We start from the raw sequence: 55,859 nt of genomic DNA, 5'->3' as shown, positions 1-55,859 counted from the left end.
TGGCTTGGATCAGGGGACTGGTCAATGGCAATCTCCAGGTCTGCGGCGCTGTACATCAGGCCCACCCGCCGGTGGCCCAGATCCAGCACGTGGCGTGCCGCCGCACTCGCGCCGCCGAAATCATCGACATTAACACTGGGGATATCGCTCTGCTCCGCCTGGTCGATGTAGACGAGGGGCAACTGGCGCTTCAACAGCCAGCCCAAGGCCGGGGATGCAGGGTCGCAGGAGTAGACCAGCGCTCCGTCCATGCCGACGTCCCGCGCAGGTACGTGGGCACCTGTTTCGGCAGCCGACAGCAGCGTCAGCGCCAGGCCCTGACTGGTGACTTCTTCGGCGATCGCGCCAAAGAAGCGCATCGCAACTTCGTCCGTAAACGCATACGCGAGCGACTTGGTCAGCAGCACGCCCACCGCTCCGGTGTTTCCCCGCTTGAGCGCGCGGGCCCGGGGATCGGGCCCGACATAGCCGAGCTCCGTGGCCGCGGCGAGGACACGGTCACGGAGTTCCGCGGACAGCTGGTCGGGGCGTGAAAATGCATTGGACACCGTCATGCGGCTCACTCCCACATGGTCGGCGATCGTCTGCAGTGTCACATTTCCCATACCGGCCAGTATTTCAGCCCAGCGCCCTCGACGGCGCCACGGCGGCGGGAGCTCCGGACGGAGCCACAGCCTTCGCAGCCCAAAGGAGCGCCGTAGATACGGCGACGCGTACCTGGCGGGTCAGTCCGGCATGACGGGCGCCGGCTTCCTCCGCAACGACAGGAGCATCCGGCAGGGCCGACTGCGCGAGGCTGGCCTTGAAGGCTGGCGTGTGTGCTGAGTACTGAAGGGTTTCCATGAGAAGACTCCTCTCGAATTGGTTTCTGTACCGATACAGTATCAACATCTTCTTTATCGGTCAAGAAGAAATATTCAGCGCCTGCGGAAGAGCTCACGATTGCCCAGGCAGTCCTTTGGGAACGCATGTTGCGGGCGCGGGGACGCATCGATGATCCGCGGGCAGGCCGCGGACCACCCATCCTGTCCGGACAACGCACTAAGTTTCGCGTCGCGCCCTGGCCGGTGGAGCTTCTCGCTTCCCGGTGACCGTGTGCGTGGGCTGACGCATGCCAGTCATTCACGCTTCCTGCCCCCGAGACCCGGCACGGACGTGACTTGCCTCATCCACGCCGCGATCTGGCGTTCGTCGATGTCGTCCAGGGATTCGAGTTCGACACCCCGCGTCGTCTTGCCCATTCCCACCGGTGTCACCGGCGGGACGGGCTCGAGCGCCACACCATTGACAAACATGAGCTTGACATGGCCGGCGAAGCCGCCGCAGCTGAAGCACCACCCGTCGCCGATGCCGTAGTACGACATGCCCCACTTCACGGAGCGCTTGAGGTCGGGCAGCGTCTTGGCAGCCAGTGCATCGACCGCTTCGGCGATGCCGCGCTGCGGCTGCGGCAGGCTGGCAATGTATGCGAAGACCGGCTTGTCACCGACCGCCGCTTTCGCGGGGCTTGCCCTGCCGGTCATGGCCTCCGGCAGGCTGGTGGCAACGTCCACTTGTGCCTCGCTGGGTGTGGGTGGCTGGTGGGCCTCGCTCTTGTCGTTCCCCCTGCTGGTCATGGAGATTATTATTCCTTGCGCGTCGCAACAAGGAAGTGCAGCGTAGCTCCGAATGCAGTCGTCCAGCCGGGGGCGCCGGCAGCGCGTGCAGGGCTGGACCGAAATAGGAAATGCACGGCACTCCACCAAGAAGGGTCTCCCCGCCATGGTCCACTCAGGAGGCCACGCGCCTCCCTGAAGTCCCCGGGGGCGTCCAGTTCGCTAGGGGATCTCAGGCAGCCTGGTCCCTGGGATGGCTTCCGGGGCTGACTCGGTGAGGACTCCGTGGATGTACTGGAGGGCGCCTTCGGCCGTGGCGCGGTAGACGTCAATGAATGTTGAGCGTGCGGGGCGGAGGGGCCAGTCGGCGGGGAGGAGCTCGTACGGCATGCCTGCATCGTCCCAGGGGAAGGCCCGCCACTCGTCCATTGTCTCGATGCGCATCCGGAACGCTTCGCGGGGGTCTGCGCCTGGCTGACGAAGTCTCTCAAGCCGGCTTTCGTTCTTCTGCGCGAATGCGGCGTATCGCTCCGGCAGGTCCTGGCTGTTGATGACCGCCGGCCGGCGCCCTTGGAGCGCGGTGTCCTCCAGGCGGAAGGCCATGAAGTCGTCCACGCCGTAACCCTCGGCGGTTTCGGTCACCTGGGCCACGCGGTCCCGGGGGGAGAACCACAGCGCTCCGTATACGGGTGCGAATCCGAGCCATTTGAGCCTCGCCCGAAAAGCCTCCCTGATGTCCCGGTCTGTCTCGGGGATGGAGAACGCAACAGCCGTCCAGTGCCGGTCCCAGTCCACGCTTGGATCTCCAAATTCCGTGATCTGTTTGTGGCCCACCACCAGCCGGTCCCGTGCGGCGGCAGTAAACCGGTACCGGGACGCCCTGCCCCCGCCGTCGTTTTCGAGGACACCGCGCGCGGCCAGCCGGCTAAGGGCAGTGGTGACCGCCGGCCGGCTGAGTCCTACATCCTCGGCGAGCCTGACCACCACCCGGGCGGGAAGCCATAGGTCAGTTTTTCGCCAGAACTCAGCCAGCATCGTGACAAGAAGATGCTGGCTGGCATTGCCCTTCTGTGGGCGTGGAAAGTCCACTGCCGCCGGTCCTGCTGGTCGTTCTCCGCTGTTTCGCACAGTCCTAGTCTCGCCCATCGCTAAAATCTTTGCAGTTTTCTTGACGGTCGCTTGTTTTAACGCAATCATAGATCCCGAGTGATCCACGCCACTACATTGGTTGCCGACACAGACGTCCAACCGGCCAGGCGCACTCCACCCATTCCGAGCAACTATCAGGGAGATCCGCAATGACCGCAGGTCCCACGAGCACTGCCACCGCTGTCGCGCCGCCCACGGGCCGGCACGCCCGGAAGGCCGCCGTCGCCAGCTTCGTCGGCAGCACGCTTGAGTACTATGACTTCTTCATCTACGGCGCAGCGTCCGCCCTTGTCTTCAACAAAATATTCTTTCCGGGAATCGATCCGGCGCTCGGGCAGATGCTCTCCATGGCCACCATCGGCATCGGCTATGTTGTGCGCCCGCTCGCCGCGGGCGTCATAGGCCACTTCGGTGACCGCATCGGACGCAAGCAGATGCTCGTTTTCACACTGGTAAGCATGGGCATTGCCACGTTCCTGATCGGATGCCTTCCGCCCACGGCCGCGATCGGAGCAGCGGCTCCGGTGCTGCTGGTGCTGCTGCGCGTGGTGCAGGGAATCTCAGCCGCCGGTGAATCGGTGGGCGCCGTGACCATCTCCCTGGAGCATGCACCGGCCAACAGGCGCGCGTTCTTCGCCAGCTGGGTCAACACCGGGGCAGCGGCCGGCATCACCCTGGCCTCACTCGCCTTCCTCCTGGTGTCCCTGATGCCGCAGGAAGACCTGCTGTCCTGGGGCTGGCGCATCCCGTTCCTTGCCAGCATTCTGGTCGCCGTCACCGGCTTCATCATCCGCCGCAGGCTGCCCGAGGCCGAGGTCTTCGAACAGGAACTGGAGAACAAGGAAGCCCTGGAGCTTCCCGTCAAGGTTGTTATGCGGGACCACTGGCGCACGGTTCTGAAAGTGATCGCGTTCGGAGTCTGGGCCGTAGTCTCCTCGATTTTCTCCGCCTTCACCCTCTCCTACGCGGCAAAGGAGCAGTTTGTCCCCGCAAGCGTCATGCTTGCCGTCACCATCGTCACCGCCGCGTTGAGCGTAGGAATCCAGCCGCTCTTCGGAATCCTCGCCGACCGCATCGGCCGCAAACCCGTCTTCATTACAGGGAACCTGACCTGCGCAGCTGCCGTCTTTGCCTACTTCTGGGCCATCTCCAGCTCCAACATCCTCCTGGTCTTCGTCACCGGCATCCTGCTTATGTCTGTCGGTTACGCCATGGTCAATCCGCTCGGCCCGGCGATTGTCGCGGAAATGTTCGAAACCCGGATCCGCTACTCCGGCGCGGCCATTTCATCCCAGCTGGGCCTCATCCTGACCGGGTTCGCCCCCACCATCGCCGCAGCCATCGTCCGTCCCGGACCCGACGGCTGGCTGCCGGTGGCCATCTTCACAGCAGCCTGCTGCCTCGTCTCCGCCTTCATCGCCCTCGTATTTGTCCGCGAGACCTACCGGACGGCCACCGAGGACCTCGGCAAGAAGGCAGGAGTGATCGCATGAAGCACCACGTCCTCATTGAATCCGATGTCGAGACACAGCTCAGTGACGGCGCGGTGCTCCGCTCCACCGTGTACCGCCCGGACACCCCCGGACAGTTCCCTGTGCTCCTCACCCGTACCCCGTACGGACGGGATGTCGCCGTCAACTCCGCCTACTTCAACCCGGCAACGGTTGCCGCGCAGGGCTTCGTCGTCATCCTGCAGGATGTGCGCGGCCGCCACGGTTCGGACGGCACCTTCACGCCGGCAGAACATGAAGCGGACGACGGCGCCGAGACAGTTGCGTGGGCAGCCCGCCTGCCCTATTCCTCCGGCCGTGTGGGGATGTGGGGCCGGTCCTACTTCGCCGAAACGCAATGGCGGGCAGCACGCCGCCGGCCCCAGGGCCTGGCCGCACTGGCCCCGGGCATCTGCGCGGCCGGCAACGCGGACAACGGGGCGCTCTTCCGCGGAGGCGCCTTTGAACTGGGCAGCCGCCTTTCCTGGGGGCAGGGCTCCATCGCCCTCGAGGAGATCCGCCGCGAATGCGAAGGTGATTCCGAGCGCCTTGCCCGCGAACTGGCCATCTGGAACGAACTGGATGCAGGTTTTGCGGACGGCTCTGCGTACGCAACGCTTCCGCTCAATGACTTGAAGGCCCGGGCCACCGGATTCCTTCAGTCCGTGATCCTTCCCTCAGCCTCCGAAGACCCCGGCGGCGAACTCTCCCGGGCCTGGGACTGGCCGGCCTCGGAAGCCGTCCCGCTGCCCACGCTCCATATCGGCGGATGGTTCGACATCTTCCTCCCCAACACCCTGGCGCAGTACAGTTTCCAGCTTGAGGCGTCCCGCAGGAATGAAGCCCCACGGCCCAGCCTCATCCTGGGCCCCTGGAGCCACACCAACTTCACGGGGATCTACCCCGACGTGGCGTTCGGTGCCCTCGCGTCGTCGGCGGCAGTCAACGGCCTGGGGGATCTGTCCGCAATCCATGCCCGCTGGTTCGACCATGCCCTCAACGACGCACCCAAACCCGACATGCCGGGCGCCCTTGTCTACTTCATGGGCGAGAACCGCTGGCGGGCCTTCGATGAACTCCCCGCCCCGGACGCCAGTGTGGATCTTTTCCTCAATCATCAGGGTTCACTGCAGGGGTCCCTTGGGTCATCCGGGGAAGCGCGGTACTCTTACGATCCACGCGACCCTGTACCCACCACCGGTAGCGCCACCATGCACCTGGGCGCCGATTTGGCCGGACCCGCGGACCAAGGCGCCGTGGAAGCACGCGACGACGTCCTTACCTTCACAACCTTGCCTTTGGAAGAGCCGCTGACTGTCTTCGGCGCAGTAACGGCAACCCTGTTCGCGAGCTCAAGTGCGGTGGATACGGACTTCATTGTGCGCCTGTGCCGGGTCACCCCGGACGGGCGCTCGATTGGCCTGGCCGACGGTATTGTCCGGGCGTCCTGGCGTGACGCCTGCGCCGGCGACGGAGTCTTCCGCGCAGGGCCGCCACGACGGCCACTCGTCCCCGGCGAGGTAGAGGAATTTACCATCAGTCTCTGGTCGACGGCCTGCACCTTCGATGCCGGGGACAGCATTCGGGTCCAGGTAACCTCCAGTTGCCACCCCCGCTGGGACAGAAACCTCAACACCGGCGCCCGCGCGGCAGACTCATCCGAAACAGTCGTGGCAAACCAGGCCATCATGTTCGGCCCCGGGACCCCCAGCCGGATCAGCCTGGGAACCCTCACTGGCGGGATCTAGCGGTGCCGGCCGGGCAGGGAATTCGTGGCCCTGGCGCACGTCATCCGGCGTGCTGGTCTCGGCGTTCGTGGGTCTGGCCGAAAGGGACGTCTCGGCTGACCGCGACGGTGTAGCTGCTGTAGCCGTGCTGGGTGACCAGGATCCCGTGGCGGCGTTCCTGCATTGCGTGTTCGCGGGCCATTTCCACGGCGGTATTAAGGTCGTTTTCAACGGTGCGGGGATCGTAGGCGGTGATTTCCAGGACGAGGTCAGAGTGGCGCTTGATCATCGTGGTCTCTTTCTCGGGGGAGTAATTGCCTCAGGGCTGGGCGGACGCGCCTCCCGGGCGGGAAATCCGAGGGAGGCCGAAGGCTGTGGTTCGAGAGGGGTGCCCTGCATGGTTTGATGGGGCGGTGGCCGGAGAATGCCGGCGGTCTGGATCGGCGGAAGAATTCCTGCGGATCTGTAGCCAGTGTGGAGGATCAGCGGCCCTGTGCGCAAGACGAACCACGGAAAATCTTTCAGCGGACTATCGTGAACAGCTGGACAAGGGATCACGACGCCGAACGGGCGGTCGCCGGACGACGGGACAGGGATGAACACAAACACTACGGACGCAGCCGCCTACTTCCGGTCCAAGCTGCAGTTCGAGATCGACGTGATGGACGTGGCCGCCGGCCTGCCGAACGGCGGATTCGTGCTGGTCGACACCCGGCGGTTGGCCTCCTGGGAGCACGGCCACATCCCTGGAGCCGTGCATCTTCCCACCGCGGACATCCCGTCCCGCGCCCCGGAGATCCTCCCGGCCGGCACCCCGGTGGTGGTCTACTCCTGGGGCCCTGGCTGCAATGGCAGCACCTTCGCCGCGCTGGCCCTGGCCACCCTGGGCTACCCGGTCCGGGAAATGCTCGGCGGCATCGAGTACTGGGCGCGGAACGGCCTTCCGGTCCGCACGGCAGACGGCGACGGCGACGGCGCCAGGGAAGCCGACCGGCTGGTTACTGCCCATCAGCCGTCGTTCCCGGCGCCGCCGCCGTCGTTATGAATGCAGCAGGCTAGCCAGTAACCGCCAGAGCGTCGATCTCGACGAGCATGACCTCGTGGGGGAGATCCACAAAAACGGTGGTGCGGCTCGGAAGCGCACCGCTGGGGACGTTCTCCTTGATGAACTCGCCGTAGACCTCGTTCATGGCGGGGAAGTCGTCACGGGTGGTGAGGTAGACGCGGAACATCAGGACGTCCTCCACCGAGGATCCGCCGGCCTCGAGGATGGCCTTGACGTTTTCGAGGGTGCGGCGGGTCTGGACGCGGACGTCGCCTGCGCCGATGTACTGGTTGGCGGCGGGGTCCATGGGGCCCTGGCCGGAAACCTGGAAGAATCCGCCCTTCTGGATGCCCTGGGAGAAAACGTGCGCCGGGGCCGGGGCGTTTTCGGTCAGTACTACGGTCTTTTCACTCATGCTGAGTTCCTTTCGTGGCTGATCCAGCCGAGGTCGTTGGAGATGGCCTCGGTGCTGGCTTTGAGGTCGGGCAGCAGCTCAAGCAATCCTTCATAGCTGAGCATCACCACCGGTACCGAACAAGAGGCTGCGGCAACAACGGCGCCGCTGGCGTCGCGGATGGGGGCCGCGATGCAGTGCACAAACGCTTCGTGCTCGGCGTTGTCGTGGGCCCAGCCCTGGATCCTGACCTGCTCCAGTTCGGCCAGCAGGGCCTCCGGTGAGGTCAGGGTGTTTTCGGTAACTTTGATGTAGTCCAGCCCCGCCGCGATCTTTTCCTGCCGGCTCCGCGGCATGTCGGCGAGGAGGACCTTGGACACGGCGGCCGAATGCAACGATGCAGTCAGGCCGATGCGCGAGTACATGCGGACGGGGTGGTGGGACTCGAACTTGTCGATGTACACCACCTCGTTGCCTTCGAAGGCCGCCAGGTGCACCGTGTGGCCCGTGCGGCCGTTCAGGTCGGCCAGGTGCGGGTGGGCCACCTTGCGGATGTCGCGCTGCTCCAGCGCGAGGGAGGACAGTTCGAACAGCTTGGAGCCAAGCATGAACCGCTGGCCTTCGTCGCGCACTACAAAGCGCTTCTCCTCCATGGCGTGCAGCAGGCGCATCACTGTTGTCTTGTGCACTGAGGCCCTGGAGGAAAGCTCGTCCAGGGTGGCCGGCTTCGCTGCGAGTTCGGCGAGCAGGTCGATGGCCCTCATGAGGCTCTGGCTCACGGTGTCACGCTCCGGTTCTGGTGTTGAAATGTCCGTCTGCAACGTGGATAGCGGCCCAGTCGTCATCCGAAGAATCGAGGATGGCGCTTAGCTGCCCGGCGGGAGGCAGCGGGCCGCGGTCGCCGTGGACGGTCAGGGTGCAGGCGGCGGCGACATGCCCCCGGCGGAGGCTCGCCTTCTGGCCCAGGCCGAACAGCATGCCGCTGAGGTAACCCGCGGCGAAGGAGTCGCCGGCGCCTACGGGCTCGACGACGTCGACGGACAGCGCGGGAACTTCCTCCCGCGTGCCGCCCGGGTCAGCCCCGTTGCCGGGACTGCCGCCGCGCGACAGTGCGATCGCACTGATCGCCTCGTTCTTGATGACCAGCACCTCCGGGTCCGGCATCATCCGGCGGAGTTCAGCCTCGTCCGTGGTGCCGAAGGCGTGTTCGGCTTCGTCTTTTCCAACCAGCACAACATCGGCCAGGTTCGCCAGGCGCTGCAGGACCCTACGGTCCTGGCCGGCCCACAGGGCAGCCCGCCAGTTGACGTCGAAGCTGATGGTTCGGCCGTTGCGTGGTGCGGTCAGGATGGCCTCAAGCAGCCCGAGGCACTCGGGGGAGAGCGCTGCGGTGATGCCGCTCAGGTGGATGAGTACTGCGTTTTCCAGCAGGGAAGCCACCGCGGGATTGGCCAGCGTGCCGCGCCCCATGGCCGAGGCCGCAGATCCTTGCCGGTAGTACAAAACTGAACTGCCGCCGTCGGGGTCTGTTTCCCGGGCCGGGACCTTCACGTAGACGCCCGTGGGCAGGGACCCGTCCACCTCGACGCCGGTGACGCCCACGCCGTGGTCCCTGAGCTCGTTGACGATCCGCGTTCCGAATCCGTCGCGGCCCACCCGGCCCACCCAATGCGTGTCCAGGCCCATGGCTGCCAGGCCCATGGCCACGTTGGACTCCGCGCCACCGATCCCGCAATGGAGCTCGGTAGCCAAATGCAGGGGCACGGCCTGGGCAGGCGTAAGCATGGCCATCGTCTCGCCAACACACACAGCTGAAAGCATGTTCTCCCGCACTCACTCTTGCGCTTTTTCAGCGGCACTCGGACGCCACGGTACGAAGCGTTCCGCGGCGGATCGGACGGCACTGCGGGCGTGCCGCGGCCTTGACTGTCCATCCGCCACCATGTTAGACATATCACCAGCAGGTTTGCAACCAGCGTTGCAAAATACGCAACGCTGACGAAAACCTCACCAAGCACCACCCATAACGCAGCTTCAAAAACGCAGCACCGCGAAGGGAATCAACGCGTGAACACTTCCGAAGCCATTTCGGCAACCGCCGTGGCCGGCCTCGCAGACCGCCGGCTCGATTGGCGGCACAAAGCCATTCCGTCCGCCGCCAACGGCACCACCCACGCTGAGTTCCTCGCCGCCAAGCACACGCTGGCCGACTTCCAGACGCCGCTGCTGACGCTCGACGCCCAGGCCCTGCGTGCGAACGCCGACCGGCTGGCCGCCTGGTGCACGGAACACAGCGTGCTGCTGGCCCCGCACGGCAAGACCACCATGGCGCCGCAGCTCTGGTCCGAACAACTCCACCGCGGGGCATGGGGCATCACGCTGGCCAACTTCGCGCAGCTGCGCGTGGCCCGCGGGTTCGGTGTCCGGAACCTGCAGCTCGCCAACAGCCTCACCGATCCGCACGCCATCGAATGGGTCGCCGGCACCGCCACCGCCGACGCGCCGATCCTCTCGTGGGTGGACTCCGTGGGAACCGTGGACGTCATCAACCGGACCCTTGCCGGAAGCGATGCCGTGCTGGATGTCCTCGTGGAGCTAGGCGCGAACGGTGGCAGGACCGGCGCCCGCGGCGTTGAGGCCGCTATGGAAGCGGCCCGCGCGATCTCCGCCTCGCCGAACCTGCGGCTGGTGGGCGTCAGTGGATACGAAGGGTCACTCGCGCACACCGCGGACGACGCCGGACTGGCCGCCGTTCGCGGCTACCTCGCCCGGATGCGGCTGCTCCACGAGCAGCTGCTCGCCGACGGCCTCTACGGCACCGGCTCCGTGATCCTCACAGCTGGCGGCAGCGCGTACTTCGACGACGTCGTGGAGGTCCTGTCGCCGTGCATCAACGATGGCGCTGAAACGGGCGGCCCCGCGGTGGACCTCATGATCCGCAGCGGCGCCTACATCATCCACGACGACGGCTTCTACCGTGGAATCTCGCCGTTCTCCCGGCAAGGCGACCAGCCGTTCACCGCGGGGATGCACGGCTGGGCGCGGGTTGTCTCGCAGCCGGAACCCGGCCTGGCCATCCTCGACACCGGCAAGCGCGACCTTCCGTTCGATGAAGGGCTGCCCGAACCACAGTTCCTCGGACCGCTGCTCGGCGGTCCCATGGAGCCCCTGGTCGGAGCCGAAATCACCTCGGTCAACGATCAGCACAGCTTCATGACCTTCGACGCGGGCACCACCACCGTGCGCCCCGGCGACGTCGTCCGGCTGGGCTTGTCCCACCCGTGCACCGCCTTCGACAAATGGACCGTCATCCCGGTGCTGGCGGACAGCAGCCCCCAAGGCAACCCGACCGTCGTCGACCTCATCCATACCTTCTTCTAGGACAACCCATGAAGACACTCATCAGAAACGCCACCCTGGTGGACGGAACCGGAGCGGACCGCCGCCCCGCGGATGTCCTGCTGGACGGAACGGTGATTGCCGCCGTCGCCGGTGCCGGTAACCTCACTGCAGCGGAAACGGGCGCGGACCGCACCATCGACGCCACCGGCCTGGTCCTGAGCCCGGGTTTCATCGACATGCACGCGCACTCGGACCTCCAGCTGCTGGTCAACAGGGACCACTACGCCAAGCTGAGCCAGGGCGTCACCACCGAGCTGCTGGGCCAGGACGGCCTGTCCTACGCTCCCGTGGACGAGGCCACACTCGCCGGCGTGCGGGAGAAGATCGCCGGCTGGAACGACAACCCGGCTGGCTTCGACTGGAACTGGCGGACCGTGGGGGAGTACCTTGACCGCCTCGATGCCGAAGTCGCCGATTCAGACGGCAACACAGGCCGCATCGCCACCAACGCCGCGTACCTCGTCCCGCAGGGAACTGTCCGCGCCATGGTGATGGGCTTCGCCGAAGGCGATCCGACGCCCGGGCAACAGCAACAGATGCAGGACGTCATCCGCGCGGCGATGGAGGAAGGCGCCGTGGGAATGTCCTCGGGCCTCACCTACACGCCGGGCATGTACGCGCAGACCGAGGAACTCGCGGGCCTCTGCCGGACCGTGGGCGGGCTGGGTGGTTTCTACGCACCGCACCACCGTTCCTACGGGAAGGGCGCACTCGGCGCCTACGCAGAGATGATCGGGCTGAGCCGGGCCACCGGCTGCGCACTGCACCTGTCCCACGCCACCATGAACTTTGCGGAGAACAAGGGCCGCGCCGGCGAGCTGCTCGAGCTGATCGACGCAGCCCTGGACGACGGCGTGGACATCACGCTGGACACCTACCCGTACCTCCCCGGCGCCACCACGCTCTCCGCGATCCTCCCCAGCTGGGCGTCGTCGGGCGGGACCGAAGCCACGCTCGGCCGGCTCGCCGACCCCCAAACCCGGGAGAAGATCCGTGAAAGCGTCGAGATCTACGGCTCCGACGGCTGCCATGGCGTGGTCGCGGAGTGGGACACGCTGGAAATCAGCGGAGTCCAGAACCCGGCGCTCGCAGGCCACGTCGGCAAGACCATCAAGGACATCGCCGCTGAGGCCAGCCAGGAACCCTTCGACGTCTTCGCGCAGATCCTTACGGACGACCGCCTCGGCACCGGCATCCTGCAGCACGTCGGCCACGAGGAAAACGTCCGGGCCATCATGCAGCACCGCACGCACACCGGCGGCAGCGACGGACTCCTGGTCGGCGCCAAGCCGCACCCGCGGGCCTGGGGCACGTTCCCGCGCTACCTCGGCCATTACTCCCGCGACCTCGGCCTGCTCAGCCTCGAAGAGACCGTCCACCACCTCACTGGCCGCCCCGCCGCACGGCTCAAGCTCCACCACAGGGGACTGGTACGCGAAGGCTACGCGGCCGACGTCGTACTTTTCGATCCGGAAACCATCCGCGATGAAGCCACTTTTGAGAACCCGCGGCAAGCCGCCAGCGGCATCCACTACGTCTTCGTCAACGGCGCGGTGGCCATCGACGGCGGCCAACCGACCGGCGTCCGCGCCGGCCGTGCCCTGCGCCGCAGCAGTGACGGACTCACCCGAGAAGGAAGACAACCCACCCATGACTCCTGAAGAATTTGTCCGGCAGCTGGAAGCGGACCGCACCCTGGCCGTTGTCCGGGCTCCCTCCATCACGGACGCCGCGGATCTCTGCCGTGCGCTGGCCGACGGCGGCATCCACAGCGTCGAACTGACCTTCACCACCCCGGATGTGCTCAGGCATGTCAAGCGCGCGGCGGAGACTGCAGCCGAGCACGGCGCCGCCGTCGGGATCGGAACCGTGATGACGGCAGACCAGGCACGGGCAGCGATCGACGCCGGTGCCCAGTTCCTGGTGACGCCCGGACTCCGCCCGGAAGTCGCCAAAGTCGCCGGCGACGCCGGCATCCCGTTCAGCCTGGGCGCCATGACGCCCACTGAGGTGGCGCAGGCCCTGGATCTGGGGTCCGCCGCCGTCAAGATTTTCCCCGCCCGGCAGCTCGGCCCGGTGTACCTGAAGGACCTGCAGGGCCCGTACCCGGGCATCCGGCTGCTGCCTTCGGGAGGCATCGACGCCTCCAACGCCAGGAGCTACCTCGACGCCGGTGCTGCCGCAGTCTGCTGCGGCACCAGCGTGGTCCCGCCGGCAGCAGTTGCTGCAGGCGACTGGGCAGACATCGCGGCACGTGCCGCCGCCTTCACCGGCATCCTCAAGTAGGACTTACCCAGAAAGATACGTCCATGAATGAATTCCTTGAATGGCTGCGGCACGACACCGCCGGCCTGCTCCTCCTGGCAGGCGCGGGCATAGCCCTCCTGCTGTTCCTGATCATCAAAGTCAAGCTCGAGCCGTTCATCGCCCTGGTGGGCACCGGCGTGATCGTGGCGTTGGTGGGTGGGATCTCGGTGGAGGCGCTGGTCGGCTCAGCCACCAAGAGCAGCGACGCGCTCATTGAGAAAGGCTTCGCCGGCATCCTTGGCCACATCACGGTCATCATCGGCCTCGGCACTGTACTCGGCGCCATCCTCGAGCGATCCGGCGGAGCGGAAGTGCTGCTCGGACGGCTCGTGAAGATCTTCGGCGAAAAGGGCACCCCGCTCGCCATGGGCATCACCGGCTTCGTGCTGGGCATTCCGGTGTTCTTCGACATCGGCATCTTTGTCCTGGCCCCGCTGGTCTATGTTGCTGCCATCCGCGGCGGCAAATCCCTCGCGCTCTATGCCCTGCCGCTGCTGGCAGGCCTCTCCGTCACCCACGCCTTCCTGCCGCCGCACCCCGGTCCCGTTGCCGCCGCCGGACTGTTCCACGTGGACCTCGGCTGGATCATTCTTATGGGCCTGATCTGCGGCATCCCGGCCTGGTTCGCCTCCGGTATCCTGTGGGGCACGTGGATCGGCAAGCGCGTGATGGTCAATGTCCCCGAGGACCGGATCGTCCCTGAAGCCGAGGAAGCCAAGGGCCACGAACCGTCCATCGGACTGGTGCTCCTGGCCATCGGCCTGCCCATGATCCTCATCCTCGGCGGCACGTTCGGCAACATCTTCGCCCCCGCCGGCCCGTTCCGTGATGTCCTGACGTTCTTCGGCAACCCGGCCATCGCACTGACAATGGCCGTGCTGCTGGCCATGTGGCTGCTGGGTATCCGCCGCGGCATGACGCCGGACGAACTCAGCGAAATCACCGGCTCCTCCCTGCGTCCGGTGGGCATGATCCTGCTCGTGGTCGGTGCCGGCGCCTTCTTCGGCGCGGTCCTGTCCGCCACCGGCGTGGGCAAGGCCGTGGCTGACTCCCTGGCCCAGGCCGGCCTGCCGATCATCCTGTCCGCCTTCGTCATCAGCGCCGGCATGCGCATCGCCCAGGGCTCGGCGACCGTGGCGATCGTGACTACCGGCGGCATCCTGGCACCCAGCCTGGCCTCCGGGTTCTCCCAGCCGCAGCTTGCCCTGATCGTGGTGGCCATTTCCTCCGGTTCCATCATCGCCAGCCACGTCAACGACGGCGGCTTCTGGATCATTTCCAAGTACTTCAACATGTCGGTCAAAGACACCCTGAAGACGTGGACGGTCCTGGAAACCGTGCTGTCCGTTGTCGGCTTCGGAATGGCGGCGCTGCTGTACCAGTTCGTGAAGTAACTTTCATTGGCAGACGCGAAAGGGTGCACCCCGGGGAGGTGCACCCTTTCGCCATGCCTTTCTGCAGATGGTGGCAGGCTTTGGGGGAGTGCCTTCGGCTGGTTCCGCCAAGCGGGAATCAGGCGATGGTATTGCCCCGCCTGTGCCTGGTTTCGATGACGTCGTGGACTTCGAGGGCCGTCGAGATACGCGTTGCGTCAGATATGCGTGAAAGGTCAAGCGCCAGCAGGGCCTCGATCCGTCGGCGGGCTTCGACAACCGCGTCTTCCTGGAGATTCAGCTGCTCGGCGGTCTTACCGGCGCTGAGGTTGTTGTGAATGAGGGCTGACAAGGTTGGCAGGAGCGGGGGACCTTGAGCTGGGTTGTTGCCCCGCAACGGGCCAAGCACGTCGTCCGCATAGTGCTTCAGGGCGGACACATCCGGGAGTTGAAGCAGGAGTCCAGTCAAGCCCAGATCGCTCAGCACAATGGTCCCGGGAGGACTCATGCGAAGGGCTGCCAGCTCGACAGCTCCGCGGGCAGTTGCAAACGCTGCCGGATAGTCGGCGATGTCTGTTGCCGGTCCCGTGATGGCAACGTACGCGGGATCCGTGCTTTGGCCGTTTCCTGAAGGGATCTGCCTGACTTTGTCCGCGATGCCACGCATTTGGTCGATCCGCGTGGGTGGGACCATCGGCCAGAGAGCAACAACGAACCCGCCATGGGAACCAAGCAGCGGCGTTGGTGAGACTTGCCGTGCCATTTGTGCGAACGCTGCCGTAAGCCAGTGCGGCAGGGTGCGTTCGCTGCGGGGGTCAAACGGGACTGCGATGACTGCGTGGGGCAATGACAGGTCGTGGCCGAGCCGTTCGGCATCGGCCACGAGCGCTGTGCCTTCGTGCCCCCTGCCTGACAGGAGCGCGGAGAGAATCTCGCCAGTGTCCCGCCACGCTGTCTGGGTTGCAGTCCGGGTCCGAAGAAGTTCCAAAGCCAGTGGCGCCGCGGCCCTTTCCATCGCCTGGCGGTCCAGCGGTCTGAGCTCGGAGATTGTCCCGCTCGTCCAGATCCACGCGATGACCTTGTCCTTGATCATTACCGGGACGCGGACAAAGGTCCGGGTCCCTGTTGTATCCGGAACATTCACCTCGGCGAGCAACCCGGCACTGCCCGCGGACATGACATCGGGCAGGGGGAGGTCAGCGGCGTTCGCGAGGAGGGCAGCCGGGAGCGATACGCCATCACCTTCGGTGTTGTAGAGGATGGTCCCGTTGGTCTCGCACACGGCGACGGGACGATCCAGGATCTCTGTCAGGGCTCCGCCAAGGCCACTGACTCCGCCCCCTTCGAGCGTCAGGGCTGTCAACCGCTCGTGGATCGCTTCGGCTTGCCTCTGCAGTTCATACTGCTCCTCCAGCGACTCGTTCAGCCCGTTGAGGACCGCGATCCGCTCCGCCTGCTGGGAACGCAGGCGGCTGGTGGTGATGGCCAGCGCGGCCTGGTCCGCCAACATCAAAAGGCGCGATTCTTCTTCCTTGGTGAAGTGGTGTGTCGAGCGGGTGTAGCAGTTGAGAGTCCCGAGCGTTTCACCGGCGGAGTTCAACGGCACGGCGATCATGGAGTTAAAGCCTTGGTCCTTTGCCGCGGCTCTCCAAACAAGCATCGCCGGGTGGCTTCCAAAGTCCTCGATCTGTACGGGAACGCCCATGGTAAACGCCTGGATCGACGGGGTGGGCGTATGAACACCATGAAGCCGGATCGGGTGTGTTGCGTTTATTTCCCGAATGTAGTCCGCTGAGAGGCCGTAGGAGCCTTCGATCATCAGGACCTGCGCCGCCGCGTCCGGCATGGTGATCGCGCAGAAGTCATAGGACATCAGTTTGCCAGCGGTCCTGGCGATCAGGTCCAACAGCTCGCCCAGCGAAACGCCGCGGTTGACTGCCGCACCAACATCGGCCAGCGCCTTCAGCCATCCTTGGAGGTGCTGGGCCAAACGGTCAGGGCCCATTTTCACACTTAGAGTTTTTCACGGATTCCAGGAACGAGCGAGAGACTTTTTACCCACTGGATGGCGGTCAAACGCCGGTCGCATGGCCTCACGTTATCGTTGGACCAACACATCTGATCAGGAGGACGTATGCCGTACGTTGTTGACTTCAAGGACGTTTCCACTGTCGGCCTGGAGTCGTCGCCGGTCGCCGAGGCGCTTGCCGGGTTGCGCGCCAATGAGGGCCGCTACTACCGCACCAAGTACGACCACGTCTTCACCGTTAGCCCCGCAAGCGACGTTCCCGAGGTGGTCGACCGGGTGAACCGCATCCTCAAGGAGGAGCGCGACATTGTCATCAGCTCCCGCCCGCTCGAGGCAACAGCCTTTGAAGTCGATGGCTTGCGGATGGATTATGTGTTCTTCGAGTCGGGGCTGTCAGTCAACGTCATGTACAGCATCGAAGACGGCGGGAAGCGGGCGGTCGGTTTCAAGCTGGCCGAAGGCATGGAGATTCCAGAGGAACTGGCGCCCCGTTTCAAATTCGCCCGCCAGAAATCAAAGCTGGCAGGCGTGATCCGTGGCTCGTACTTCGTGATCAAGGGCGAGTACTGATCGGCTCACGCGGCACTTATTAATGGGGCAACTCGGCCTTGTGGCCCTTCGTGACCTATGTCATACTGATGGTCGATGCGCATCGACGATGCGTATCGATGATCCACAGAAACCACCCGCCAGAGAGCACATGGAGGCCAGGTCATGCCCACCAGCAAGGATGTTGCCCAGGCCGCCGGTGTTGCCCAAAGCACGGTGTCCTACGTCCTGAGTGGCAAGCGGCCGATTTCTGAAAAGACCAGGAAAAAGGTCGAGGACGCTATTGAGCACCTGACCTATCAGCCCAATGCCGGGGCCCGCGCACTGGCCAGCCGCAGGACCCGTGTCATCGGCTTGGTCATTCCTTTCATACCCGAGCTGCACATGGCTTCGATCATGGAATTCGTCTCCGTGATCGCTAATACCGCCCGCCGCTACGACCACGACATCCTGCTGGTCACCGAGGACGAGGGTGCAGCAGGACTGCGGCGCGTGGTCGGCCAGCAGATCTGCGACGGACTGATCCTCATGCAGGTAGAGGGCGACGACGAGCGGCTGCCTGTGGTCCGGGGCCTCAAGGTCCCGGTGGTCCTGATCGGCATCCCGCACGATCCTTCCGGCCTGGTCTGCATCGATGCCGACTTTGAAATGGCCGGCAAACAGTGCGTCCAGGACCTCGCCGCAGCAGGGCATGACGTGATCTGCGTCCTCGACTGGCAGCGCGAGGTAGTGGACCGGCACGTTAACTACGTGGAACGCTTTATGAGCGGCACCAACCAGGCCGCGGAGAGCATCGGCGTCAGGATGCTTCACCTGCCAGGCGGCACGGACCGCGATGTCATTGCCGATTCCGTGGACAAGGCCCTGGCCGAAACCACCGGAATGCCGGCGTTCATTGCCCCTGACGGCACCGTTCAGGACGTTCTGCGGCGGGTGCTGTCCAGCCGCGGCCTGACTCCGGGCAAGGACGTGTCGGTGATCGGCAGCGCCTCTCCCACGCTTGCAGAGCTCCAGCCCATTCCACTTTCCACCATCGACCTCCGTCCGGCCGAAGTCTCGCGCCGCGCGGTAAAGATTATGTGCGACCTCCTCGAAGCCGACTCGCAGGGACCAACCGAATCCCTGGAGCTGGTGCCCACGGTCATCACGCACCGTTCCAGCACGCTCCGCCCACCCCGCGGCAGCTGAACCGCCCTCCGTCCCACCCCGCCCAAAGACAGATTCCAGTCATCGATACGCATCGTCGATACGCATCGACAAATCGATTCCCATAACAAAGGAACAGACAATGAAGTCAGCACACCGGACCACGCGTCCGCTCTCCTTGGCCGTTGCCGCCCTTGTCGGCATTCCGCTGTTCATCTCAGGCTGCGGAGCGGCCGGCAACACGGCTTCCTCCACTGAGCCCGTCAAAGAGATCTCGGTGGTTGACTACTACAACAACGAGCCGGACAAGTCCTTCATCGGCGACGCCCTGACTGTCTGCGGCACCAAAGCCGGCGTCACCGTCAAGCGCGAGACCGTTCCGGGCAAATCGCTGATCTCCAAAGTGCTCCAGCAGTCCTCCTCCAAAACGCTGCCGGACGTACTAATGCTGGACAACCCCGACCTGCAGCAAATTGCCGCCACCGGCGCCCTGGCCCCCTTGGCTGATTTCAAAATCAGCACGGATGACTTTGCTCCCGGAGTGCTGAGCGCAGGCACCTACAAGGACAAGGTCTACGGCCTGGCACCCACCGTCAACACCATCGCCCTGTTCTACAACAAGGACATCCTGGCCAAAGCCGGTGTCACGCCGCCCACCACCTGGGATGAGCTGAAGTCAGCAGCCGCCAAGCTCACGTCCGGGGACCAGTACGGACTGGCATTCAACGCCAACCCCACCTACGAGGGGACGTGGCAGTTCCTCCCTGTCATGTGGTCAAACGGCGGTGACGAAAAGAAGATTGACACCAAAGAGACCGAGCAGGCCCTGCAGCTGTGGACGGACCTGGTCAAGAACGGTTCGGTCTCCTCCTCCGCCCTGAACTGGACCCAGGCCGATGTGAAGGACCAGTTCCTGGCCGGCAAGGCAGCCATGATGGTCAACGGCCCGTGGCAGATTCCGTCCCTGGACAAGCAGCCGGCCCTTCAGTACGGCGTTGTGAAGATCCCGGTCCGTGAAGCCGGCCAGACGCCCGTGGCCCCGCTCGGCGGGGAAGTCTGGACCGTTCCGCAGACCGGCAACAAGGCCCGCCAGGCCAAGGCGGCCGAAGTGGTTGCCTGCCTGAACAGCGATGAAAACCAGCTGGCGATGGCCAAGGTCCGCAACACCATTCCGTCCAAGACCACGCTTGCCGAGACCTTCGCAGCCGAGAACCCCAAGCTCGCCACCTTCACCGAGCTGATCAAGACCGCCCGTGCACGCACCGGCCAGCTCGGCGACCAATGGCCTGCCCAGGCCACCAAGATCTACACCGCCATCCAGACGGCGCTGACCGGCAACGCCTCGCCGGCCGACGCCCTCAAGCAAGCCCAGGGTCAGTAGGCAGCCAGCCATGTCACTAACAACCGACGTATCACAGACGGCAGCTGGGCCGTCCGCGGGAAAGTCCTCCCGGAAGCACGGACGCGCGAACACTTCAGGGTCTGAGGCAGAACCTCCGAGGCGGCGCAGCCGCCACCGCCGCGAGCGCATCTTCCAGTGGCTCTTCCTGGTTCCCGCCGTGGTCTACATGGCGCTGTTCTTTGGCTACCCGGTGGTCAAGAACGTCGTGATGAGCTTCCAGGACTACACCACGTCCACGTTCTTCACCGGAGAAGCCCCGTGGGTGGGGTTGGCGAACTACGCGACTGTACTGTCGTCGTCGTTGTTTTCCACCTCGCTGCTGAACACAGCGCTGTTCACGCTGGGGTCCATCCTGGGCCAGTTCGTCATCGGGCTGGCGCTGGCGATCTTCTTCCAGCGCAGGTTCCCGCTCAACGGAATCCTGCGGTCGCTGCTTCTGCTGCCCTGGCTCCTGCCGCTGATCGTTTCCAGTGCCGTGTGGCGCTGGATCCTGGACAAGGACAGCGGCGCACTGAACCGCTTCCTCGGTGACCTGGGCATCATCGACACCGGCATCCCGTGGCTGACCAGCACGTCGCTGGCGCTGATTGCCGTGGTGGGGGTGAATATCTGGATCGGCATTCCCTTCAACCTGACCATCCTGTACGGCGGTCTCCAGGAAATCCCGGACGAACTGTACGAGGCAGGGTCCCTGGACGGGGCCACCGGGTGGCGGGCGTTCCGGCATATCACCTGGCCCATGCTGCGGCCGGTGGTCAGCGTGGTCCTGGTGCTCGGCGTCGTTTACACACTCAAGGTGCTGGACATCATCCTTGGCCTCACCAACGGCGGGCCCGCGAATTCAACCCAGACCATCGCCACCCAGTCCTATGCCCTGTCCTTCAACGAGTTCAAATTCGGCGAAGGCGCGGCCCTGGGCAACGTGCTGGTCATTATTTCCCTGGTCTTCGCGGTCCTCTACCTGCGGGCCAGCCGACGCGCAGTGGATGAGTGAGGAAACCATGACAACCCAACTGAAGGCACCCGTCCGCCGGAAGGCCGTTGCCGCCGCCGACCGCAAGAACTGGGCCTACACGGCATTGGCCATCTTCTTCCTGGCCGTCATGCTGTTCCCGGTCTACTGGATGGTCAACGCATCCCTGCAGCCCAACGGCGCCACCCTGGAAACCTCGTGGCTGCCGCTGAAGCCCGACTTCACCGGCTACGCAACAGCCATCAATGAGCAAGCCGGCAACCTTGGCACCAGCCTGGTCATCTCCCTCGGAAGCGTGGCGCTGAGCCTGGCCATCGCGGCCCCTGCGGCTTATGCCCTGGCGTACTTCAAGGTCCGCGGCGCAGGCGTGGTCCTCTTCGCCATCCTCATCAGCCAGATGATCCCGGGCATCGTGGTGGCCAACGCCCTGTACACCGCGTACAACGACCTTGGCCTGCTCAACTCCATACCAGGCCTGATCCTTGCCGACTCGGCGCACGGCATCCCGTTCGCCATCCTCATCATCCGGGCGTTCATGAATGGCATGCCGGCCTCCGTCATTGAGGCTGCGCGGGTGGACGGTGCGGGCCACGTCCGGGCGTTCTGGTCCATCGTGATTCCGCTGAGCCGGAACTCCCTGATCACCGCGGGCCTGTTCACGTTCCTGTTTGCGTGGAGCGACTTCCTGTTCGCACTCACCCTGACCACCACCGAAGCTGTACGGCCCGTCACCTTGGGCATCTTCCAGTACATCGGCGCCTACGTGAACGACTGGAGTTCAGTGATGGCGACGGCGGTACTCGCCTCCATCCCGGCCATCGTCCTGCTGGTCGCAGCCCAGAAATACATCGCTGCCGGTACCACCGGCGGCGCGGTCAAATAGACCCCCTTCAGCACCTACGAGGAGAAAATCATGACTGACAGCAAGCCCATCCGCGTCACCGTCTGGAGCGAAAACCGGCACGAGAAGCGGGACGAACTGGTCGCCCGCCTGTACCCGGACGGAATGCACGGCGCCGTCAAGGCGGGCATCGAGGAGAACCTGGGCGCCGCCGTCGTGGTCCGGACCGCAACCCTGGACGAACCGGACCACGGCCTCACAGAGGAAGCACTCGCCACCACCGACGTCCTGACCTGGTGGGGGCACATGTCCCACGCCGACGTCGACGACGCGGTCGTCGAGCGCGTGCACCGCCACGTCCTGGCCGGCATGGGCCTGATCGTGCTGCACTCAGGGCACTGGTCCAAGATCTTCACGAAGCTCATGGGTACGTCCTGCACCCTTCGCTGGCGCTCCGAACAGGACCGCGAACTCGTCTGGACAGTTGACCCCACGCACCCCATCGCCAAGGGTGTGCCACACCCCATCGAAATTCCCGAGCAGGAGATGTACGGCGAATTCTTCGACATCCCCGCGCCCGAAGAACTCGTGTTCATCAGCTCCTTCAGCGGCGGCGAAGTCTTCCGTTCCGGCTGCACGTTCCGGCGCGGACACGGCAAGATCTTCTTCTTCAGCCCCGGCGACCAGGACTACCCCGTCTACCACCACAAGGACATCCGCCGGGTCATCGCCAACGCCGTGGAATGGGCCGTCACCGACCGCCCGGAACGGGCCGTCCCCGAACTGCTGCGCTACGAGACCGGCGACTTCTTCAACGGCAAGAGCTACCAGGGAGCCAACGCGTGAGCGGCCCCTTTGCCACCATCCCCGACGACGGCACTCCACTACGCGTCGTCGTCGTCGGCGCCGGCGGCATGGGCCGCGCCTGGCTTCGCACGGTTGAGGAATCGCCGCTGGTGGAGCTCGCAGGCATCGTCGACCTGGACCTGGACGCCGCCCGGGCGGCTGCCACGGAGCTGGGGCGTCCAGACCTCCCCATGGGCGCCGGTACAGCAGCGTTGGCGTCCGACGTCGGCGCCCAGGCGGTCATCAACGTCACCGTCCCTGCCGCGCACCATCCGGTCACCACCGAAGCACTCGCCGCCGGGCTGCCTGTCCTCGGCGAGAAGCCGGTGGCGTCCACCGTGGCCCAGGGACTGTCGCTCGCAGCAGCTGCGGAACTCCACGGCCAGTTGTTCATGGTCAGCCAGTCCCGCCGTTACAACAGGCACCTGTTCGAAGCGAAGCACCTGTCCTCGTCCCTGGGCAGGGTGGGCATCGTCTCCGCCGACTTCTTCAAAGCACCGCATTTTGGCGGATTCCGGGACGCCATGGACCACCCCCTGCTGCTAGACATGGCGGTCCACCAGTTCGACATGGCCCGGTTCCTCCTCGACGCCGATCCCGTCTCCGTCTTCTGTGAGGAGTACAACCCTTCCTGGAGCTGGTACCGCGGGGATGCAGGCTCCACGGCGATCTTCGAGATGACCGGAGGTGAACGCTTCGTGTTCACCGGCAGCTGGTGCAGTCCGGGCCAGGAAACCTCATGGAATGCTGCATGGCGGATCAGCGGCGAGCACGGAACGGTCCTCTGGGACGGCGACAACAGCCCTGTGTCCTCGGTTGCCACCGACACGGGCTACAGCGAAGACCCCGGACAGGAAATCGCCGGGTCGTTGCGGGACTTCGTGGCGGCTGTCCGCACAGGGAGCACGCCGATGGGACGGGTCCACCAGAACATCATGAGCCTGGCCATGGTGGAAGCCGCCATCCGGAGCGCGGCCACCGGATCCCGCGTGTCCGTGGACGCACTCCTCGAGGACTCCTACCGGCAGGCCATCCTCGCCGAGCGCGACCCCGCAGTGCTGGAAGTCCTCAAGTCCTGGACATCGGTCCGCAATGCCCTCACCGGCGAAAGCATCGCACTCTGAAGCGGTGGGTGGAGAGCTGATTCTTTCCGGGGACGTTTAGGGCAGACTGGTGGCGTGAACGGAATCCGGTGGGTGCTGCACGTCGACCTCGACCAGTTCATCGCGGCGGTCGAAGTGCTCCGGCGGCCGGAGCTTGCGGGCAAGCCAATCATTATCGGCGGCCGGGGCGACCCCACGGAACGCGCTGTGGTGTCCACCGCATCCTACGAGGCGAGGGCGTTCGGTGTGGGTTCCGGCATGCCCTTGCGCATTGCCGCCCGGAAAGTGCCCGATGCCGTGATCCTGCCCGTCGACCAGGAGGCCTACCTCGTGGCGTCCGAAACCGTGATGGCTACCCTGCGCGCGCAGCCCGGCGCCACCGTGCAGGTGCTGGGCTGGGATGAAGCCTTTATAGGCACGGAAACACGGGACCCGGAAGCCTACGCCCGGCAGGTCCAGGCCGCTGTCCTGGAGCGGACCCAGCTGCATTGCAGCGTGGGCATCGGCGACACCCTGGTCCGGGCCAAGGTCGCCACCGGGTTCGGCAAACCGGCCGGCGTCTTCCGACTCACCGCCGGGAACTGGCTCGACGTCATGGGCAGCCGGCCCACCAAGGACCTGTGGGGCGTCGGAACCAAAGTTTCCGGCCGGCTGGCCAAACTCGGCATCAACACCGTCGCCCAGCTCGCCGCGTCCGACCCCCAGGACCTGGTCCCGGAGTTCGGCCCCAGGATGGGTCCCTGGTACGCGGAGCTTGGACGAGGGGATGGCGCCAGCGTTGTTGACGACACCCCGTGGGTTGCCCGCGGGCACAGCCGGGAAACCACCTTCCAGCAGGACCTGACCGAGCCCGCCCAGGTGGACGACGCCGTGAGGGAACTGACGGCGCATGTCCTTGAGGACGTTGTGGCCGAAGGACGGCCGGTGGTCGGGCTGACCCTGAAGGTCCGGTACGCGCCGTTCATCACCACGACGCACGGGAGGAAGATTCCCGAGACATTCGACCGGAACGAAATCCTGGCGCAGGCCTTGGACCTCGCAGCCGGAATCGAAGCGGGACGTCCGGTCCGGCTCCTGGGCCTGAGGGCAGAAATGGCGATGCCTGACGATGCCCGAAAGGGACACACTCCGACGCGCGGCGGTTGGTGACGGCGCGGCCGGCAAGAGGCAGTGTAGATGGTGCGGTGGAATTCGCGGTGGACGGTCATGGCTCCGAGATCGGCCGCGTTGCCGGACCCTAAACCACACCACAGCTGATGCGGCGGCCCGTAGCATGGCGGGATCGGGCGAGGGGAAGGTTAGACTCGCGGGTTTTCCCGGCACATCCCAAGGTTCAGCCAGGCATAATAGATCGAAGCTCCGGCCGAATGGCAATTTGGCCGGGGCTTCGCCAGTTGGTTCGCCCATCATTCATGGGGCTTTTTGGTGCTCAGGGGGATCGCCGATGGTTTGCGTTGAAGCTGACCAAGCGCGAGCAGTGGAAAGAGCAGCACCGAGAGCATTCCTGCGCCAACGAGTGCGGATGCCGTTCCGCTGGAGATCAGCCCCTCGTCCTGGCCAATGGCTGTGACCGCCACGATGATAGGCAGTCCTGTTGCCCCAAAAAGTATGATGGCCCGTTTGTCGGCACGTGTGGAGCCGGGCGGAACGGCGAGCAACGATGGCAGCCCGCGGATGATGAGCAGGAGGAGCAGGAAAAGGGGGATCATTGCGAGTGCCGCCGGGCTGGCGGTCAGCGCGCGCAGGTCGAAGTCTATGCCGGTGTCGATAAAGAAGACCGGCACCAGGAACCCGAATGCGATGGCGTCGATTTTTGTCTCGATGACCGACCGGTCCTTTTCGGGAGCCCGTGCGATGGCAACCTTCCAGAGGACGCCGGCGGCGAATGCACCCAGCAGCATGTCGAGTCCCAGCACCATGCTCAGCACCACGAGCGCGGTGAGAATGAACATGATGGACCGGACAGCGAACTGGCCGCTGGTGTGGAGCGTCCTGGTGACGTGGGAGTGGAGCAGGGTGTGCCGGGCGCGCGAGGCGAGGTAAATGGCCAGGCCGGTCAGGAAGACGAACCCGAGCAGTACTGCTGTTGCCGGTCCCAGCTCCCTGCCGCTGAAGAACAGCGAGATCGCAACGAGCGGACCAAACTCACCGGCCGCACCCAGCGCGGTGACCGCGATGCCGACCGGGGACCTCGATTCGCCGGCGTCGCGAAGGATGGGCAGCAGCGCGCCAAGGGCGGTGGAGCACAAGGCGACGCCGATGATCACGGCGGCCTCCGGCGTGGGGGACAGGAGCAGGCCCGCGCCGATGCCGGCCGCCAATGAGACGACCCAGCCGGCGGACGCACGGTTGGCGGGCCGGCCTCGGATTACGGCGAAATCGATCTCGTTGCCGGCAACGAAGAAGAGCATGGCCAGCCCGAATTGAGCCAGTGTATCCGTGAACCCGGCCGGTTGGATCCACCCCAGCAGGCTGGGGCCAAGCATGATACCGAGGACAATTTCGAAGACCACGATGGGCACCTTGACCCACCGGTCGAGGACGCGGGCCGCCAGGGGCGCTGCGATGGCCAGCAGTGCGATCAGAAGCAATGACGTGGACAAGCCCTGCATCAGCGGTACCTCCGGTACCTCGGTTGCCTCGAAGGAAAAGTAATCCAAAGCTACCGCCACGGTGGTGCTGGCGCCATCAGCCTCCGCGTGTGGCCGGAACGGCCGTCGGTGTGACCGCGGCGGTGTCGGGCGGCGCAGCTGTTCGCTCCGCAGTGGGCGGTTCCTCCGTGCCGCTGCTTTCCGGAGCCGGGCCGCCGGTGACGGGCGCTGCGGTGGTGGGCGCCGCCGTCGTGGTTCCGGACGGCACGGATGCCGTGGCGGGTGGTGTCCCGGGCGGGGGAGCCTGGCTTGTTCCGGGCGTTGAGCCGGGTGCCACAGTGGAGGTCGTGGCCGGCAGCACCGGCGAGCCGGTGACGCTGGGATCGGCTTGGACAATCCCGATGATTTGTTCCTTGAACGCAGTGAGCCGTTCCTGGATTTCGGACAGCGGGACGTTCTGCAGGTTCCGGCCGAATTCTGCGATCTCCGCCCACAGCGCGTTGAGCCGGGACGTGCTGCCGTCGCTCAGCGGTCCGTCCAACGTGAGGACCAGCTGGCTGGCCAGCGCATAGGTCAGGCAGCGGGCGCAGTTGTAGTTGGCGGCGGCAGATAAGTTTTCCGGAACGATGACATCAGCCTGGCCAACGATGAGTACCACCTGGAAGCCGACGGCGACTGCCGCGCAGTCGGTGCAGCTGGCGAACGCGTAGGCCTCGTTGGTGGTGTCCACGGGTTTGCCGTCTTCGGCCCAGACCAGGGCGAATGCGACGTCGTAGTCCACAGACCCGTCCTCCGTGTTCACCACGAGTGCCTGGTTGCCGTCCCCTTCGGGGGCGGCCGGCTGGTCGAACGGAAACACCCACGACGGCGCCGGCGCACCGCCGGGCACGCTGCCGCCCGGTGCACCGGTTCCGGTAAACCCGGAGTGGGGCACCAGGACCATGCTGAGCTGGGGGTTTTCGCGTGTCGGCCTTGCTGCACCCGCGGGCCACAGGGCCACCGTGTTGCCCGCCTGGCCTTCCCGCAGGGCCGAATACTGCTGGGTCGGAAACACAGCCGTGGTGACGTCGGCCAGCGTGCCGCGCTCGTACGGCTGCACCGGCCGGTACGCGTCCGCTCCCGGCCACCAGGCCCAGGCCAGCCCGCCAGCCAGCGCTGCGAGGACGGCCATGGCCGTGGCCCGCTGCAGTGTCCTGCCTCGGGTTTTCTGCCAGAGTGCGGTGGTCAGCTGCCGGGCCAGGCGGAGCAGCACGTAGAAAATACCTGCGACGGGAAGGGCGACGGCGGTGATCGCCAGCGCGCGCACGGCGGCGCCCGCGATGTCCCCGGCAGCCAGGCTGTCGGACAGCTGCGACTGATGCTTCAGCGCGCTGGCCCATGCGGTGCCCAGCAGCCGCGGCAAGGAGAGCACCATCATGACCAGGCTAAGTACCAGCAACGGCACGGTGACCAGCACCCAGGCCGTCACCACGGCCCGTGCCCATGGTTTGAGGACTTGGGCTTCGGGGTCCTTCCGGCGCCACGGCAACAGCCCCAGAAGGGTGGGCCGGATGCGCTGGAAGAGGTCCGGGACCCCGGTCGCATCGGCCAGGATGTGGTACCCGTCGAACCGCACCAGAGGAAGCAGCTGCCGGACCATCTGGAGGATTTGGGTGACCACCACCAACAACAGGGCGTCAAAGCCGGTAGCCCACCAAAGACCCATGATAGCCACCGCCATGATGGCGTTGAAGTACAGCCCTCCCAGGTCAGTGCGTATCCGCCCGCCGCGGCCCAGCCGGTAGGAATCGGTGACGTCGGTGAAGAAGGCAGGCCAGATCAGGTAGAGGCCGGCGCCCATGGCCCCCGGCGTCGCGCCGCCGCGGCGTGCGGCGGCGGCGTGGCCGAACTCGTGGAAGCCCGCGGACAGAACCGTTACGGCCAGGACCAGCAGCACCAGTGCCGGGTTGGCAAAAGCGTCATGCGTGGCGGATGCGAGTCCCTTGACCATAAGGACCCACCAGCACACGGCGATGAATGCTGCGCACACCGCCGCCACGATGATTGGGTTGAAAAGCACCGCGAACGGAGCCGTGAGCCGACGCGTGCGCTCCGGGTCCGTGACCGTATAGCGCAAGCGCATGCCGAGCAGCGGGTCGGCCTTTCTCACCTCCGGCTGGGAACCGTCGGCAAGCTGGAGCAATCCCAGCGGAAGCAGTTGGGAGGTGGCCAGTGTCCTGACGTTGTCTTCGCTGACCAGCTTTCCGAAGCCGGCACTGGCGCAGGCTGCGATTTGTTCGATGGTGCGCTGGCCGTCCACCGCCTCCAGCACCAGGTACAGCAGCCGTGTCAGCTGGATTGCCTGGCCATCTGACCTGCGGACCAGGGAGGGCGGCTCACGGTAGCCCGACCCCTGGGTTTCGCCGATCAGCTCAACTCCCTCGGCCCGGACGGGGATGTCGGGCAGCCAGGTGCCGGGTGGGCCGGCGGTGGTGGTCGTAGTGGACGCAGTGGGAAGCGGCGGCCCGTCCATCCGGGACGGCCCGCCGTGTTCTGGGCTCATAAGGAAGTGCTCACGTGGAAGCTGGCGTCCGGATCCTACTGGCGCAGATCGGACTGCTGGTCGGCCGAGGCGGTGGCTTCGCCGTCGATGTTCTGGCTGATGATGGCGTCCTGCTGGGCCACCGCGAAAGCATCGCTGTCAATGGAACCGATGTTCGCAGCGACGGCGGCATCAATCGGTGCCGCCACGTTGGCGTTGGCTGCCACGGCGCCGTTGATTGGAGCCGCGATGTCGGAGTCAGCTGCAAGGTCCACGTTAACGTTCAGGAGGTCCCCGTCCAATGCGGCGGAAGGATCCACAGGCAGGGCGCCGACGTCGGAAGCGGCATCCCCGGGGAGGAGCCCGCCGTCGGTGCTTCCTTCAGCACCGGTGCCACTGTCAGCGGCCGTGTCACCGGCCGCGGCGTCTGTTCCCTGGTCAATAATGCTGTCCTGCGTGGAGTCTGCGGTGGCGTCTGCGGTGATGCCCTGGTCGATGACGACCCCCTGGTCGGCAAGGGCCTGGGCCTCAGACCCGAAGGAAAGGATGTTCGCGGAAGCTGCCGCGTCGATGGGGGCAGCGACGTTGGCGTTGGCGGCGACCGCGAGGTCGATGGGGGCCGCAGCGTTAATGCCCAGGTCCAGATCGGCGTTCAGGTCCAGGACCGAGGCCACCTCCTTGTCCGGAAGCGCCGTGCCGCCCTGTGCCATGAGTTCGTCGTCGGTCAGCGGGGTCAATCCCTGTTCAATGCTCATGCGAAACTCCAGATCCGGCACGGGTCACCGCTGCCCCCAGTGAGCAGTTTCTACACCGATGTGCCTAATGCCAGTCAATAGTAAGCATGATGATCATATTTTGGTATCCTCAAGCGTTTCCTCTTCCAGGGACGGGTGAGGCATGCTCTGATCGGCACTGCCGGGGTTGCCACGAAAGATTCAAGCAGGCCGAAAGGGCGGGATCACATGCCGATGTGGATGCAGGCACTGATGTGGGGGACCATTGCCGGTGGGGCGCTGGTACTGGGCTCGGGCCTCGCCTGGCTGTGGAAGGTGCCGCCACGGATGGTTTCGACCATCATGGCATTCGGTGCGGGTGTCCTGATTTCTGCCTTGGCTTTTGAGCTTGTTGACGAGGCGGTCGAGGGTGGCGGGCTGCTGCCGACTGTGGCCGGGTTTCTCTGCGGCGCGTTGATCTTCGTGGGCTCAAACATCCTCCTGGCTCGTGCCGGAGCGAAGCACAGGAAACGTTCGGGGGAGCAGCAGCCAAGTGAACAGGAATCCCCGGGCAGTGGGACCGCGATCGCCGTCGGGGCACTGATCGACGGCATCCCGGAGTCCGTGGTCCTGGGACTGGGCCTGGTCATTTCAGGAAACGTCAGCCCCGCGATGCTGGCGGCCGTTTTCATCTCCAATGTCCCCGAAGGCCTGTCCAGCACCGCCGGGATGAAGAAGGCGGGCCGCAGCGGGAAGTACGTGTTTGGCATCTGGGGAGGAATCGCAGTCTTCTGCGGGCTGGCGTCGCTTGTTGGTTACACGGCCCTGGAAAATGCTCCGGCCGAAATGATCGCCTTCATCACGGCCATCGCGGCCGGAGGCATTCTGGCCATGCTGGCGGACACGATGATTCCGGAGGCATTTGAGGAGCACCATAACCTCACCGGCTTCACGGCGGCAGTCGGTTTCCTGACTGCCTTCACCATCCACAGGGTCGGGGGCTAGGGGGACCGGTTGGTTCGGCAGCCGGTGCATTCCGGCCCCAAAACCTCCTGGATGTGCCGTAGGGTGACTGGATGGAACTCCGCCTCGAGGTTGTCCAGGTGCCCGTCTCCGACGTGGACCGGGCCAAAGCCTTCTACACCGACAAACTCGGCTTCGTGCTCGATCACGACGTCGAACACATCCCCGGCATGCGCGTCGTCCAGCTCACACCGCCGGGCTCATCCTGCTCCATTGTGATCGGGACGGGCATGACGTCCATGGTTCCGGGAAGCCTCGAAGGACTCCAGTTGGTGGTCCCGGACATGCCGGAGGCACGCACCGAACTCCTTGGCCGGGGAGCGCCCATCAGCGAAGCCCAGGACATGGGCGGGTTCGCCTTCGCCTACCTCAGCGATCCGGACGGCAACCGCTGGGTCATCCAGGAAATCCCGCCGAGCGCGCCATAGCCCAGACGGTGGTCGACTCGCAGTCTCTCACCGAAGCACGGCTGCGACAGCACTGATCTCGACCAGCGCGCCGGGCACGCCCAGCCCGGCCACACGGGCAGCGGTGACCAGGGCCGGTTCATCGGATGCGAGTTCGGCCGCGATCGCCCCGTACCCTGCGGCGAGGTCGGCGCCGTCGACGAAGAGCACTGTCCAGTGGACGACGTCGGCGAGGGTGGCGCCGGCCGCGGCGAGCGCAGTCTTCGCGTTCTCGAGGGCGCGCGCAGACTGCACCGCCACGTCGCCCCCTCCTACGAGTGCGCCGTCGCCGTCGACGGCGTTCTGGCCACCGACATAGATAGTGGTCGCGCCGGGCGGAACGATCGCGACGTGGCTGAAGGCCGGACTCGAGACAAGCCCCTGCGGGCGGATGCGCTGTATGGGTGCCATCCCTGTATGGTCTCACTGACCGCCGACGGAGGGGAGGCCCGGCCCGCACTTTCCCCGCTTGAACCGCGGCGCCCTTGAACGTCTGAACACCCCAGGGCTACCATTGCCCGCACGGTGGTCCTTGCTGTTCGGTCCCGGGCCCTGGGGCCCAGCGAACACTGACATAAGTCACATCGAGGAGACAGTCATGGGCGAGACAGCTGCAGCGGCGTCATCAGCAACCCTGATGGTTGACCTGATTATTTCACTGGACGGGTATGCCTCAGCCGAGGGATGGCCTGGCTGGTGGGGTCTTGAGGGCCCGGAATACCTGGCCTGGCTCGGGCAGGAGGGGGAGAAGGACTACACCTTCCTTCTCGGTGCGAACACCTATCGGCTGATGTCCGGCATGTCGGAGGAAGCCGCGGCCGAGGGCTCAGGCTTCACCGAGAATGAGGGGGCCAGCCTGACCGGCCTGGCCGCCGTGCCCAAGGTGGTCTTCTCCTCCACCCTGCAGGCGCCCCTGACATGGCCGAACTCGACGCTGGTCACGGGTGACGCGGTGAAGGCTGTGACGGAGATGAAACGGACCGGCACGGGAACCCTGAGCACGCTCGGCAGCCTCAGCCTCTGCCGGTCGCTGCTGACCGCCGGCCTCGTGGACAGGTTCCGGCTGGTGGTCTTCCCGGTGATCACGGGCCGAACCGGTAAGGAGCGGATCTACGACGGCTATCCGGACGTCGCGCTCGAGATGGTGGACAGCAGGACCTTCGACGGCCGGCTCCAGCTGCTCGAGTACGTGCCCACCCTGCTCAGCGGTCCGCCGGGCAGCGGCCCTGCCTGAGTCAGTCCGTGGCCGCCAATCTCCGGCATCAGTCCGCTTGGCTCAATCACGGGTTTCGATAGTGACGGTCCGGGGTGCCTGGAAGGACAGGAGCCTGATCCAGTCCGGCTGGTAGTCCTGCAGCCGCACTTCCGGCAGTGCAAGGGCGGCTTCCTGGACAACGATGGCGGCCTCCAGCTCTGCGAGCTTGGCTCCGAGGCAGCGGTGGATGCCGGACCCGAACACCAGGCCCGGTCCCGTGGTTTGGCCGGGCCGGGCAGCTTGCGCGGCAGCGGACGGGCCCGCAGCCGGAGCCGGTGCGGTGATGCGGTTGCCGCTCAGTTCCAGGAGGATTTCGGTGCCGGCCGGGATCAGCCCGTCACCGAGCTTCGTCTCGTGGGCGGCTACCCGTCGCCAGGTGGGGACCGATGATTCGGTGGCCAGAACGTGCCGGATCATGGCCCTGGAACCGGCATCGGTGGCCGCGTCTTTCCAGCCGGCGGGAGCTGAACCCTCCAGGAGGCGGAACAGGGTGGTGCTGATCAGCTGGGTGGTGGTTTCCTGGCCGGCGATCAGCAGGAAGTAGCCCAGCGAGCACAGTTCCGGCGTGGACAGGCCGTGTCCGGCCAGGGATTTGAACAGGTTGCGCCCCGGAGCCGCCACTGACTCCGCTACGAGCTTCCGCAGCCAGACGTAGAAATCAGCGGCGCTGTGGGCCAGTTCGAGCTGGCGCTCCTCGTCGGGCCAGCCCCAGAACAGTTCCATGGAGTCAAGGCCCCAGCGCTTAAGGTCAGCCAGGTCCCGGACGGGCCGCCCCAGGAGCTCGAGCATCACGACCGCCGGCGGAAACGCCGCGACCGCCTGCACGAGGTCCACCTGGCCGGAAGCATCCAGCAGGTCCGCGGCGTTCCGTGCCGCTGCCCGTGCCAGTTCCCGGATCCGAGGCTCCATGGCTGCCACTGTGGCCGGGGTGAAGAAACCCGCCACGACTTTGCGGATCCCCGCGTGTGAGCCGGTGTCGTTGCTGGCCAACACGGGAGGCAGCGCAAAACGCACCCGCTGCAGCACACGCAGGGCGGCCCCGGCGAGGGGCGTCACTGCGACCAGGGCGTTCGCCGGGCTGAAGTCGGCTGGCCGGTGCAGCACGTCACGGACCGCGTCCGGGTCGCGTACCACGAGGTACGGGCACCGGGCCGGTCCCGAGCTTTCCGCCAGAGGGGCGGCCGCCGTCATCGCCGGGTTCATGCGGGCAGGCCGTTCAGCCAGGCAGCTGCGCCGGCCCGGAATGCCGCCGGGGACAGTTCCGAGGCGTGCTCCGGGAGGGCGCCGAGGAAAGGCACCCGCAGAGACCCGAGCACCTGACGGTTGCTGTGGTGCACATGTTCGGGGCTGACGGGCCAGCTGCCGAGCACCAGCCCCAGGACGTGAAGTTCCCGCGCTGCCAATGCTTCGAGGGTCAGGGCGGTGTGGTTCAGCGTCCCGAGCCCGGGCCGGGCAACGAGGACAAATGCCGCCGCCAGGATGGATCCGAGGTCGGCCAGGTTGCCGCCGTCGGAATCCAGTTCCACCAGCAGGCCGCCTGCGCCCTCAACCAGGACGTGGTCGTGCGACGCCGCGAGTTCGCGGACCCGGCCGGCGTGCGCTGCAAGCGCGGGGAGTTGCGTGCCGTCGACGGCGGCAGCGGCGGCGGGTGCCAGGGGCTGCTGCAGGACGACGCCGGTTTCCGTGGTCACCGTGCCGGCGAGCCGGATAATTTCGGCGGTGTCGGAGTCACCGTCGGCGGCTCCTGACTGGCACGGTTTGTAGACCGCGACGCTGCGCCCGGTTCCGTGCAGGACGGTGGCGAGTGCCGCCGTCGTGATGGTTTTTCCGACGCCGGTGTCCGTTCCGGTGACGATGATGATGGCGGGCAGGTTCATGCAGGTTCCTCCAAAATGCCGCGCAGCACTGCGCAGCTCTCCTCAATTTCCGCAGGTGTCAGGGTGGCGCGGGCGGTGAGCCGCAGACGTGAGATCCCGTCCGGGACCGACGGTGGGCGGAAGCAGCCGACCCGGACGCCGGCCGCGCGTGCGGCACCGGCGGCCGCCAGCGCTGATTCGGCGGACGGCATGGCGACGGACTGCACGGCCCCCGGCGTTTGCTCAACGGCGGGACCGCCGGTGCCGCGGGTCCCCAGTGCCGGGGCGAGCCCGGCGGCCAGCGCCGCAGCGTTGGTTCGGACGGCTTCCGCCCGCCAGGGCTCATCCCGGATGATCCGCACCGCGGCGAGGGCAGCCGCGGCGGAGGCCGGCGCCAGTCCGGTGTCGAAGATGAAGCCCCGCGCCCTGTTGACCAGGTGTTCCCGCAGGAGGCCAGAGCCCAGGACTGCGCCGCCCTGGCTGCCCAGCGCCTTGGACAGCGTCGCGGTCACCACCACGTTCGGGTGGCCGGCCAGGGCTGTCCCGGTCACCGACCCGCGGCCCTGGAAGGTCCCGGTGCCGGTGACTCCCAGGCTGTGCGCCTCGTCGACCAGGAGTACGGCGTCGTGCTCCTCGGCCACAGCCAGCAGCCCGGCGAGCGGAGCTTCGTCGCCCAGGACGCTGTAGAGGGATTCGACGGCGATCAACGCGCGCGGCTCCGCCCGGTCGGCCAGCAGCCGGCCGGCATTTTCCACGCTGTTGTGGGTGAACGATTCCGTGCGGGACCGGCTGAGGCGGAAACCGTCGATCATCGAGGCGTGACAGTGTTCGTCCGCGACGATCAGGGTCCCCGGGCCGCCGAGGGCCGTAATCACACCGATGTTGGCCAGGTAGCCGGAAGAGAACACGAGTGACGTTTCCATCCCGGCCAGCGTGGCAAGTTCCTGCTCGAGCTCCAGATGCAGCCGGGTGGTCCCGGCCACCAGGCGCGAGGACGTGGCGCCCGCGCCCCACCGCCAGGCCGCCGCCGCGGCTGCCGCGGCAACCCGCGGATCCGCCGAAAGGCCAAGGTAATCGTTGCTGGCCAGGTCGATGAACCGTTCGTCCGCGGTGCGCGCGAGCGGGCGGCGGACCAGGCCGCGGCGGTCGCGGACGGCGGCCTGGCGTTCGAGCCACTGGGTCATGGAGTTGCTCATGCCGCTCCTCCGGACCGTCCAGCGCCGGCCGGTGCCGGGACGCGCCCGTGGACTTCGGCGATTGCCGCCGTCATGCCGGCGGTGATCTGTTCTATGTCGGCTGCCGTGCTGATGTACGGGGGCATGGTGTACACGAGGTTCCGGAACGGCCGGACCCAGACACCGTGCCGGATCGCCGCGGCGGTTACCGCCGGAACGTCGACGGCGTGGTGCAGCTCAATGACTCCGACCGCGCCGATGGTGCGGACGTCCGCCACGGCCTCAAGCCCCAGGGCGGGGGAGAGCCCCGACAACAGGCCGGCTTCGATCCGAGCCACGTCTGCCCGCCAGCCGCCGTCGCCGATGATGCCAAGGCTCGCATTGGCGACGGCACACGCCAGCGGGTTACCCATGAAGGTGGGGCCGTGCAGCAGCGCCCCGGCGTCGCCGCCGGAAACAGTTGCCGCAATCTCCCCGGTGCAGAGCATGGCGGCGAGGGTGAGGTACCCCCCGGTGAGGGCCTTGCCGACGCACATGACGTCGGGCACGACGCCGGCATGATCGGCCGCGAACAACTCGCCGGTCCGCCCAAACCCGGTGGCGATCTCATCAAAGATGAGCAGCAGGCCGTGCCGGTCCGCCACCTGCCGCAGCGCTGTCAGGCATTCGGCCGGATAGGCGTGCATGCCGCCGGCACCCTGAAGAACAGGTTCGACGATGATCGCGGCCAGCTCCCCGGAATGCGCAGCAGCGATGTCCTCGAGGCCGGCTGCCCACGCCTGCACGGACCCGGGCGTGGCTGACGATGCCGCCGGGGGACGCGGTGCAAAGACATTGCCGGCCAGCAGGCCCGGAAACGCGGAGTGCATCCCGTCCACCGGATCGCAGACGCCCATCGCCGCGAACGTGTCGCCGTGGTACCCGCCGCGGATGCTCAGGAACCGCTGCCTCTGCGGGTGCCCGGACGCGGTCTGGAACTGCACCGCCAGCTTCAGCGCCACTTCAACGGCCACCGAACCCGAATCCGCAAGGAACACCCGCTCCAAACCCGGCCGCCCGGGCGCCGACGGCGCCATGTCCACCAGCCGCTCGGAAAGTTCCACCGCCGGGGCGTGCGTGAGGCCGCCGAACATCACATGGCTGAAGTTTTCCAGTTGCCGATGGGCGGCGGCATCCAGCACCGGGTGGCGGTAGCCGTGGATCACCGACCACCATGAAGACATCGCGTCCACCACTTCATGGCGGGTACCGTCCTCGCCCCGAAGCCGCAGCCGCACGCCGTCGGCCGCCTCGACCTCCCACAGCGGAAGACTCGGCGACGCCGGCGCGTACGGGTGCCACAGCCGCGCCCGGTCCCGCCCGATCAGGCCAGGCTGCACCCCGCCACTCATGGTGCGCGCACCCCGTGGCGGGAGCATTCCGCCGACCAGCCCAACGGAGTCACCTGGACTTTCATTCGCCGGCGGCAGGTGCCGCAGTACCGCGGCGGTTCCATCGCGAGGCGCTCGGCGCACCGGCGGTGAGCGTCCGACGCCGGGCTGTCGCCGCCGTCGGACGGTTCACCACAGTGCCCGCAAAAGCCGGCGGTGGTTGTGCCCGCGGGAAGTGCGGGGTCCGCGTTCCTGGAAACCCCGTTCACAGCGTCTTCTGGAGTTCCTTGATGGGCATGTTCAGTTCCACCAGGAGGTTCAGGTCGGCGGTGGCCGGCCGGCCCAGGGTGGTGAGGTAGTTGCCGACGATGACGGCGTTGATGCCGCCCATGAGGCCTTCGCGGGTGCCGAGGTCGCCGAGGGTCAGTTCGCGGCCGCCGGCGTAGCGGAGCACGGTGCGGGGCATGGCGAGGCGGAATGCCGCGATGGCGCGGAGGGCGTCTTTGCCGTCCATGATGCCCTGGTTTTCGAGGGGCGTGCCGGGGCGGGGGTTGAGGAAGTTGAGCGGCACTTCGTGCGGTTCCAGGGCGGCGAGCTGGGCTGCGAGTTCTGCGCGCTGTTCCAGCGTTTCGCCCATGCCGATCAGGGCGCCGCAGCACAGTTCCATGCCGGCGGCTTTGACCATGTTGCAGGTGTCGAGGCGTTCTTCGTAGCTGTGCGTGGTGACAACTTCGGGGAAGTAGCTGCGGGCTGTTTCGAGGTTGTGGTTGTAGCGGTGCACACCCCATTCCGCGAGCTGGTCCACCTGGCGCTGGGTGAGCATGCCCAGGGAGCACGCGATGTTGATGTCCACTGCTTCGTTGATGCGGTCAATGGCGAACTTGATCTGGTTCATCAGTTTGATGTCGGGGCCGCGGACGGCGGCGACGATGCAGAACTCGGTTGCTCCGGTGGCGGCGGTTTCCTTGGCGGCCTTGACCAGTTCGGGGATGTCGAGCCAGACACCGCGGACGGGGGAGTCGAACAGGCCCGACTGGCTGCAGAAGTGGCAGTCCTCGGGGCAGCCGCCGGTCTTGATGGAAATGATGCCCTCCACCTCCACGTCCTCGCCGCAGTGCTTAAGCCTGACCTCATGGGCGAGCTGCAGGGCTGCGGGCAGGTCGCTGTCCGGCAGCCGGAGGATTTCCAGGAGCTGGCTTTCGGACAGGCCGATGCCCTGATCCAGGACCTGGGAGCGGGCGGTTTCGAGAATGGTGCCGGGTCCGGCCTGGAGGTCTGGCTGCATCGTCATCGATAGTCCTTGGGGTGCGTAGCTGCGGATCTTTCTTCCGAACCGACGCTAGTTCCCCGTGCGAGGCGGGATTTTGTGGGGTTTCGACAACGTGGTGAAGCTGATATTGGACGGACCGGCGGCTGCCGTCGGCTTACTCGACTGGGCTCGCTTACTCGGCGGAAGGGCGTTTTCTTTGCTGTTTCGTCACGGCGCGCTGCTGCTTGGCGGCAAGGCGCCGGCGGTTCGAGCCCCGGGTGGGTTTGGTCGCCCGGCGGCGGGGGGCCTCGGGAGCAAGACCCTCTGCCACGAGGTCGGCGAGCTTGGCCAGGGCGATCTCGCGATTGCGCAGCTGCGAGCGCTGTTCTGAGGCAGTCACGGTGACAACCCCCACGACGAGGCGCCGTTCCAGGCGTGTGAGGAGCATCAGCCGTTGGCTGTCCGAAAGCGCCGCCGAACTGCCGACATCCCAGAAGAGCTCGACGCGGCTGTCCGAGGTGTTGACGTGTTGCCCGCCCGGTCCGGACGACCTTGAAAACCGCCAGCCAAGTTCCGACGCGGGTATGGTGAGCGCCGTCGAAACCTCCAGATCCATGCATCAAGCGTTGCACAGTATGGGATTGGCCTGCCGCGCCCGTCTCAGGAGTAGGGTTTGACCTAGTCGACGAAGGGGTCAACGTGAGCTACAAGTATCGAACCGTACGGGTTCGCGGTACCGAGCTGGTTGGAACAATTGCCCGGAAGCACGGGAGCGCGCCTGATATCTACGAAACGTCCAAGGACCCGAGCACATCAGTTGTGCCGGTGTTCTTCGAGGCGACGGGCGAGGTCCGGTTCTTCGACAGGACCGTGCTGGAGGACGTTGTGGCGCCTGCCGGCTAGCTCCCGGACCGGGACCACGCACGCGTAGCCAAAATTGCCCGGATCTTGAGCAGATATGGCGTGTCAGGCGGAATTCCGGAGACTAGGTTTGGCTTTAGTGGTTCAGGCAGATGGACCCCCACCTTCAGCGGTCGGAGTACCAAATGGCTGACAGTAAACGCAGTGAGCATGCGCGCCGGAGGGCCGAAGCGAAGGAAGCGGCCGATCGAGGCAAGGCGGCAAGCAGCGGCGGGAAGGATCAAAAGGAGCCTTCCGACAAGGCGCCGGAGCCGCGCCGGGTGCCTGGCCTTCATGGCTACGACCCCAGCCAATGGCCTGACGCGCGGTTATAGGCCATGGTGCCGGCCCTGAGGCCGATTATCCTCCTCGACATCGATGGCGTGCTCAACCCGGTGGTCCGACCGGGTGGCGCCGGGGACCGGGCAGGGTTGTGGCTGCCGGAAGCAAAAGTTTCCCTTATCCGAAGGCTGGCACAGTGCGGCCGGATTGCGTGGGTGTCCACGTGGCCGGCAGACCAGACGGCCAGCCTGGAGTCACAGCTGGAACTGGACGTGGCACCATTGCGCGTGACGCTGACGCTGCGTGCCGAAGACAGCGATGAGCCGACGCCGAAACTCCGTTCGGTGCGCCGGTGGCTGACGAGGATGGAACTCTTGGGGGAAGCGGACTGGGACGCGGTGGTATGGATCGACGACGTGCTGGGGCCCGACGCGCGGGAGTGGGCGTCCAACCATACCCAGCCTGTCCTGCTGGAACGGCCCGGTCCGGCGCAGGGAATGTCCGAAGTGCACGTCGTCGCCGTGGAGGTTTTCGTTGGTGCCTGACCCCGGGGCCGTAGGTCCGGTGCGCACAAGCTTCCGGCGCCGACATACCGGGGTTCGGTGAAGATCAGGACTAGAGTCCGTCGGGTACCGGAAAAGTACTCAATGGAGAGGCAGTCCCTTGGCAGACACAGTCCTGACCAGAAGCGGAACCGAAGAACGAGGTCTCGCCCGAATAGCCCAGCGGATGGCAGCGTGGACCGAAAAGTGGTTCCCGGATGCCTACATCTTCGCCCTGGCCGGCGTCGTCATCATCGCCCTCGCCGCCCTGGCCATCGGTGCTTCACCGCAGTCGATCGCCGACTCTTTCGGCAATGGATTTTGGGACCTGACGGCGTTTACGCTGCAGATGGCCATGGTGGTCCTTACCGGTTACGTCGTGGCGACTTCCCCGCCGGTAGCCAAACTCATCAACCGGCTGGCCCTGGTCCCGTCCACGGCCCGCATGGCGGTCAGCTTCGTGGCGATGATGTCGATGTCCGTGTCCTTCCTCAATTGGGGCCTCAGCCTCATCTTCGGCGGACTGCTGGCCCGCGCCATTGCGCGCCGCAAGGACCTCACCGTGGACTACCGGGCGCTCGGTGCGGCCGCGTTCATGGGCCTCGGGGCCGTCTGGGCGCTGGGACTGTCCTCCTCCGCTGCGCAGCTGCAGGCCACCGCGGCGTCGCTGCCGCCGGCCCTGCTGAAGATCACCGGCATCCTGGACTTCGGCACAACCATTTTCACGTGGCAATCGTTGCTCACGCTCGTTATCCTGATGGCCCTCACCACCGTGATTGCACACTTTTCCGCGCCCCAGGGCGGTGCGATCCGCACAGCGGAGGATCTCGGCGTCGACCTCGACGACGAACCCAGCGAACCGGCACCCCGCTCCCGCCCGGGCGAATGGCTCGAATACAGCATGATCCTGCCGATCCTCGCAGGCATCCTGACACTCGGCTGGCTGGTCTCCCAGTTCCTGACCAAGCCGTTCCTCACCGTGGTGAGCAGCCTCAACGGCTATTTGCTGGTGTTCCTGATCCTGGGCCTGGTGCTGCATGGAACGCCCCGCAACTTCCTGCAGGCCGTCACCAAGGCTGTCCCGGCGACCGCGGGGATCCTGGTCCAGTTCCCGCTGTACGCGGCGATGGCCGCGATCCTGACCAAGGCCACCGGCCACGGCGGGATGACCATCTCGGCGCACCTTGCCGGGTTCTTCTCGGACATCGGCGGCAACGGCGCGTTCGCCGTCGTCATTGCGCTCTACACCGCCGTGCTGGGACTCCTCGTCCCGTCCGGCGGCGGCAAGTGGCTGGTGGAGGCACCCTACGTGATGCAGTCGGCCACCGACGTGCAGATGAACCTCGGCTGGACCGTGCAGATCTACAACATCGCCGAGGCGCTGCCCAACCTGGTCAACCCGTTCTTTATGCTGCCCCTGCTCGCGGTGCTGCGGCTCCGGGCCCGGGACCTCGTCGGCTTCACCTTCCTGCAGTTCGTGTTCCACCTGCCCGTCGTGCTGCTGCTGGTCTGGCTGCTGGGAATGACGTTCGACTTCGTGCCGCCCGTCATCCCCACAGCGAAGTAGGCACGCCAGCCGGCCATGGCCGACGGCGGGCGGGACCTGCGACGGATCCCGGCGCCTCAGCTGCCAATAACGCCGCGGTAACGGCTGATCCGTAGGTTCAAGGCGGAACGACCGACTAACGGGAGGCATGCCGTGGCGCCGCGACTCATTGAAATACGCCAGCCCAAAGCGAACGACGTGGTGGGACGGGAGTTCACGATTGCAGGGTTTGGGACCGGATTCGAGGCGGCTGTCCTGTGGCGTGTGCTTGACACCGCCGGGAACGTCGTCGCAGCCGGCAACATCCAGGGTGCGGGCAGCATGGGGGTGATCCGCGACTTCGGGCAACAGGTTTCCCTCGGTGGCCTTACGGCCCGGGCCGCCCACCTGATGCTTCAGGTCTTCGGTGACGATCCCTCCGGAATGCACCCGCCGGGAACAGACCTGAACGTCGTTCCGGTCACCGCCTTCACGGCGCTGGAGGGCTTCAGGCTCCACGAGGTGGTCAGCGGCGACAACCTGACGAAAATCGCCCGGGAGCAGGGCCAGAACACCACAGCCGACGATATTTTCCAGGCCAACCGGGACAGGATCAGCAACCCGAACCTGATCTTTCCCGGCCAGGTTTTCCGGGTCCCGCTCCTCGCCTGATGCCCCTTCGCTCAGAGGCGGAGCTCCATAAAGACGCTGTTCGGATCGAGCGCGTAGCCGGCAAATGGCGGGCACTCAGTGAAACCGTTGCGGGCGTAGAGCCGCCGGGCAGGGGCGAAATACTCCTCGGTTCCTGTCTCAAGGAAGACGCGCCCGTAGTTCCGGCGTCGGGCTTCGTCCAGGATGTGTGTGAGCAGGAGGGTGGCGACGCCGCGCCCGCGCGCACTTGCCGTGGTGCGCATGGACTTGATTTCACCGTGATTGGCCGTGCCGTGCGGCGAATCGAGGAGTTTGAGCGCCCCGCATCCCAGGAGTTCGCCCTCCTCGCGTGCCGTCCAAAACGTGATCAACGTTCCGGAAAGTGCTGCGTGGTCCAGGGCGTGCACGCTTTCGGCCGGGGAGGTGGCGAACATGTCTGCCAGGTGCTCGCTGAGGAGTAGGTGGACATCGGAGCGCGAGGGGTCATCGTGGGCAATGTGAATCATCGCTTCAAATTTAGCCGGTCCACCGAAGCATCCGGAACCCCATGAATCAGCCCGCGAAAGCCGATGGTTCCACCGGGTCGCCTCGTGAACGGGCGTCAATCGAAGTAAATTTTGTCCATTGAAAGGCTAAATACCCCGGAGGGGCCATACGATGGGCACGTCTCATCACTCAAAATTTTCGGGGGAAACACCATGAGCTATCCGCAATACCCGCAGCAACAGACGCCGCAGCAGACCTTGCAGGGCGGCGAGCCGCCGCTTTGGGCACCGTACTACGGTGCGCCGTTGCCGGCAGCCGTCAAGCGGTTCTTCAAGAAGTACGCCACGTTCTCAGGACGGGCCAGCCGGAGCGAATTCTGGTGGTGGGCCCTTGTTTCCTTTGCCGTGAGCATTGTCCTGAACATCATCACCGGCGTGACGACGCCCGCGAGCCTGGACAGCGCGCCAGCCCTGGGCGCCGGAAGCATTATTGCCGTGCTTTGGGGCCTGGCCACCCTGGTCCCGTCCTTGGCGCTCCTTGTTCGCCGCCTGCACGACGGCGGCTTCAGCGGCCTTTTGGCTCTCCTCCTGCTGGTGCCGTTCCTGGGCGCCCTGGCTGTGCTGGTCCTGACGATCCTGCCGTCCAAGCCGGAAGGCCAGAAGTACGACCAGCCTGCGGGGGTTTAGCCCGCAACCCGGCCGGTAGTATGCGCGGCTGACTTACCACCACAGAAGGGCCCGTTCCTGTGAACGGGCCCTTCTGTGTTGCTCCGCTATTCCTCCGCGTTCCGGCCGCACCCGAGTGCCTGGCGGGGTGGGGCGCTCAGGTTTCGTCCAGAAAAGTCCGGAAGACTGGAAAGTTGCGGGCCTGGCGCCTGCCATCAGATTTATGTCAACAGACGAGGCCGGTTCCTGCCTTGGTTTAGCCGAAGCGTGGATCCGGCAAGACGAAAGCCCCGGAGGTTATGTGACGTTGCTCATTGGTGGAACCGTGGAGACGGCCGCCCGGCAGACTACCGTGCGCCAAAGGCTGGACGGCCTGGATGTCCTCCGCGGGGCCGCCGTTGGCGCCGTTCTCCTGGGGCATTCCTGGCCCGGGGTCTTCCAGGGTGCCGGCATCGTCGGGGTGATTGTGTTCTTTGTGCTGAGCGGCTACCTGATCACCGGCGTGCTGATGAGGGACATCGAGCGGCACCGCAAAGTCCGCTACGGGCGCTTTTATGCGCACCGGGCCTTTCGCCTGCTGCCGGCCCTCATCGCATTCCTGGGCGTCTATGCCATCGTGGAACTGGCCGCTGACGTCCTCGGGGACCGGTCCAAGGGAATCATCGGCTATACGCTGCTTGCCGGTTTCGGCTACCTGAAAGACCTGCCGCTGCCGTTCGATGTCAGCATGGCCATCGGGCCGCTCTGGACGCTGGCGGTGGAAGAGCAGTTCTACCTGATCTGGCCGGCGCTGCTGGTGCTCGCCCTGCGGAAGAACCGGCAAGGACGGCTGGTTGGCTGGTCTGCCGCCGTCGTTGTGTCACTGATGACGGCGAGCGTCCTCGCGATGCTGATTCTTGCCCCGCACCTCCATTCGCTGGTTTATGCACTGCCGACCACGTGGGGACTGGCGCTGATCATCGGTTCGGCCCTGCGCCTGTACCGGGTCCGGATGTTCAGCTGGTTCTCCGGCGCCAGGATCAGGCGCGCTGCCCTGCCTGGTGCCGCTGCGGTCCTTGCCTCGCTGATGTTCTTTCCCAAAGCCAACGAGACTCCCGCATTCTTCTTCCTTGGCGGCCCGCTGGCCATGGCTGCGGCCGCTGTGCTGGTGGTCCTGGCCGCCTCCCGGTCAGGCAGGATGCCGCAGTGGACGCGGCCGTTGCAGCTGCTGGGAACGGTCTCCTACGCGGCATACCTCTGGAATTATCCGGTCATTCTGTGGCTCAACCACGGATCGACTGCCGACCTGCCGCCGCTCGTGGCTGTGTCCGCGATCCTGCTGACGCTGCTGCTGGCAGTGGTCAGCTGGCACACGGTCGAGAGGCTAGGCCGGATGGGACGGGAACGTTTCGACAAGTACTGCGGCGGCTAGGGGCTGGTGAGACCGGTCGAAGGCTTGGGCGAGGCGTTGGCTTCATCGGCCACGGCTGCCTGCCTCCGGCTGGCCAGCAGGAACGGAATGGCCAGCATCTCGATGACGCCGCCGATGGCCAGGGAGGCGGGGTAGCCGTACAGATCAGCTCCGCGGCCGAGCAGCGGCTGCACCACCACACCGCCGCTTGATCCCATGAGTGAATCGAAGCTGAGGACCGTCGCCCGCTGCTTCGACGGGATCATGTCGTTGATGTAGGCCTGCCGCACAGGTGCTGCCGCGGAGCCGATCAGCGCCCACACAGTCAGCAGCACCAGGGCCAGCCAGAACACGTTGGTAAACCCGAGCGCGAAGAGTATCAAAGCGCCCAGCATGCCACTGACGATCAGCAACGACGTGCGCTTGCGGAACAGGCCGCGGGCATAGGGGGCGAGCCAGCCGCCGATCACCTGCGCGACGGCGACGATTGCCGCTGCCAGCCCCGCCACGGAGTACGCATGAGGGTCGCCGAAAAGCTCCAGCAGGTAAGGCTGCAGGGCGTAGAAGACGTAGATTCCGACGCCGGCGCTGAACGGCGCGGCCAGCATCACGTATCGCACGGGGGGATTTTTCAGACCGCCTTCGATGGACGCGGTAAGAACGGCCCGCGTCGCCCGGAGAGGATGCGTGGAGCGTTCCGGGGTAAACCCGACATCGCGCATGAGTCCAAAAGCCACGCCGAACATCGCAAGCAGCACGCCCACTCGCAGCAGGAACGGCACGCCCAGGTTGGTGGCCTGGGCGATCACCCCGCCGGCCGTCGAGCCGATGAACATGGCCGCCCCCGCCACCATCAGCCCGCGCCCGAACACTGCCTCCAGGCCGCCGTCGTAGCCTGAGAACCGCAAGGCATCCACCAGCCAGGCCTCGACCGCTCCGGAGAAGAACGTAAAGCCCAGGCCGAGCAGGACCGACACGACTGCCCAGGCCCAGAACGGGGCGGAAACCTGCCAGAGGACGTAGTAAAAGTAGGTTGAAACGGCGAGGGTCACGGTCCCGAGCAGGAACGATGCGCGGCGGCCCCAACCGTCGGCCACCACTCCGGTGGGTACCTCGAACAGCACCATGCCGACTGTGAAGAAGGCGTTGGCGGCGAAGGCCTCGAAGTTGCTGAGGCCGGCGTCCAGCAGGAACAGTGTGTTGACCCCCCAGATGAAGGAAGCCGCAAGGGTATTGCCCAGCGTCAGGGTGAGATAGATGCGCTGGATTTTTCGGGCGGCAGGGTTCATCGTTTCGCCGTCCCCACTACGGCGAGTTAGGACCACGAGGCCATTCTCGTCCTGTTCTGCGCCGTGTGCCAGAGCGCCGGGCAGCCGGCACGTCGGTGGGCAGGGTGGACCGGTCCCGCGCTACGCTTCGTGGCTCGTCGGAATGTCCTGCGAAGCTGCCCATTCGCCCACGTCCCGGCGTTCAATGGCAGCCGCCATCAAGTCCGGAAAGAGGTCCGGCGTGCAGGCGAAGGCAGGGACGCCGATCCCGGCAAGGGCTGCAGCGTGGTTCGAGTCGAACGACGGATGGCCACTGTCACTCAACGCCAGGAGCGCGATCATGGTGGTGCCCGACCCAACGATCGTGGCCGCCCGCCGCAGCATCTCCTCCGCAATCCCGCCCTCGTAGAGGTCGCTGATCAGCACCAGGATCGTCTCGGCAGGCTGGGTGATCTGGTCCTGGCAGTACGCCAGGGCACGGTTGATGTCGGTGCCGCCGCCGAGCTGCACGCCAAAAAGCACATCAACGGGATCGTCCAGCTCGTCCGTCAGGTCAACCACCTCGGTGTCGAACACCACCAGCCGGGTGCGCACCGACCGCAGCGAGCTGAGCACCGCCCCGAACACGCTGGAATACACCACGGACGCGGCCATCGAACCCGACTGGTCGATGCACAGGATGATCTCCCGCTGGATCTCGGTGCTGCGCCGGGCATGGCCCACCAGCCGCTCCGGCACGATCGTCCGGTATTCGGGCTGGTAGTGCCTGAGGTTGGCGGCTATCGTCCTGTTCCAGTCAATGTCCCGGTGCCGGGGCCTTCGCGTCCGGGCCGCCCGGTTCAACGCTCCCGAGACGGCCTGCACCGTCCTGGCCCGCAGGCGTTCCTCCAGTTCGTTGGTCACCTGGCGGATGACAGCCCTCGCCGTCTCGCGTGAATGCTCGGGGATCACCCGGCCGAGGCCCACCAGCGTACTGACGAGGCCGACGTCGGGCTGTACAGTGCGCAGCATCTCCGGCTCAAGCAGCAACTGCCGCAGCCCGAGCCGGTCCATGGCGTCCGCCTGCATCACCTGAACCACCGTGGAGGGAAAATAGCCGCGGATGTCACCGAGCCAGCGGGCCACCAGCGGACTGGACGCGCCGAGGCCACCGCGGCCGTTCTTCTCCGCCCCGTACAGTTCCTCCAGTGCCTGGTCGCGGCGCGCGTCATCGGCGGAGAGCTCCACGCTGCGGCCGTCCGCCGTCGTGATGCCGTCCGCATCCTGCCCGCCGAGCACGAGGCGCCAGCGGCCCAGCCGTCCGCCGCGGTTGCCGCCATCAGGGTCCGTGTCCGTCACGCGATCGCCTCCCATCCGAGGTAGCGGGCCATGGCACGGACCGCGGGGCCCGCGGCTGCCAGGTCCAGTGCTGCTTCGCTGGCTGTCTGGACGATGCCGCCCATGCGGCTCACCTGCTCGCCGATTTCCCGCCGCTCCGGCCGGCTGAACGCCGAAAATGTCCTGCGCAGGAGCGGCAGCACGTCGTCGAAGACGTCGCCGTCCACGCCGGCGACCCAGTCGTCAACGATCTGCAACAGGCGCGGGTCGTAGATGAGCAGCGTTGCGTCGCCGGAGAGGAGTCCGTCCAGCCAGGCAGCCGCTTCCCGTGCCGGGGTGGCGACTGAGAGCCGGCGGCTGAGCCTGGCCGCGGCGTCGTTCCCGTCCAGCAGGCCCGCGTCCAGGAGCAGCCTGGTGGCCCGGCCTGCCACCGCTCCATGGATCCGGTCCGAACCTGCGACGGCGGCGAGCGCCCGGTGCCAGTCGTCCAGCGGCATGTCGGGCAGCAGGGACAGGCCCTGCTGGGCGGAGTCGACGGCGCGCCGCATGGCGGCGGCGGCCTCGTCGTCAAGCCCGGCGCAGGCCGTGGGCAGTCCCACGCAGGCCCGGACCACCGTTGTGTCCAGAATTTTCCGGACCCCGGTGACGTCAACACCGCGCACGTTGCCGTACCGGCAGGTCCGGGCAAGGGGCGCAATGGTTTCCAGCAGCGGCGCGGCGTCCTGCTGCAGGGCGGTGCGCTCGGCAAGTACCTGCACGACGCCGCCAATGCCGTCCGGCAGGTCGGCGAGCAGGCAGCCGGCGAGCAGGTTGCTGAGCTCGGTCAGGCTGCCGGCGTCCTGGGCGCGTTCGGAGACGTAGGCCGCGGCGGCCGAGGCCACCGTGGTGCCGTAGCGGCTGGCCTCCACCACCGCTATGGCCAGTTCCGGCTGCCACAGGAGTGTCCATACTTCCTTGAAGGTTCCTGTGGTCCGTCCTGTTTCGGTCTGGATTCCCCACTCGACGCCGAGCAGTGCCAGCCGGTGGAGCAGGACCGAGCGGGCCAGCTGGTTCGGCTTGCGCAGGTCGAGGGTGAGCACTTCCTCCATGGCGCTTGGTTTCCAGCGGAGCCTGCGCTGGGTGGCGGCGAGGTCGGCCGCCAGCGGGAGGGTCGGTGCGGACTCCGGCACGGTCCCCAGTTCGAGTCCGACCGTTAGTTCGCGGTGCACCAGGGCCAGCGGCAAGGGTGAACCGTCGCACAGCACGGCCTGGGCGGCGTCGTCCAGTTCTGCCAGTCCGGGGCTGGGCCGCCCGCGGACGGCGGCCAGGGCATTCGCCATCCGGCTTGCCTCGACGCCGGAGGCCGTTGAGGCGTCGAGGTTCTCGCGGCGCAGGGCGTGGGCTACCCGGACCAGCCAGGTGGTGGACACCTCCGTGCCCGGATCCTGCGCCATCCAGTGCGTGAAGAGATGCTGGTACCAGCCGGGCGCCGTGACGCCGGCCCCGTACCCGCTGCGCCGGCTGAGCCGGTCAGAGGTCCACGGCACCCACGTGACGGCGACCTTGGCCTTTGGCAGACCGGCGAGCACCTTGTTGTCGGCTGCCACAGGCGGAAAACCGGCGGGCACCAGCGCAGGGGAGTGGTAGGCGCCGCACACCACGGCGATCCGCGCGTGCCCCTCCCGCATGGCGGCCCGGACCAGGCGCCGCATCGAGGCCTCCCGGCGGTTGTTCTCCATCACGTCGGGATGGTGGTCCGGCCTGCTGTCGGCCGCGCGGATCTCCGCAATGGCTTCGGTGAGCGCCGCGAACCGGTCAACGGGGTCCGTGTTCCGGTGCTCGACGGCGTCCTCCCACCACCGTTCGGCGTCGCTGTACCCGGCGGCGTCAGCCAGCATCGCAATCGCGTCCGGGCGGTAAGCCTGCTGGGGTTGCGCCGGAGGTTCCGGGCCCTCGGTGGAGGGGCCGCCGTCGGCCGCCGTGTCCTCCCCGTCACCGTTCGACGGCGGCCCGGCGGCTTCATCCGCCAGGCGCAGCGCGAAGGTGTGCGCCGCCGGGAGGTCGATGGCCCGCACCTGGGCGCCGGTGGACAGCGCCCAGCGGATCGCCACCCATTCGGGCGAGAAGGCCGCCATCGGGTAGAAGGAAGCCAGCCGGGGTTCATCGGCCGCGTAGATCAGTCCGGCGACGGGTGGCACCATGTCCGGATCGGACAGCAGTGGGATCACCTGGTCAAGTTCCGGCGGACCTTCGACCAGCACCAGATCAGGGCGGAGGCTGGCCAGTGCTTCGGCGACCGAGTGCGCCGAACCGGGGCCGTGGTGCCGGATCCCGAGGACGTGGACGTCTGTCATGGTTCAGTTGTCATCGGGTCAGTTCGACGATTCGAGGTCGCGGCAGGCCCGGTACAGGTCCTTCCACTCCGGCCGGTTCCGGACCACGGTTTCCAGGTATTCCTGCCAGATGACCCGGTCCTGCACAGGATCCTTGACCACCGCGCCCACCAGGCTGGCCGCCACGTCCTGGGCCCGGACGGTTCCGTCACCGAAGTGGGCGGCGAGGGAAAGCCCGTTGGTCATCACCGAGATGGCCTCGGCGGTGGAGAGTGTTGCGGAGGGTGACTTGATGGTGGTGCGCTGGTCCTGGGTCGCGCCGGCGCGCAGTTCCCGCATGACTGTGACCACGCGGCGGACCTCGGAGAGCGCGGCCAGGTCGGCCGGAAGCTCCAGGGCGGCGCCGAGGCTGCGGACGCGGCCGGTGACGATCTCCACCTCCTGCTCGATGCTGTCAGGCAGGGGCAGCACCACAGTGTTGAAGCGGCGGCGCAGCGCCGAGGACAGATCGTTGACGCCCTTGTCGCGGTTGTTGGCCGTCGCGATGATGTTGAAGCCCTTCCGCGCCTGCACTTCCTCGTTGAGTTCGGGGATGGGAAGGGTTTTCTCGCTGAGGATCGTGATCAGGGAATCCTGCACATCGGAGGGGATCCTGGTGAGTTCTTCCACCCGGACCAGGCTTCCGGTTTCCATCGCGCGCATCACCGGTCCGGGGACCATGGCCGCCCGGGACGGGCCGTCGGCGAGCAGCCGCGCGTAGTTCCAGCCGTACCGCAGCGCCTCTTCCGGCGTGCCGGCAGTCCCTTGCACCACGAGGGTGGAGGAGCCCGAAACGGCCGCGGCCAGGTGCTCGCCCAGCCAGGTTTTCGCGGTGCCCGGCACGCCAAGCAGCAGCAGGGCCCGGTCTGTGGCCAGGGACGCGACGGCGATTTCCACCAGCCGTTCCGAACCCAGGTATTTCGGGGTGATCTGCACCCCGTCCGGCAGCGTGCCGCCGAGGACGTAGGTGGTCACCGCCCAGGGAGAGAGCCGCCAGCTGGGCGGCCGGGGCCGGTCGTCGACGGCGGCCAGTGCGCTGAGCTCGTCGGCGTAGGCGTTCTCGGCGTGGGCGCGAAGAACGTCTGTGCCGGTCTGGGCATCGGTCATTGAAAGGCCTCCGTCAGGGATTGTCGGAATGATTGGTATTGCACGGCATCACGAAGCACGCGGCGGCGGGCCGCGTCGTCGTCTGAACGCTCCAGCAGCCGCCGGGCCTGTCCGGCCGCCTCCGGCGGGAGCGCCGCCGGAAGGATGTCGGCCAGCAGGGCTGCCAGCTGGCCGCCGTTCTTAGCTGCGATCTGCCCGAGCACGGCGTCAGCCAGGCCTGGTCCCCAGGGCTGTGGAAGGTCACGCAGCGGTGCGGCCAGCGCGAACGGGTTCGACGTACCGGCCCTGATGTGCCGGACGAGCGTGTCCTCACGCTCGTCCGGGGGCAGGATGTTAAGCAGCCGCAGGTCTGTGCGGACCTCCAGCAGCGCACGCACCCAGTCAAGGTCGGCCCGCTGTGCGGCCGTGGTGAGGATGGTTTCGAGGACGCGGGTCTCGCCCTTGAGGAGTGCCACTGTCGCTGCCGGGCCGCGGCCGGACACCGCCGTCCAGACATCGAGCGGGGCGCCGCGGACGACGGCGTCGAGCCGGCCCAGGCGGTCGGGTTCGCCAGTGCGCGGGTCCGGAGCGATCCCGTCCCGCAGGGCGGCCGCGTCGGGTCCGGGCGGGAGATCGATCTCGAACTGCTTACGCAGCACGCCCTTGACGCGGAGCAGCGGTAGCAGCCGTGCCGCCATGCGTCCGGCGCGGGCACTGGCCGGGAGCCGGTCCAGCAGGCCCGCAGCGACCTCCCGGACGGTCTTGGCCTTGTCGTCCAGGGCCCGCTCGAGCAGCTCTTCATCGTCGTCGTGGAGGTTTGTGGCGAAGGTGGCCAGGTGGGCGGCGCGCTCCCGGGCGGCGAGGCTGTCCCAATGCGTGACCAGTTGACCGCGGGCGGCGGCGGGGTCAAAGCGGCGGAGCCGCTCCAGTTCCGTGCCGGCGTCGGCGCCCGTCAACTCGGCCCAGTCCGCCGCCTTGGCTGGCCGGGCACCCGAGGCCACCGCTTTGATGTCCTGAAGCCAGCGGCCCCTCGTTCCGATGGCGGGGTGCAGGTGCTGTGCCACGCCGGGTTTGCTGTCTGCCAGGGACAGCAGCAGGGGCAGCAGCCGGTGCGGCACCCGCCGTCCGTACACGCCGGCGGCCTGGAGCCAGTCCGCCACCAGCTGGCTGCGGAGCTCCAGCCCGACGGGCGGCTGGGTGAGCAGCAGATCCAGCAGCCTGGACGCCTCACCGGACGCCTCGGGCGCATCGTCCGGCGGCGCGGGCTCAGGCAAGTCCGCCGCATCCAGGGTGCTGCACGCACGCGCGGCGCGGGTGACGGCGTCGGCCAGGGCCGCCTGGTCCAGCAGCGACTCCTCACTGGGCCGGCCCTCCGGCGGACGGACACCCAGTTGCACAGGCGGCGGCGGTGCCGGGTGCCGGGCGGTGCCAACAAGCGCCGCCGTTCGAAGGTCCGACAGCCACGTCATGGCGTCACCACCGCTCCACCGACGACGGCGGACAACGGCCGTACGCGGCCCTCTTCCAGCTCTCCGAACAGGTCCACCGCGTGGCCGCCGGTCAGGGCCAGCAGGGAGTCCAGTGGTGCATCGACCAGGGGGAGGGCGTTCCCGGATGCGTCCCGCAGCCAGCCGTCGTCGCCGGGGGAAACCCGGACCCCGGCGAGCAGCACCGGGTGGCGCCCACGCCACGGGGAAAGGGCCACGGCAGCCGATTCGGCTTCCAGAGCCTGCGGAATGCTGCCGCCCTCGCCAAGGCTGGTTGCCGTCCCCAGCGGGGCCACGGGACTGGTGAACATGGCCCGCCGGGGTCCGGAGCCCGGGTACCGTGCGACGGTGGCGTCCAGCAGCGCGCCCGCGAGCTGCGGGGTGGCCAGCGACTCGCTCTGGGCGGCAAAGTCGAGGACGACGACGACCGTTCCGTCGGGTGCGCGAAGCCAGGTCCGCTGCTGCTGGAGCCGTCCGTCGTCGCTGCGGTGGGCGCCCAGCACCAGCCACGGACCGGGCAGGGCCTCCGTGCCCTGGACGTCCGCCGTCGGAACCGCCCAGCCAATGGCCACCCGGAGATCGGCCAGCTCGTCCGGCGTCAGCGTGTCCTTCATGCGCCAGGCCTTGGTGACGGCCCACCAGCGGCCGGCCCGAAGGAGCAGGTGGTCGGCCCAGTCGGTCCGGGCGTGCACGTCCGAACCCATGGCGCGCACCTGTTCGGCCAGACCCGGAAGCTGCGCATCAACCAGCCGGGCCGCCACACCGGCCCACCAGGAATACGGCTGGGTGCGGGCAGCCGCCAGGCCCGTCCGCACCAGATCCGTCAGCCAGCGGGCAAAGTCGTCCATCCCGGCGTCCATCAGGGCCATCCGGTCGGCCAGCCGCTTGGCCTGTGCCGCCGGATCCGCCGGCTGGTCAGTCCGGCGGCGTTCAAGCACGGTGGCCCGTTCCGCCCGCTGCTCAGCCCATTCCCGGGCGAACGCGGCGGTCTCCGTGCCGGCGACGGCCGCTTCCCCGCGCGACCACAGAAGGAGGAGCGCCAGTGCGTGCTTGCAGGGGAATTTCCGGCTGGGGCAGGAGCACCGGTAGGCAGGGGCTGCAGTGTCCACGCTGACTTGGTAAGGAACCTTGCCGCTGCCCTGGCACTTGCCCCAGACCAGGACGTCGTTGCTGCCGGTATCGGACCAGGGGCCTGGATGTGCCAGCTTACGGGCGGCCGCCAGGGAGGATGCGTCGGGCGCGGCGCCGACCACCCGCTCCTCGCTCCATCGCCCCATGAAGCACATTGTGCCTGAAGTCTCAGGCGGCGCAAAGGGAGGCAACCCGGGGTGAGCCGCAAGTTCTCCACAAGATTGCCTGAAGTGCTCCTCGCGTTGGAGTCTGCAGGTCTGGCCGGACGGGTATACGTGGCCGTCGCCGGTGTGGCTGGTTGCTGCCTACTCCGTCGAAGGCCCCGTGCGCAATGCGGTCCGGAACGCTGAGGGCTTAATTCCAAGGTCTTGCGTGCATGCCTTCAGCTAAGCGAGACTCGTTAGGAACTTAATGCACCGATCAATGGGATTGCACAACAAGACCAACGGTAAAGGACGCAGCGTCGCGTCCCGTCAGCCCAGCGGCAAAGCCGCCGCAGGGTTTGGTCGCGGAGACTTGAGGAGAGCCATGGCTGGCATGTTTGAACTTTATGTGGACCCGGAGTCGTATTTCAGGTTCCGTCTCACAGCGCCGGACGGAACCGTAATGGCCGTTTCCAAGGCTTTCGACACCAAGACCGCCGCGGTTGCCGGCATCGCCGAAGTGCGTGAGTACGCCGGCATGGGACACATCACCGACCTCTGCCCGGCAGCCAGGAAGCCGGCGCAGCAGGATATTCGCGACGTCCCGGTTACCCAGGGCCATGAAGTCCGGCGCATTCCGGCCGCTGACCTTCACGCCCGCGCCAGGCCACTCCGTCAGCCCGCGGTCGGGCCCAGGTGGGCCGGAGCGGTCTAACGCGCCACACGTATTCGTGTCAGGATCAGGTATGCCAGATCGCCTGATGCTGCTCGATACCGCGTCCCTGTACTTTCGCGCCTTCTACGGCCTGCCGGACACCATCCGCCGGCCCGACGGCACTCCGGTGAACGCAGTCCGCGGCCTGCTGGACATGATTGCCAGGCTCACCACCGACTACGGCGCGACCCACCTGATTGCCTGCTGGGACGACGACTGGCGTCCGCAGTGGCGCGTGGATCTCATCCCCACCTACAAGTCGCACCGGGTCGCTGAGGTGGTGGCGGATGCCGCCGACGTCGAGGTTGTCCCCGATGCCCTCGAAGCCCAGATTCCGCTGATCCGGCACGTTCTCGACCTGGCCGGTATCGCCGTCGTCGGCGCTGCCGAACACGAGGCCGACGACGTCGTAGGCACCTACGCCAGCCACGCAGAGCTTCCCGTCGACGTGGTGACCGGGGACCGGGATCTCTTCCAGGTCGTGGACGACGCCCGCCAGGTGCAGGTGATCTACACAGCGCGGGGGATGAGGAACCTCGAAGTCGTGACGGACGCCGTCGTCGTCGGAAAATACCGCGTGTTGCCCGAACAGTACGCCGACTACGCAACGCTCCGGGGCGACGCATCGGACGGGCTGCCCGGCGTCGCCGGCATCGGCGAGAAGACCGCGGCCTCGCTTCTGGGCGAGTACGGCACGCTGGAAAGCCTGCTCGCCGCGGCAGCTGACGGGGAAGGCGGTGTCTCCGCCTCCGTGCGGTCAAAGCTTGCAGCGGCGGCCGACTACCTATCGGTCGCGCCCACTGTGGTGAAGATTGTGCGTGACCTCAGGCTGCCCAGCCTGGAGGAGGCAGGCGCCCGGCTGCACCCCGTAGACGGCGCTGCGCGCGCCGAACTGGAGCGTCTCGCCGTCGAGTGGAATCTCGGCAGCTCAGTCAAGAGGTTGCTCGCTGCGTTAGACCAGCGTTAAAGCTTCCACCGCCTCGTCCACTGCTCCCCAAACGAACGGACCACTTATGCGTGAACTGAATTTCATCAGCACCGGCAAGCTGGAGTGGATAGAACGGATCGACCCGAAGCTGATCACCGGTGATGATGCAATCGTGCGCCCGATCGTTGTGGGCCGCTGCGACGGCGACACGTTGCCGATCCACCATCGTGTCTCGCGGGCCATGCAGGCCGGCCTGAAGACCGGGGTGATCGACGCAGCCGTCGGCAGCATCTGTGGGCCGGTGCCATTCCAGGGACCGTTCGCGATCGGCCACGAAGCGATCGCGGAGGTGGTGGAAACCGGACCGTACGTGAAGAACCTCAAGGTAGGCGACCAGGTAGTGGTGCCTTGGTCTGTCTCGTGCGGGCGGTGCAAGACGTGCCGTCGGGGTTTGACTTCCAAATGCACCACGGCCCGCGACGGCCGCACCCTCGCAGCCTTCGGTTTCGGTCCGGCAAGCGGCCACTACGGGGGGATGGTCTCGGACCTTTTCCGGGTCCCGTACGCCGACCATATGCTGGTCCCGCTTCCCGTTGGGCTCGATCCGCTGCGGGTAGCAGCGGCCAGCGACAACCTTTCCGACGGCTGGCGCACCGTGGTGCCGCATCTGGCGGCCCGGCCCGGCGCGACAGTCCTGGTCTTCGGCGGCGGGGGCAAATCCATCGGCCTGTACGCGGCGGGTCTGGCCGTCGCCCACGGCGCCTCAAGAGTCGATTACGTCGACACCGGCCACCAGCGCCTCGACGTTGCCCATTCCCTCGGGGCCGACGCCCACCAGCGGACCGGTAAGGCAGCCACCCCCGGGGCCGGGTACGACATCGTCGTCGAGGCCTCAAGCACCGGCGCCGGAATCCGCAATGCCATCCGCGCCACCGCACCCGGCGGCATCTGCACAGCAATTGGCTACTACGTCGGCACGAACACCGGAATCCCCCTGATGCACATGTACGCCAACGACGTCACCCTGCACCTGGGCGTCTCCCACCCCCGCGCCATCCTGCCCGAACTCCTGGACTGGGTGCACACCAACAACTTCCCGGCGGAGAAGGTGACCAGCCACCTGGCGGACTTCGACGACGCACCCTCAGCGTATGCCGAACATGCCACGAAACTTGTCCTCCACCGCCCTGCCATCAGTCAGACCAGTCAGAAGGATTAGATCCATTTCGGGGCGACCGGCACCTGTTCCAGTACCTGGTTGTCCCGGGCGGCGGTGACGCCGGTGGTCCCGCGGCCGGTGGCCCATTGGACGAGGGCGGGCAGGGGCCCGGTGATGGTTGTTTGGTTTGCGGCGTTGGTGTCGCCGAGCGCCGGGTCGGTGCCCGTGACTTTGACGAGCAGCCCGATGTCCGTGCCGCGGGC

At 66.6% G+C, this 55,859-nt stretch carries 53 protein-coding genes and 1 pseudogene (1 of these 54 running past the window's edge); 27 read left to right on the top strand and 27 right to left on the bottom strand.

Annotation, left to right across the window (positions count from 1 at the left end; all coding sequences use genetic code 11):
* The 4 genes from J2X42_RS21345 to J2X42_RS21330 form a co-directional block, all read right to left on the bottom strand.
* Positions 1-605: the 5' portion of a LacI family DNA-binding transcriptional regulator gene (locus tag J2X42_RS21345; protein WP_310167955.1), read on the bottom strand. The gene continues 472 nt to the left of window position 1, outside the view; the window shows 605 of its 1,077 coding nt (coding positions 1-605); it begins with the start codon at positions 603-605; the stop codon falls past the left edge of the window.
* A 13-nt stretch (positions 606-618) separates the two neighbouring features.
* On the bottom strand, positions 619-843 hold the full coding sequence (locus J2X42_RS21340; protein WP_310167953.1) for a hypothetical protein: 225 nt from the start codon (positions 841-843) through the stop codon (positions 619-621).
* 275 nt (positions 844-1,118) lie between these two features.
* Positions 1,119-1,616, bottom strand: a complete 498-nt coding sequence (locus J2X42_RS21335) for a DUF1801 domain-containing protein (protein ID WP_310167952.1) — start codon at positions 1,614-1,616, stop codon at positions 1,119-1,121.
* Between the two features lie 201 nt (positions 1,617-1,817).
* Positions 1,818-2,684 carry a PaaX family transcriptional regulator C-terminal domain-containing protein gene (locus J2X42_RS21330; protein ID WP_310167951.1) on the bottom strand — a complete coding sequence of 289 codons (867 nt, stop codon included), beginning with the start codon at positions 2,682-2,684 and terminating at the stop codon, positions 1,818-1,820.
* 209 nt (positions 2,685-2,893) lie between these two features.
* On the opposite strand from J2X42_RS21330, the gene J2X42_RS21325 reads away from it, so the two are divergent.
* Complete coding sequence (locus J2X42_RS21325) at positions 2,894-4,237, top strand: MFS transporter (protein WP_310167950.1); 1,344 nt, start codon at positions 2,894-2,896, stop codon at positions 4,235-4,237.
* Positions 4,234-5,982, top strand: coding sequence for a CocE/NonD family hydrolase (locus tag J2X42_RS21320; protein ID WP_310167948.1), 1,749 nt, complete (start codon positions 4,234-4,236; stop codon positions 5,980-5,982). The genes J2X42_RS21325 and J2X42_RS21320 overlap by 4 nt, the downstream gene beginning before the upstream one ends.
* Before the next feature lie 40 nt (positions 5,983-6,022).
* Here the strand turns inward: J2X42_RS21320 and J2X42_RS21315 are convergent, their stop codons facing one another.
* A complete protein-coding gene (locus tag J2X42_RS21315) occupies positions 6,023-6,250 on the bottom strand; it encodes a hypothetical protein (RefSeq protein ID WP_310167947.1) in 228 nt (75 codons plus the stop codon).
* 306 nt (positions 6,251-6,556) lie between these two features.
* Here J2X42_RS21315 and J2X42_RS21310 point away from each other — a divergent pair, with 306 nt between their 5' ends.
* On the top strand, positions 6,557-7,006 hold the full coding sequence (locus tag J2X42_RS21310) for a rhodanese-like domain-containing protein (RefSeq protein ID WP_310167946.1): 450 nt from the start codon (positions 6,557-6,559) through the stop codon (positions 7,004-7,006).
* Positions 7,007-7,016: 10 nt separating this feature from the next.
* Here J2X42_RS21310 and J2X42_RS21305 read toward each other — a convergent pair whose 3' ends face one another.
* Genes J2X42_RS21305 through J2X42_RS21295 form a run of 3 tightly spaced genes read right to left on the bottom strand, consistent with a single transcriptional unit; the run spans position 7,017 to position 9,221 of the window.
* A complete protein-coding gene (locus J2X42_RS21305; RefSeq protein WP_310167945.1) occupies positions 7,017-7,421 on the bottom strand; it encodes a RidA family protein in 405 nt (134 codons plus the stop codon).
* Positions 7,418-8,164: an IclR family transcriptional regulator gene (locus J2X42_RS21300; RefSeq protein WP_310167982.1), complete on the bottom strand. Its 747-nt coding sequence runs from the start codon at positions 8,162-8,164 to the stop codon at positions 7,418-7,420. Before J2X42_RS21300 ends, J2X42_RS21305 begins: the two co-directional genes overlap by 4 nt.
* 19 nt (positions 8,165-8,183) lie before the next feature.
* Positions 8,184-9,221, bottom strand: coding sequence for a sugar kinase (locus tag J2X42_RS21295; protein WP_310167944.1), 1,038 nt, complete (start codon positions 9,219-9,221; stop codon positions 8,184-8,186).
* A 246-nt stretch (positions 9,222-9,467) separates the two neighbouring features.
* Here J2X42_RS21295 and J2X42_RS21290 point away from each other — a divergent pair, with 246 nt between their 5' ends.
* Genes J2X42_RS21290 through J2X42_RS21275 form a run of 4 tightly spaced genes read left to right on the top strand, consistent with a single transcriptional unit; the run spans position 9,468 to position 14,503 of the window.
* On the top strand, positions 9,468-10,781 hold the full coding sequence (locus J2X42_RS21290; protein WP_310167942.1) for an alanine racemase: 1,314 nt from the start codon (positions 9,468-9,470) through the stop codon (positions 10,779-10,781).
* 8 nt (positions 10,782-10,789) lie between these two features.
* On the top strand, positions 10,790-12,463 hold the full coding sequence (locus tag J2X42_RS21285) for a D-aminoacylase (protein WP_310167941.1): 1,674 nt from the start codon (positions 10,790-10,792) through the stop codon (positions 12,461-12,463).
* Positions 12,453-13,088 (top strand): bifunctional 4-hydroxy-2-oxoglutarate aldolase/2-dehydro-3-deoxy-phosphogluconate aldolase, encoded by a 636-nt coding sequence (locus J2X42_RS21280; protein ID WP_310167940.1) that lies wholly within the window; start codon positions 12,453-12,455, stop codon positions 13,086-13,088. Before J2X42_RS21285 ends, J2X42_RS21280 begins: the two co-directional genes overlap by 11 nt.
* A 23-nt stretch (positions 13,089-13,111) precedes the next feature.
* Positions 13,112-14,503, top strand: a complete 1,392-nt coding sequence (locus J2X42_RS21275) for a gluconate:H+ symporter (RefSeq protein WP_310167939.1) — start codon at positions 13,112-13,114, stop codon at positions 14,501-14,503.
* Positions 14,504-14,621: 118 nt separating this feature from the next.
* On the opposite strand, the gene J2X42_RS21270 is transcribed toward J2X42_RS21275, so the two are convergent.
* Positions 14,622-16,487: a GAF domain-containing protein gene (locus J2X42_RS21270; protein ID WP_310167981.1), complete on the bottom strand. Its 1,866-nt coding sequence runs from the start codon at positions 16,485-16,487 to the stop codon at positions 14,622-14,624.
* A 129-nt stretch (positions 16,488-16,616) separates the two neighbouring features.
* On the opposite strand from J2X42_RS21270, the gene J2X42_RS21265 reads away from it, so the two are divergent.
* The 8 genes from J2X42_RS21265 (at position 16,617) to J2X42_RS21230 (ending at position 24,520) form a co-directional block, all read left to right on the top strand.
* On the top strand, positions 16,617-17,081 hold the full coding sequence (locus J2X42_RS21265) for a phage tail protein (RefSeq protein WP_310167938.1): 465 nt from the start codon (positions 16,617-16,619) through the stop codon (positions 17,079-17,081).
* A 144-nt stretch (positions 17,082-17,225) separates the two neighbouring features.
* Positions 17,226-18,248, top strand: a complete 1,023-nt coding sequence (locus J2X42_RS21260; RefSeq protein WP_310167937.1) for a LacI family DNA-binding transcriptional regulator — start codon at positions 17,226-17,228, stop codon at positions 18,246-18,248.
* Between the two features lie 100 nt (positions 18,249-18,348).
* A complete protein-coding gene (locus J2X42_RS21255; protein WP_310167936.1) occupies positions 18,349-19,587 on the top strand; it encodes an ABC transporter substrate-binding protein in 1,239 nt (412 codons plus the stop codon).
* A gap of 10 nt (positions 19,588-19,597) precedes the next feature.
* The gene (locus tag J2X42_RS21250) at positions 19,598-20,602 is read left to right on the top strand and encodes a sugar ABC transporter permease (protein WP_310167935.1); all 1,005 of its coding nucleotides are present in this window, start codon (positions 19,598-19,600) and stop codon (positions 20,600-20,602) included.
* Between the two features lie 7 nt (positions 20,603-20,609).
* Positions 20,610-21,464 (top strand): carbohydrate ABC transporter permease, encoded by an 855-nt coding sequence (locus J2X42_RS21245; protein ID WP_310167934.1) that lies wholly within the window; start codon positions 20,610-20,612, stop codon positions 21,462-21,464.
* Between the two features lie 30 nt (positions 21,465-21,494).
* Positions 21,495-22,268, top strand: a complete 774-nt coding sequence (locus tag J2X42_RS21240) for a ThuA domain-containing protein (RefSeq protein ID WP_310167933.1) — start codon at positions 21,495-21,497, stop codon at positions 22,266-22,268.
* On the top strand, positions 22,265-23,392 hold the full coding sequence (locus tag J2X42_RS21235) for a Gfo/Idh/MocA family oxidoreductase (protein ID WP_310167931.1): 1,128 nt from the start codon (positions 22,265-22,267) through the stop codon (positions 23,390-23,392). Before J2X42_RS21240 ends, J2X42_RS21235 begins: the two co-directional genes overlap by 4 nt.
* A 72-nt stretch (positions 23,393-23,464) precedes the next feature.
* Complete coding sequence (locus J2X42_RS21230; protein WP_310167979.1) at positions 23,465-24,520, top strand: DNA polymerase IV; 1,056 nt, start codon at positions 23,465-23,467, stop codon at positions 24,518-24,520.
* Positions 24,521-24,777: 257 nt separating this feature from the next.
* On the opposite strand, the gene J2X42_RS21225 is transcribed toward J2X42_RS21230, so the two are convergent.
* Genes J2X42_RS21225 through J2X42_RS21215 form a run of 3 tightly spaced genes read right to left on the bottom strand, consistent with a single transcriptional unit; the run spans position 24,778 to position 29,238 of the window.
* Positions 24,778-26,031: a cation:proton antiporter gene (locus J2X42_RS21225; protein ID WP_310167929.1), complete on the bottom strand. Its 1,254-nt coding sequence runs from the start codon at positions 26,029-26,031 to the stop codon at positions 24,778-24,780.
* A 28-nt stretch (positions 26,032-26,059) separates the two neighbouring features.
* Positions 26,060-28,504 carry a hypothetical protein gene (locus tag J2X42_RS21220; protein ID WP_310167928.1) on the bottom strand — a complete coding sequence of 815 codons (2,445 nt, stop codon included), beginning with the start codon at positions 28,502-28,504 and terminating at the stop codon, positions 26,060-26,062.
* 35 nt (positions 28,505-28,539) lie between these two features.
* Positions 28,540-29,238 carry a peptidoglycan-binding protein gene (locus tag J2X42_RS21215; protein ID WP_310167927.1) on the bottom strand — a complete coding sequence of 233 codons (699 nt, stop codon included), beginning with the start codon at positions 29,236-29,238 and terminating at the stop codon, positions 28,540-28,542.
* A 207-nt stretch (positions 29,239-29,445) separates the two neighbouring features.
* On the opposite strand from J2X42_RS21215, the gene J2X42_RS21210 reads away from it, so the two are divergent.
* Together J2X42_RS21210 and J2X42_RS21205 are read left to right on the top strand one after the other, a co-directional pair.
* Entirely contained in the window at positions 29,446-30,201 is a 756-nt protein-coding gene (locus J2X42_RS21210) for a ZIP family zinc transporter (protein ID WP_310167926.1), read from the top strand.
* 71 nt (positions 30,202-30,272) lie between these two features.
* Positions 30,273-30,647, top strand: a complete 375-nt coding sequence (locus tag J2X42_RS21205) for a VOC family protein (RefSeq protein WP_310167924.1) — start codon at positions 30,273-30,275, stop codon at positions 30,645-30,647.
* A 27-nt stretch (positions 30,648-30,674) separates the two neighbouring features.
* Here J2X42_RS21205 and J2X42_RS21200 read toward each other — a convergent pair whose 3' ends face one another.
* On the bottom strand, positions 30,675-31,076 hold the full coding sequence (locus J2X42_RS21200) for a RidA family protein (protein ID WP_310167923.1): 402 nt from the start codon (positions 31,074-31,076) through the stop codon (positions 30,675-30,677).
* Between the two features lie 187 nt (positions 31,077-31,263).
* Between J2X42_RS21200 and J2X42_RS21195 the strand changes: the two genes are divergently transcribed.
* Complete coding sequence (locus J2X42_RS21195) at positions 31,264-31,899, top strand: dihydrofolate reductase family protein (RefSeq protein ID WP_310167921.1); 636 nt, start codon at positions 31,264-31,266, stop codon at positions 31,897-31,899.
* Positions 31,900-31,941: 42 nt separating this feature from the next.
* On the opposite strand, the gene J2X42_RS21190 is transcribed toward J2X42_RS21195, so the two are convergent.
* The 6 genes from J2X42_RS21190 to arfB form a co-directional block, all read right to left on the bottom strand.
* A complete protein-coding gene (locus J2X42_RS21190; RefSeq protein ID WP_310167920.1) occupies positions 31,942-33,123 on the bottom strand; it encodes a cytochrome P450 in 1,182 nt (393 codons plus the stop codon).
* The gene (bioD, locus tag J2X42_RS21185) at positions 33,120-33,797 is read right to left on the bottom strand and encodes a dethiobiotin synthase (RefSeq protein ID WP_310167919.1); all 678 of its coding nucleotides are present in this window, start codon (positions 33,795-33,797) and stop codon (positions 33,120-33,122) included. The genes J2X42_RS21190 and bioD overlap by 4 nt, the downstream gene beginning before the upstream one ends.
* The gene (locus tag J2X42_RS21180; RefSeq protein ID WP_310167978.1) at positions 33,794-34,960 is read right to left on the bottom strand and encodes an 8-amino-7-oxononanoate synthase; all 1,167 of its coding nucleotides are present in this window, start codon (positions 34,958-34,960) and stop codon (positions 33,794-33,796) included. The genes bioD and J2X42_RS21180 overlap by 4 nt, the downstream gene beginning before the upstream one ends.
* 8 nt (positions 34,961-34,968) lie before the next feature.
* Positions 34,969-36,342 (bottom strand): adenosylmethionine--8-amino-7-oxononanoate transaminase, encoded by a 1,374-nt coding sequence (locus J2X42_RS21175; RefSeq protein ID WP_310167918.1) that lies wholly within the window; start codon positions 36,340-36,342, stop codon positions 34,969-34,971.
* Positions 36,343-36,586: 244 nt separating this feature from the next.
* Complete coding sequence (bioB, locus tag J2X42_RS21170) at positions 36,587-37,612, bottom strand: biotin synthase BioB (protein WP_310167917.1); 1,026 nt, start codon at positions 37,610-37,612, stop codon at positions 36,587-36,589.
* 151 nt (positions 37,613-37,763) lie between these two features.
* On the bottom strand, positions 37,764-38,186 hold the full coding sequence (gene arfB / locus J2X42_RS21165; protein ID WP_310167916.1) for an alternative ribosome rescue aminoacyl-tRNA hydrolase ArfB: 423 nt from the start codon (positions 38,184-38,186) through the stop codon (positions 37,764-37,766).
* Between the two features lie 83 nt (positions 38,187-38,269).
* On the opposite strand from arfB, the gene J2X42_RS21160 reads away from it, so the two are divergent.
* From J2X42_RS21160 to J2X42_RS21145, 4 genes are all read left to right on the top strand, one after another.
* Positions 38,270-38,473, top strand: coding sequence for a hypothetical protein (locus J2X42_RS21160; protein WP_310167915.1), 204 nt, complete (start codon positions 38,270-38,272; stop codon positions 38,471-38,473).
* Positions 38,474-38,808: 335 nt separating this feature from the next.
* Entirely contained in the window at positions 38,809-39,297 is a 489-nt protein-coding gene (locus tag J2X42_RS21155) for an HAD domain-containing protein (protein WP_310167914.1), read from the top strand.
* A gap of 118 nt (positions 39,298-39,415) precedes the next feature.
* Positions 39,416-40,861 (top strand): TIGR00366 family protein, encoded by a 1,446-nt coding sequence (locus J2X42_RS21150; protein ID WP_310167912.1) that lies wholly within the window; start codon positions 39,416-39,418, stop codon positions 40,859-40,861.
* Between the two features lie 132 nt (positions 40,862-40,993).
* Positions 40,994-41,491 carry a Gmad2 immunoglobulin-like domain-containing protein gene (locus tag J2X42_RS21145; protein ID WP_310167911.1) on the top strand — a complete coding sequence of 166 codons (498 nt, stop codon included), beginning with the start codon at positions 40,994-40,996 and terminating at the stop codon, positions 41,489-41,491.
* A gap of 11 nt (positions 41,492-41,502) precedes the next feature.
* Here the strand turns inward: J2X42_RS21145 and J2X42_RS21140 are convergent, their stop codons facing one another.
* Positions 41,503-41,976 (bottom strand): GNAT family N-acetyltransferase, encoded by a 474-nt coding sequence (locus J2X42_RS21140; RefSeq protein ID WP_310167910.1) that lies wholly within the window; start codon positions 41,974-41,976, stop codon positions 41,503-41,505.
* Between the two features lie 192 nt (positions 41,977-42,168).
* On the opposite strand from J2X42_RS21140, the gene J2X42_RS21135 reads away from it, so the two are divergent.
* Both J2X42_RS21135 and J2X42_RS21130 read left to right on the top strand, forming a co-directional pair.
* Entirely contained in the window at positions 42,169-42,642 is a 474-nt protein-coding gene (locus J2X42_RS21135; RefSeq protein ID WP_310167909.1) for a DUF805 domain-containing protein, read from the top strand.
* A 280-nt stretch (positions 42,643-42,922) separates the two neighbouring features.
* The gene (locus tag J2X42_RS21130; RefSeq protein WP_310167908.1) at positions 42,923-44,032 is read left to right on the top strand and encodes an acyltransferase; all 1,110 of its coding nucleotides are present in this window, start codon (positions 42,923-42,925) and stop codon (positions 44,030-44,032) included.
* Here the strand turns inward: J2X42_RS21130 and J2X42_RS21125 are convergent.
* The 6 genes from J2X42_RS21125 to J2X42_RS21100 form a co-directional block, all read right to left on the bottom strand.
* Positions 44,029-45,300 (bottom strand): MFS transporter, encoded by a 1,272-nt coding sequence (locus tag J2X42_RS21125; RefSeq protein ID WP_310167977.1) that lies wholly within the window; start codon positions 45,298-45,300, stop codon positions 44,029-44,031. The genes J2X42_RS21130 and J2X42_RS21125 overlap by 4 nt on opposite strands.
* Before the next feature lie 120 nt (positions 45,301-45,420).
* Positions 45,421-46,617, bottom strand: a complete 1,197-nt coding sequence (locus J2X42_RS21120) for a VWA domain-containing protein (RefSeq protein WP_310167907.1) — start codon at positions 46,615-46,617, stop codon at positions 45,421-45,423.
* The gene (locus J2X42_RS21115; protein WP_310167906.1) at positions 46,614-48,929 is read right to left on the bottom strand and encodes a DUF5682 family protein; all 2,316 of its coding nucleotides are present in this window, start codon (positions 48,927-48,929) and stop codon (positions 46,614-46,616) included. The genes J2X42_RS21120 and J2X42_RS21115 overlap by 4 nt, the downstream gene beginning before the upstream one ends.
* An 18-nt stretch (positions 48,930-48,947) precedes the next feature.
* A complete protein-coding gene (locus tag J2X42_RS21110) occupies positions 48,948-50,054 on the bottom strand; it encodes an AAA family ATPase (protein WP_310167905.1) in 1,107 nt (368 codons plus the stop codon).
* Positions 50,051-51,502 (bottom strand): DUF5691 domain-containing protein, encoded by a 1,452-nt coding sequence (locus J2X42_RS21105; RefSeq protein ID WP_310167904.1) that lies wholly within the window; start codon positions 51,500-51,502, stop codon positions 50,051-50,053. The genes J2X42_RS21110 and J2X42_RS21105 overlap by 4 nt, the downstream gene beginning before the upstream one ends.
* Positions 51,499-52,797, bottom strand: a complete 1,299-nt coding sequence (locus J2X42_RS21100) for an SWIM zinc finger family protein (RefSeq protein WP_310167903.1) — start codon at positions 52,795-52,797, stop codon at positions 51,499-51,501. The genes J2X42_RS21105 and J2X42_RS21100 overlap by 4 nt, the downstream gene beginning before the upstream one ends.
* A gap of 382 nt (positions 52,798-53,179) precedes the next feature.
* Between J2X42_RS21100 and J2X42_RS21095 the strand changes: the two genes are divergently transcribed.
* The 3 genes from J2X42_RS21095 to J2X42_RS21085 are packed head-to-tail and all read left to right on the top strand — an operon-like array spanning position 53,180 to position 55,656.
* Complete coding sequence (locus J2X42_RS21095; protein ID WP_310167901.1) at positions 53,180-53,509, top strand: DUF1508 domain-containing protein; 330 nt, start codon at positions 53,180-53,182, stop codon at positions 53,507-53,509.
* 31 nt (positions 53,510-53,540) lie between these two features.
* A complete protein-coding gene (locus J2X42_RS21090; RefSeq protein ID WP_310167900.1) occupies positions 53,541-54,476 on the top strand; it encodes a 5'-3' exonuclease in 936 nt (311 codons plus the stop codon).
* Positions 54,477-54,522: 46 nt separating this feature from the next.
* Entirely contained in the window at positions 54,523-55,656 is a 1,134-nt protein-coding gene (locus J2X42_RS21085; RefSeq protein WP_310167899.1) for an alcohol dehydrogenase catalytic domain-containing protein, read from the top strand.
* On the opposite strand, the pseudogene J2X42_RS21080 reads toward J2X42_RS21085, so the two are convergent.
* Positions 55,653-55,859 (bottom strand): annotated as a pseudogene (locus J2X42_RS21080) (maleylpyruvate isomerase); the annotation flags it as partial. The gene J2X42_RS21085 and the pseudogene J2X42_RS21080 sit on opposite strands and share 4 nt — an antisense overlap.

The organism is Arthrobacter sp. BE255, from assembly GCF_031457335.1.
Lineage (GTDB): Bacteria > Actinomycetota > Actinomycetes > Actinomycetales > Micrococcaceae > Arthrobacter.
The sequence above is the reverse complement of the archived record's forward strand: the minus strand, read 5'-3'. Positions and strand labels throughout refer to the sequence as shown.

Bases quoted from the DNA above. Each gene is read 5' to 3' on its own strand.
- J2X42_RS21340 (WP_310167953.1), bottom strand. From the start codon at position 843: ATGGAAACCCTTCAGTACTCAGCACACACGCCAGCCTTCAAGGCCAGC.
- J2X42_RS21335 (WP_310167952.1), bottom strand. From the start codon at position 1,616: ATGACCAGCAGGGGGAACGACAAGAGCGAGGCCCACCAGCCACCCACA.
- J2X42_RS21325 (WP_310167950.1), top strand. From the start codon at position 2,894: ATGACCGCAGGTCCCACGAGCACTGCCACCGCTGTCGCGCCGCCCACG.
- J2X42_RS21320 (WP_310167948.1), top strand. From the start codon at position 4,234: ATGAAGCACCACGTCCTCATTGAATCCGATGTCGAGACACAGCTCAGT.
- J2X42_RS21315 (WP_310167947.1), bottom strand. From the start codon at position 6,250: ATGATCAAGCGCCACTCTGACCTCGTCCTGGAAATCACCGCCTACGAT.
- J2X42_RS21310 (WP_310167946.1), top strand. From the start codon at position 6,557: ATGAACACAAACACTACGGACGCAGCCGCCTACTTCCGGTCCAAGCTG.
- J2X42_RS21305 (WP_310167945.1), bottom strand. From the start codon at position 7,421: ATGAGTGAAAAGACCGTAGTACTGACCGAAAACGCCCCGGCCCCGGCG.
- J2X42_RS21300 (WP_310167982.1), bottom strand. From the start codon at position 8,164: ATGAGGGCCATCGACCTGCTCGCCGAACTCGCAGCGAAGCCGGCCACC.
- J2X42_RS21295 (WP_310167944.1), bottom strand. From the start codon at position 9,221: ATGCTTTCAGCTGTGTGTGTTGGCGAGACGATGGCCATGCTTACGCCT.
- J2X42_RS21285 (WP_310167941.1), top strand. From the start codon at position 10,790: ATGAAGACACTCATCAGAAACGCCACCCTGGTGGACGGAACCGGAGCG.
- J2X42_RS21280 (WP_310167940.1), top strand. From the start codon at position 12,453: ATGACTCCTGAAGAATTTGTCCGGCAGCTGGAAGCGGACCGCACCCTG.
- J2X42_RS21275 (WP_310167939.1), top strand. From the start codon at position 13,112: ATGAATGAATTCCTTGAATGGCTGCGGCACGACACCGCCGGCCTGCTC.
- J2X42_RS21270 (WP_310167981.1), bottom strand. From the start codon at position 16,487: ATGGGCCCTGACCGTTTGGCCCAGCACCTCCAAGGATGGCTGAAGGCG.
- J2X42_RS21265 (WP_310167938.1), top strand. From the start codon at position 16,617: ATGCCGTACGTTGTTGACTTCAAGGACGTTTCCACTGTCGGCCTGGAG.
- J2X42_RS21260 (WP_310167937.1), top strand. From the start codon at position 17,226: ATGCCCACCAGCAAGGATGTTGCCCAGGCCGCCGGTGTTGCCCAAAGC.
- J2X42_RS21255 (WP_310167936.1), top strand. From the start codon at position 18,349: ATGAAGTCAGCACACCGGACCACGCGTCCGCTCTCCTTGGCCGTTGCC.
- J2X42_RS21250 (WP_310167935.1), top strand. From the start codon at position 19,598: ATGTCACTAACAACCGACGTATCACAGACGGCAGCTGGGCCGTCCGCG.
- J2X42_RS21245 (WP_310167934.1), top strand. From the start codon at position 20,610: ATGACAACCCAACTGAAGGCACCCGTCCGCCGGAAGGCCGTTGCCGCC.
- J2X42_RS21240 (WP_310167933.1), top strand. From the start codon at position 21,495: ATGACTGACAGCAAGCCCATCCGCGTCACCGTCTGGAGCGAAAACCGG.
- J2X42_RS21220 (WP_310167928.1), bottom strand. From the start codon at position 28,504: ATGAGCCCAGAACACGGCGGGCCGTCCCGGATGGACGGGCCGCCGCTT.
- J2X42_RS21215 (WP_310167927.1), bottom strand. From the start codon at position 29,238: ATGAGCATTGAACAGGGATTGACCCCGCTGACCGACGACGAACTCATG.
- J2X42_RS21210 (WP_310167926.1), top strand. From the start codon at position 29,446: ATGCCGATGTGGATGCAGGCACTGATGTGGGGGACCATTGCCGGTGGG.
- J2X42_RS21205 (WP_310167924.1), top strand. From the start codon at position 30,273: ATGGAACTCCGCCTCGAGGTTGTCCAGGTGCCCGTCTCCGACGTGGAC.
- J2X42_RS21200 (WP_310167923.1), bottom strand. From the start codon at position 31,076: ATGGCACCCATACAGCGCATCCGCCCGCAGGGGCTTGTCTCGAGTCCG.
- J2X42_RS21195 (WP_310167921.1), top strand. From the start codon at position 31,264: ATGGGCGAGACAGCTGCAGCGGCGTCATCAGCAACCCTGATGGTTGAC.
- J2X42_RS21190 (WP_310167920.1), bottom strand. From the start codon at position 33,123: ATGAACCCGGCGATGACGGCGGCCGCCCCTCTGGCGGAAAGCTCGGGA.
- bioD (WP_310167919.1), bottom strand. From the start codon at position 33,797: ATGAACCTGCCCGCCATCATCATCGTCACCGGAACGGACACCGGCGTC.
- J2X42_RS21180 (WP_310167978.1), bottom strand. From the start codon at position 34,960: ATGACCCAGTGGCTCGAACGCCAGGCCGCCGTCCGCGACCGCCGCGGC.
- J2X42_RS21175 (WP_310167918.1), bottom strand. From the start codon at position 36,342: ATGAGTGGCGGGGTGCAGCCTGGCCTGATCGGGCGGGACCGGGCGCGG.
- bioB (WP_310167917.1), bottom strand. From the start codon at position 37,612: ATGACGATGCAGCCAGACCTCCAGGCCGGACCCGGCACCATTCTCGAA.
- arfB (WP_310167916.1), bottom strand. From the start codon at position 38,186: ATGGATCTGGAGGTTTCGACGGCGCTCACCATACCCGCGTCGGAACTT.
- J2X42_RS21155 (WP_310167914.1), top strand. From the start codon at position 38,809: ATGGTGCCGGCCCTGAGGCCGATTATCCTCCTCGACATCGATGGCGTG.
- J2X42_RS21140 (WP_310167910.1), bottom strand. From the start codon at position 41,976: ATGATTCACATTGCCCACGATGACCCCTCGCGCTCCGATGTCCACCTA.
- J2X42_RS21135 (WP_310167909.1), top strand. From the start codon at position 42,169: ATGAGCTATCCGCAATACCCGCAGCAACAGACGCCGCAGCAGACCTTG.
- J2X42_RS21125 (WP_310167977.1), bottom strand. From the start codon at position 45,300: ATGAACCCTGCCGCCCGAAAAATCCAGCGCATCTATCTCACCCTGACG.
- J2X42_RS21115 (WP_310167906.1), bottom strand. From the start codon at position 48,929: ATGACAGACGTCCACGTCCTCGGGATCCGGCACCACGGCCCCGGTTCG.
- J2X42_RS21110 (WP_310167905.1), bottom strand. From the start codon at position 50,054: ATGACCGATGCCCAGACCGGCACAGACGTTCTTCGCGCCCACGCCGAG.
- J2X42_RS21105 (WP_310167904.1), bottom strand. From the start codon at position 51,502: ATGACGTGGCTGTCGGACCTTCGAACGGCGGCGCTTGTTGGCACCGCC.
- J2X42_RS21100 (WP_310167903.1), bottom strand. From the start codon at position 52,797: ATGGGGCGATGGAGCGAGGAGCGGGTGGTCGGCGCCGCGCCCGACGCA.
- J2X42_RS21095 (WP_310167901.1), top strand. From the start codon at position 53,180: ATGGCTGGCATGTTTGAACTTTATGTGGACCCGGAGTCGTATTTCAGG.
- J2X42_RS21090 (WP_310167900.1), top strand. From the start codon at position 53,541: ATGCCAGATCGCCTGATGCTGCTCGATACCGCGTCCCTGTACTTTCGC.
- J2X42_RS21085 (WP_310167899.1), top strand. From the start codon at position 54,523: ATGCGTGAACTGAATTTCATCAGCACCGGCAAGCTGGAGTGGATAGAA.